Source organism: Ewingella americana ATCC 33852 (assembly GCF_000735345.1).
GTDB lineage: Bacteria > Pseudomonadota > Gammaproteobacteria > Enterobacterales > Enterobacteriaceae > Ewingella > Ewingella americana.
Genome location: NZ_JMPJ01000037.1, coordinates 1 through 57,671 on the forward strand (window position 1 = coordinate 1; position 57,671 = coordinate 57,671).

48 protein-coding genes (1 of these 48 running past the window's edge) are annotated in these 57,671 nt (G+C 53.4%); 26 read left to right on the forward strand and 22 right to left on the reverse strand.

The features are described from left to right. Window positions 1-463 precede the first annotated feature (463 nt). Window positions 464-706 (forward strand): hypothetical protein, encoded by a 243-nt coding sequence (locus GEAM_RS05665; protein ID WP_034789401.1) that lies wholly within the window; start codon window positions 464-466, stop codon window positions 704-706. A 53-nt stretch (window positions 707-759) separates the two neighbouring features. Here the strand turns inward: GEAM_RS05665 and GEAM_RS05670 are convergent, their stop codons facing one another. Then, a complete protein-coding gene (locus GEAM_RS05670; protein ID WP_034789402.1) occupies window positions 760-1,896 on the reverse strand; it encodes an ABC transporter substrate-binding protein in 1,137 nt (378 codons plus the stop codon). Between the two features lie 114 nt (window positions 1,897-2,010). Next, entirely contained in the window at window positions 2,011-2,922 is a 912-nt protein-coding gene (locus GEAM_RS05675) for a LysR substrate-binding domain-containing protein (protein WP_034789403.1), read from the reverse strand. A gap of 141 nt (window positions 2,923-3,063) precedes the next feature. Between GEAM_RS05675 and GEAM_RS05680 the strand changes: the two genes are divergently transcribed. Further along, window positions 3,064-3,846, forward strand: coding sequence for a hypothetical protein (locus GEAM_RS05680; protein WP_034789405.1), 783 nt, complete (start codon window positions 3,064-3,066; stop codon window positions 3,844-3,846). A 7-nt stretch (window positions 3,847-3,853) separates the two neighbouring features. Here GEAM_RS05680 and GEAM_RS05685 read toward each other — a convergent pair whose 3' ends face one another. The 5 genes from GEAM_RS05685 to GEAM_RS05705 form a co-directional block, all read right to left on the reverse strand. Continuing rightward, a complete protein-coding gene (locus tag GEAM_RS05685) occupies window positions 3,854-4,699 on the reverse strand; it encodes an amino acid ABC transporter ATP-binding protein (RefSeq protein WP_034789406.1) in 846 nt (281 codons plus the stop codon). 19 nt (window positions 4,700-4,718) lie between these two features. Continuing rightward, complete coding sequence (locus tag GEAM_RS05690; RefSeq protein WP_034789407.1) at window positions 4,719-5,627, reverse strand: amino acid ABC transporter permease; 909 nt, start codon at window positions 5,625-5,627, stop codon at window positions 4,719-4,721. After that, entirely contained in the window at window positions 5,620-6,147 is a 528-nt protein-coding gene (locus tag GEAM_RS05695) for a GNAT family N-acetyltransferase (RefSeq protein ID WP_034789408.1), read from the reverse strand. Before GEAM_RS05695 ends, GEAM_RS05690 begins: the two co-directional genes overlap by 8 nt. A gap of 25 nt (window positions 6,148-6,172) precedes the next feature. Then, complete coding sequence (locus tag GEAM_RS05700; protein WP_034789409.1) at window positions 6,173-7,093, reverse strand: ABC transporter substrate-binding protein; 921 nt, start codon at window positions 7,091-7,093, stop codon at window positions 6,173-6,175. Window positions 7,094-7,360: 267 nt separating this feature from the next. Continuing rightward, window positions 7,361-8,545, reverse strand: coding sequence for an amidohydrolase (locus GEAM_RS05705; RefSeq protein ID WP_034789410.1), 1,185 nt, complete (start codon window positions 8,543-8,545; stop codon window positions 7,361-7,363). 265 nt (window positions 8,546-8,810) lie between these two features. Here GEAM_RS05705 and GEAM_RS05710 point away from each other — a divergent pair, with 265 nt between their 5' ends. The 6 genes from GEAM_RS05710 to GEAM_RS05735 all read left to right on the forward strand — a co-directional run bounded on the left by GEAM_RS05710 (window position 8,811) and on the right by GEAM_RS05735 (window position 15,029). Further along, window positions 8,811-10,220, forward strand: a complete 1,410-nt coding sequence (locus tag GEAM_RS05710; RefSeq protein ID WP_051899418.1) for an LLM class flavin-dependent oxidoreductase — start codon at window positions 8,811-8,813, stop codon at window positions 10,218-10,220. Between the two features lie 9 nt (window positions 10,221-10,229). After that, entirely contained in the window at window positions 10,230-11,060 is an 831-nt protein-coding gene (locus GEAM_RS05715) for an ABC transporter substrate-binding protein (protein ID WP_034789412.1), read from the forward strand. A gap of 26 nt (window positions 11,061-11,086) precedes the next feature. Then, the gene (locus GEAM_RS05720; RefSeq protein ID WP_034789414.1) at window positions 11,087-11,950 is read left to right on the forward strand and encodes an amino acid ABC transporter ATP-binding protein; all 864 of its coding nucleotides are present in this window, start codon (window positions 11,087-11,089) and stop codon (window positions 11,948-11,950) included. Further along, complete coding sequence (locus GEAM_RS05725) at window positions 11,934-12,719, forward strand: amino acid ABC transporter permease (RefSeq protein WP_034789416.1); 786 nt, start codon at window positions 11,934-11,936, stop codon at window positions 12,717-12,719. Before GEAM_RS05720 ends, GEAM_RS05725 begins: the two co-directional genes overlap by 17 nt. Further along, a complete protein-coding gene (locus tag GEAM_RS05730; RefSeq protein WP_034789417.1) occupies window positions 12,709-13,401 on the forward strand; it encodes an amino acid ABC transporter permease in 693 nt (230 codons plus the stop codon). Before GEAM_RS05725 ends, GEAM_RS05730 begins: the two co-directional genes overlap by 11 nt. A gap of 215 nt (window positions 13,402-13,616) precedes the next feature. Beyond that, window positions 13,617-15,029: an EmmdR/YeeO family multidrug/toxin efflux MATE transporter gene (locus tag GEAM_RS05735; protein ID WP_034789418.1), complete on the forward strand. Its 1,413-nt coding sequence runs from the start codon at window positions 13,617-13,619 to the stop codon at window positions 15,027-15,029. Window positions 15,030-15,095: 66 nt separating this feature from the next. Here GEAM_RS05735 and GEAM_RS05740 read toward each other — a convergent pair whose 3' ends face one another. The 5 genes from GEAM_RS05740 to GEAM_RS05760 form a co-directional block, all read right to left on the reverse strand. Then, complete coding sequence (locus tag GEAM_RS05740) at window positions 15,096-15,866, reverse strand: anti-sigma factor family protein (protein ID WP_034789420.1); 771 nt, start codon at window positions 15,864-15,866, stop codon at window positions 15,096-15,098. Then, a complete protein-coding gene (locus tag GEAM_RS05745; protein ID WP_034789506.1) occupies window positions 15,863-16,375 on the reverse strand; it encodes an RNA polymerase sigma factor in 513 nt (170 codons plus the stop codon). The genes GEAM_RS05740 and GEAM_RS05745 overlap by 4 nt, the downstream gene beginning before the upstream one ends. Window positions 16,376-16,400: 25 nt before the next feature. Beyond that, window positions 16,401-16,958 carry a cytochrome b gene (locus GEAM_RS05750; RefSeq protein WP_034789421.1) on the reverse strand — a complete coding sequence of 186 codons (558 nt, stop codon included), beginning with the start codon at window positions 16,956-16,958 and terminating at the stop codon, window positions 16,401-16,403. Beyond that, a complete protein-coding gene (locus GEAM_RS05755) occupies window positions 16,955-18,013 on the reverse strand; it encodes a catalase family peroxidase (protein WP_034789422.1) in 1,059 nt (352 codons plus the stop codon). The genes GEAM_RS05750 and GEAM_RS05755 overlap by 4 nt, the downstream gene beginning before the upstream one ends. A 185-nt stretch (window positions 18,014-18,198) precedes the next feature. Then, on the reverse strand, window positions 18,199-19,650 hold the full coding sequence (locus tag GEAM_RS05760) for an efflux transporter outer membrane subunit (protein WP_034789423.1): 1,452 nt from the start codon (window positions 19,648-19,650) through the stop codon (window positions 18,199-18,201). An 89-nt stretch (window positions 19,651-19,739) separates the two neighbouring features. On the opposite strand from GEAM_RS05760, the gene GEAM_RS05765 reads away from it, so the two are divergent. The 3 genes from GEAM_RS05765 (at window position 19,740) to GEAM_RS05775 (ending at window position 24,596) form a co-directional block, all read left to right on the forward strand. After that, a complete protein-coding gene (locus tag GEAM_RS05765) occupies window positions 19,740-20,354 on the forward strand; it encodes a TetR/AcrR family transcriptional regulator (protein ID WP_034789424.1) in 615 nt (204 codons plus the stop codon). A 76-nt stretch (window positions 20,355-20,430) separates the two neighbouring features. Then, window positions 20,431-21,531: an efflux RND transporter periplasmic adaptor subunit gene (locus GEAM_RS05770; RefSeq protein WP_034789426.1), complete on the forward strand. Its 1,101-nt coding sequence runs from the start codon at window positions 20,431-20,433 to the stop codon at window positions 21,529-21,531. Further along, window positions 21,528-24,596 (forward strand): efflux RND transporter permease subunit, encoded by a 3,069-nt coding sequence (locus GEAM_RS05775; protein WP_034789427.1) that lies wholly within the window; start codon window positions 21,528-21,530, stop codon window positions 24,594-24,596. Before GEAM_RS05770 ends, GEAM_RS05775 begins: the two co-directional genes overlap by 4 nt. A 72-nt stretch (window positions 24,597-24,668) precedes the next feature. Here GEAM_RS05775 and GEAM_RS05780 read toward each other — a convergent pair whose 3' ends face one another. Both GEAM_RS05780 and deoD read right to left on the reverse strand, forming a co-directional pair. After that, window positions 24,669-26,201, reverse strand: coding sequence for a purine-cytosine permease family protein (locus tag GEAM_RS05780; RefSeq protein ID WP_051899419.1), 1,533 nt, complete (start codon window positions 26,199-26,201; stop codon window positions 24,669-24,671). Between the two features lie 22 nt (window positions 26,202-26,223). Beyond that, the gene (deoD, locus tag GEAM_RS05785; protein ID WP_034789428.1) at window positions 26,224-26,934 is read right to left on the reverse strand and encodes a purine-nucleoside phosphorylase; all 711 of its coding nucleotides are present in this window, start codon (window positions 26,932-26,934) and stop codon (window positions 26,224-26,226) included. Window positions 26,935-27,252: 318 nt separating this feature from the next. Between deoD and GEAM_RS05790 the strand changes: the two genes are divergently transcribed. Then, the gene (locus GEAM_RS05790; RefSeq protein WP_034789429.1) at window positions 27,253-27,921 is read left to right on the forward strand and encodes a Crp/Fnr family transcriptional regulator; all 669 of its coding nucleotides are present in this window, start codon (window positions 27,253-27,255) and stop codon (window positions 27,919-27,921) included. Window positions 27,922-28,238: 317 nt separating this feature from the next. Further along, window positions 28,239-28,844 (forward strand): helix-turn-helix domain-containing protein, encoded by a 606-nt coding sequence (locus GEAM_RS05795; RefSeq protein ID WP_034789431.1) that lies wholly within the window; start codon window positions 28,239-28,241, stop codon window positions 28,842-28,844. Between the two features lie 118 nt (window positions 28,845-28,962). Here GEAM_RS05795 and GEAM_RS05800 read toward each other — a convergent pair whose 3' ends face one another. The 8 genes from GEAM_RS05800 to tssF are packed head-to-tail and all read right to left on the reverse strand — an operon-like array spanning window position 28,963 to window position 38,260. After that, complete coding sequence (locus GEAM_RS05800) at window positions 28,963-29,451, reverse strand: DcrB-related protein (RefSeq protein ID WP_034789432.1); 489 nt, start codon at window positions 29,449-29,451, stop codon at window positions 28,963-28,965. Beyond that, the gene (locus GEAM_RS05805) at window positions 29,448-31,127 is read right to left on the reverse strand and encodes an OmpA family protein (RefSeq protein ID WP_034789433.1); all 1,680 of its coding nucleotides are present in this window, start codon (window positions 31,125-31,127) and stop codon (window positions 29,448-29,450) included. Before GEAM_RS05805 ends, GEAM_RS05800 begins: the two co-directional genes overlap by 4 nt. Beyond that, a complete protein-coding gene (locus GEAM_RS05810) occupies window positions 31,128-31,775 on the reverse strand; it encodes a hypothetical protein (protein WP_034789435.1) in 648 nt (215 codons plus the stop codon). It abuts the gene before it with no gap. Continuing rightward, the gene (locus GEAM_RS05815; RefSeq protein WP_034789437.1) at window positions 31,772-33,109 is read right to left on the reverse strand and encodes a GlcNAc-transferase family protein; all 1,338 of its coding nucleotides are present in this window, start codon (window positions 33,107-33,109) and stop codon (window positions 31,772-31,774) included. Before GEAM_RS05815 ends, GEAM_RS05810 begins: the two co-directional genes overlap by 4 nt. 49 nt (window positions 33,110-33,158) lie before the next feature. Further along, window positions 33,159-34,172, reverse strand: coding sequence for a fimbrial protein (locus GEAM_RS05820; RefSeq protein ID WP_034789438.1), 1,014 nt, complete (start codon window positions 34,170-34,172; stop codon window positions 33,159-33,161). A 6-nt stretch (window positions 34,173-34,178) separates the two neighbouring features. Beyond that, window positions 34,179-35,306, reverse strand: coding sequence for a type VI secretion system protein TssA (locus tag GEAM_RS05825; protein ID WP_034789439.1), 1,128 nt, complete (start codon window positions 35,304-35,306; stop codon window positions 34,179-34,181). Window positions 35,307-35,354: 48 nt separating this feature from the next. Continuing rightward, the gene (gene tssG / locus GEAM_RS05830) at window positions 35,355-36,380 is read right to left on the reverse strand and encodes a type VI secretion system baseplate subunit TssG (RefSeq protein WP_034789440.1); all 1,026 of its coding nucleotides are present in this window, start codon (window positions 36,378-36,380) and stop codon (window positions 35,355-35,357) included. Then, window positions 36,380-38,260, reverse strand: coding sequence for a type VI secretion system baseplate subunit TssF (gene tssF / locus GEAM_RS05835; RefSeq protein ID WP_034789441.1), 1,881 nt, complete (start codon window positions 38,258-38,260; stop codon window positions 36,380-36,382). Before tssF ends, tssG begins: the two co-directional genes overlap by 1 nt. 836 nt (window positions 38,261-39,096) lie before the next feature. Between tssF and tssH the strand changes: the two genes are divergently transcribed. The 13 genes from tssH to GEAM_RS05900 all read left to right on the forward strand — a co-directional run. Next, complete coding sequence (gene tssH / locus GEAM_RS05840) at window positions 39,097-41,754, forward strand: type VI secretion system ATPase TssH (RefSeq protein WP_034789511.1); 2,658 nt, start codon at window positions 39,097-39,099, stop codon at window positions 41,752-41,754. A 178-nt stretch (window positions 41,755-41,932) separates the two neighbouring features. Then, a complete protein-coding gene (locus GEAM_RS05845; RefSeq protein ID WP_034789442.1) occupies window positions 41,933-42,472 on the forward strand; it encodes a fimbrial protein in 540 nt (179 codons plus the stop codon). 152 nt (window positions 42,473-42,624) lie between these two features. Continuing rightward, window positions 42,625-43,380: a fimbrial biogenesis chaperone gene (locus GEAM_RS05850; RefSeq protein WP_034789444.1), complete on the forward strand. Its 756-nt coding sequence runs from the start codon at window positions 42,625-42,627 to the stop codon at window positions 43,378-43,380. A gap of 131 nt (window positions 43,381-43,511) precedes the next feature. Then, window positions 43,512-46,175: a fimbria/pilus outer membrane usher protein gene (locus GEAM_RS22975; protein WP_084674055.1), complete on the forward strand. Its 2,664-nt coding sequence runs from the start codon at window positions 43,512-43,514 to the stop codon at window positions 46,173-46,175. Next, the gene (locus GEAM_RS05860; protein ID WP_034789445.1) at window positions 46,160-46,765 is read left to right on the forward strand and encodes a fimbrial protein; all 606 of its coding nucleotides are present in this window, start codon (window positions 46,160-46,162) and stop codon (window positions 46,763-46,765) included. Before GEAM_RS22975 ends, GEAM_RS05860 begins: the two co-directional genes overlap by 16 nt. A gap of 93 nt (window positions 46,766-46,858) precedes the next feature. After that, a complete protein-coding gene (gene tssB, locus GEAM_RS05865) occupies window positions 46,859-47,383 on the forward strand; it encodes a type VI secretion system contractile sheath small subunit (RefSeq protein ID WP_034789446.1) in 525 nt (174 codons plus the stop codon). Between the two features lie 23 nt (window positions 47,384-47,406). Continuing rightward, on the forward strand, window positions 47,407-48,909 hold the full coding sequence (gene tssC / locus GEAM_RS05870; protein WP_051899420.1) for a type VI secretion system contractile sheath large subunit: 1,503 nt from the start codon (window positions 47,407-47,409) through the stop codon (window positions 48,907-48,909). Between the two features lie 269 nt (window positions 48,910-49,178). Next, window positions 49,179-49,664 carry an Hcp family type VI secretion system effector gene (locus tag GEAM_RS05875; RefSeq protein WP_034789448.1) on the forward strand — a complete coding sequence of 162 codons (486 nt, stop codon included), beginning with the start codon at window positions 49,179-49,181 and terminating at the stop codon, window positions 49,662-49,664. A gap of 233 nt (window positions 49,665-49,897) precedes the next feature. Continuing rightward, on the forward strand, window positions 49,898-50,437 hold the full coding sequence (tssJ, locus tag GEAM_RS05880; protein ID WP_034789450.1) for a type VI secretion system lipoprotein TssJ: 540 nt from the start codon (window positions 49,898-49,900) through the stop codon (window positions 50,435-50,437). Window positions 50,438-50,440: 3 nt separating this feature from the next. Beyond that, window positions 50,441-51,790, forward strand: a complete 1,350-nt coding sequence (gene tssK / locus GEAM_RS05885) for a type VI secretion system baseplate subunit TssK (RefSeq protein ID WP_034789452.1) — start codon at window positions 50,441-50,443, stop codon at window positions 51,788-51,790. Beyond that, complete coding sequence (gene tssL, locus GEAM_RS05890) at window positions 51,787-53,178, forward strand: type VI secretion system protein TssL, long form (protein WP_034789453.1); 1,392 nt, start codon at window positions 51,787-51,789, stop codon at window positions 53,176-53,178. Before tssK ends, tssL begins: the two co-directional genes overlap by 4 nt. A gap of 8 nt (window positions 53,179-53,186) precedes the next feature. Beyond that, the gene (gene tssM, locus GEAM_RS05895; protein WP_034789454.1) at window positions 53,187-57,008 is read left to right on the forward strand and encodes a type VI secretion system membrane subunit TssM; all 3,822 of its coding nucleotides are present in this window, start codon (window positions 53,187-53,189) and stop codon (window positions 57,006-57,008) included. A gap of 173 nt (window positions 57,009-57,181) precedes the next feature. Further along, window positions 57,182-57,671, forward strand: the start of a protein-coding gene (locus tag GEAM_RS05900) for a type VI secretion system Vgr family protein (RefSeq protein WP_156965798.1). It continues 2,174 nt past the right edge of the window; the window shows 490 of its 2,664 coding nt (coding positions 1-490); its start codon is at window positions 57,182-57,184; its stop codon lies beyond the right edge, outside the window.

Here is a 57,671-nt window from a genome sequence, read left to right on the forward strand (position 1 = left end):
CCCCTTGAGGCCGGTGTGGCGGCAGCACACGGTCTTTAATTTGAATTTAAAGATTCAAATCTTTAAAGATTAAAAAAGCGCGTCAGGGGCCGCCCGCCCCCCAAAACTGGAATACACCTCGTAATTAATTTTGTCACCCATGCAACTCACCAATTACCTTCCGAGACATCTCGCAGAGATGATTATTCCCTCTGATAAGCCGATAAAAAAGGAATAGGCTGCTTTTGCTGCGGTAGAAACCGTAGCCGGGTGTAGGAACCTGAGGCAGTTCCCAGTAGCAATGGTAGTGAAGTCTTCGCTGCGTATTACATTGATTTTTAAAATGTAACTATGGTAGCTCAGGCGGGGCAGCCTTAGGCTGGCCGGAAATTGGGACCGGTATTCCTACCTCCGTCTGAGCTGTCTCCCTATGCCCTGCGGGTATGGGTGACGGCCATAATTACTCTTCAGGAAGGTATATAACATGGACAATATTTCTACTTTAGTGAATTCATTTGATGGGCTTTATGACATGACCCCCCTGACTGCGGTTGAGCTGTGTGAACAATGTCGGGCGCTGGTTTTTGCGATGACCGAGTTAGCCAACCCTATTGCTAAAGAGCTGCTGAACTCGATTCTGTGGGAGCGTGTTGATCAGCTTTATCAGACGCTGACGGCGCTGTATGTCGAGAGCGATCCGCAGGCTGCATCGTCAATGATGATGTAAATGGCAAAGTGCTGAAAGAAAGCAGGGCGCGAGGCTGCGCCCTGCCAGAGGAGTTACTGCGGTGTTGCCCAGAACACGCCACTGTAATCCAGCGAGGTGAACTTCTCGTGAGCCATCTTCAAGTCGGCCAGTGGGTCGATGTCCTTGAACAAGTCCGGGTGCAGGAATTTGGCAATTTCCTCTACGGCAATCACGTTGAAAGGCAGGTCGTAGAACTGGTGGTATATGGCTAAAACCTGCTTATCTTTGATGGATTTCAGCACGCTGATCCCGTTGCGGTTCATCAAGGCGTTCAGGCTTTTCTGCACGGTGGCTTCATTGGTGCTGTAGCCGAAAGGTACTGCGCCAGAAGGTTTGTTGCCACGGCTCCAGTCAGCGCCGGTCATCAGGTAGTAATCCGGGTTGCTGCTGATCAACTGCTCGACGTTGATGTCGCCACCCATTGCCGGGAACAGCTTGCTGCCAATGTTCTGACCACCGGCTTCGTCAATAAACTGGCCAAAGCTGCCTTTACCAAAGGTGGAGCAGCACTGCTCGCTGTGCAGACCCGCGTGGCGTTCAATGAACACGCTAGGGCGCTGCTCTGGTTTCAGCGTAGCGACGCGTTGGCGAATTAAGTTCAGGCGTTGTTGGTAAAAATCGATAAAGGTCTGGGCGTTCTTCTCTTCATCGAACACCTTACCCAACATCTGCATGCTGGCGACGGTATTGGTCAGCGGCTGTTGGCGGAAGTCGATAAACAGCACCGGAATGTTGAGTTTTTGCAGCAGGGCGAGGGTGCCGCTGTCAGTCATTTTGCTCAGCAGGCCGGTGTCGAAAATCACCAAGTCAGGCTTCAGGGTTACGGCTTTTTCGACGCTAAAATCAGCCACGTAAGGGTTGTCGAAAATCGGGATATCTTTCATTTTCGGAAATTTTTTCAGGTACGCCTGATTCATATCCGCGGCTTTGGTTTGCAGCGAGTTATCCATTGAAACGATGTTTTTCAAAGGATCTTCTGGGTGCAGAATATTTAAAGCAATCAGGGCGCGAGAGTCAGCCAGCATCACGCGCTGCGGCGTATGGTCGAAGGTGACTTGACGGCCGGCGATATCAGTAACGGTAAAAGGTGCGGCCTGCGCCACAAATGAAATCAGCAGCGAGCTGGCCACCGCCAATAGGCGTGCGGGGCGAAGTAAACCAGTGAACATGACAATCCCTAGAGCGAAGATGAAAGATGATAATGATAATCATCTCTTTTCCACTTGGGAACGCCCGGCACACATTTTGACATCAATCTTCTGGCTTGCCGGGCCGCTCTGGCTTTAGTGCTCGGCTATCAGCGGCATTCTGCTTTGCAGCCAATGCTTTAATTCCACAATGTCGTCGCGTTCAGCTTTATCTGGCGAGGTAACAAAATAGTAATTTGCGCCGGGCAGGCACTGCTCGAAGGGCACGTGGAGAATGCCTTTATCGATAAAGTCTTTCGCCAACAGGCTGCTGACAATTGCCACGCCCTGTCCAGCAATGGCGGTCTGAATAGCATGAGTCTCGTCGGTAAAGCGCAGGCCAGCGTCAATATTTAGCCCTGCCGGGCCAAACTGCTGACGCCAATTCTCCCAGTCGGGCGAAGGCTGCGGGATCATGCGGTTTTCGACATGAAACAGCGTGGCGGTGAGTAAGTCCTCTAGCCGCTGTAACCCGAGTGTGGGGCTGGCAACCAGTACAAAACGGTCATGGGAGAGCAGGGTGGAAGCAAGATGATCGCTGGGGTGCTGGCTATAGCGGATAGCAACATCGACGGTGTTTTTGGTCAAATCGACCAGCTCGATACTGGTATGCAGACGCAAGTCGAGCGTCGGCGCGTGGGTTTTTAGATCCGCCAAGCGCGGAACCAGCCAGTGGGTTAAAAAGTTTGAAGTGGTGCTGAGGGTCAAGGCAGCGGGCTGGCGCGCATGGTGAATTTCATTCACCGCGTCTTGCAGGGTGGAGAATGCCTGACGCGTCGCCTGACGTAAGATTTGGCCGACGGCGGTGAGTTTCACCTCGCGGGCGCTGCGCTCAAACACCTGCGCTGACAGCGATTCTTCCAAAACGCGGATTTGGTGGCTAATGGCGGTGGCGGTGACGCCAATCTCTTCGGCCGCCCGTTTAAAGCTGCCGTGAGTCGCCACGGCGTCAAAGGCTCTGAGTGAACCCAGTGGCGGCAGACGCGGTTTTCTTAAGTTTGCACTCATGATGAGTTATTTTCATCCATGGCTGAAAATGATGACTTTGATTGACCCAAAATAAGCGGAGTAAGCTTGCTTTGCAATATCGGTATAGATGAAGTGAATTCATGCTGGTGCCGATGACCCTCAATCAAAGGAAGCACTCTCATGACGATTTGTATCGAACAACGCCAACTGCGGGTTGGCAATAGAGCTGAGTTGTTCGCTCTGCTGTTTTTGCTTCAGGCGCTGGTCTCGGGCCTGCTATTTGCTCAAGTTGGCTGGGCGGAGCTGTTTACCACCAACTTATTGCTTGGCGCGGTAGTGGTTTTCGCGACGGTTGGGCGTTCGGCGGCGGGCCATACGTTATCCACGCTGCTTGCCAGTCTGACAGCCGTTAGCCTGCTGGTGGCGCTGATTAGCTGGTCTGAACGCGGCATGGCGGATGCCAATACGCATCTGATCAATGGCATCGCTACCATTCTGCTGGGGCTATTTGTGTTGAATGAGAAGTATGGCGCGCGGCCTTGGCTGCCAAAAGCTTTGCGCCGCCAGCCCGGTTTCTCATGGGCGCTGGGGGCTGAGGTGTTATCGACGGCAGGCATCGCCACTGGGCTGTTTTTAACGGTGTTAGTCAGCCGCGCTTTCTTCAGCCAGCACGCGACGCTGGAATCAGAATTATTCCCGCTGGTGCTGACCCTGTTTATGCTGGCACAGCGGCTGTGGGTGCTGAAAAAGCGCGGTAACGCGGTGATTTCGCAGCCGGACTATGTGCCTTACGGGCTGCCTCTGCGTGCGGTGAGCGTGGCGGCAAGCATTGGACTGGCGGTATTTCTGTTGCAGGGATACCCAAACGTTGAAAGCTTTGCCGGTGCATCAGCCCTGCTATTGATGTTAGCGCTCGGGAGCACCACGGCAATGCTGGTGGCCGCTGATTCACCGGCGGAATGATGCCGGTTTAGAGCACTTTTTCAAGGAAGCTGCGGGTGCGGCCGTGGCGCGGGTTGTCTAGCACCTGCGATGCAGAGCCGCTCTCGACCACTTTGCCATCCACCATAAACACCACTTGGTCGGCCACCTGACGGGCGAAACCAATTTCATGCGTGACGACGACCAGCGTGACGCCAGATCGCGCCAGCTTCTTGATGACGTCCAACACTTCGCCGACCAGCTCCGGGTCCAGCGCCGAGGTAGGTTCATCAAACAGCATCACTTTTGGGTTTAGGGCCAGCGCGCGGGCGATAGCAATGCGTTGCTGCTGCCCGCCGGAAAGATGGCGCGGATAAGCATGAGCTTTCTCACGCAGCCCGACGGTATCCAGCAGCTCATAGGCGCGTTCAATGGCCTGTTTGCGGTTCATCAGCCGGTGAACGATAGGGGCTTCGATGATGTTATCCAGCACCGACAGATGCGGGAAGAGGTTGAAGTTCTGGAAGACATAGCCGACGTTGACCCGCTGCTTGAGGATGGCTCGCTCTTTCAACTCATACAGCTTGTCGCCTTTACGCTGATAGCCAACATAGTCACCATCAATCTGAATGGTGCCTTCGTTAACGCGCTCCAGATGATTGATGGTGCGCAGCAGGGTGGATTTACCCGAGCCGGATGGCCCGAGGATCACCGTCACCGTGCCGGGTTCAATGCTCAGGCTGACATCATCCAGCGCCTTGTGAGCGCCAAAATGTTTGCTCAGGTGGCTGATTTCAATTCTGCCCGGCGCTTGGTGCTGCGGCTGGCGCAGCAATACAGGCTCGGCGACTTTGGCCGTTGGGCGTGGAACGAATAGGTCAAAAGCTTCAGACATAGATTTACTCCTTCACGGCCTAGCCGCGCGCCCACAGGCGGAAACGTTGGATTGGCGTCGGGCGTAGCTCGCGCACGGCTCCGCGTGAGAAATAGCGTTCAACATAATATTGCAGTACCGACAGCACCGATGTGATAACCAGATACCAGACGGTCGCTACCATCAGCAGGGGAATTACCTGCTGGGTGCGGTTGTAAATCACCTGCACGGTGTAAAACAGCTCGGGCATCGACAGCACATAAACAATCGAGGTGCCCTTGGCGAGGCTTATTACCTCATTAAAACCGGTTGGGATAATCGCCCGCAGCGCCTGCGGCAATATGATGCGGAAGGTGCGGCGATAGCCCGGCAAACCCAGTGCCGCGGCTGCTTCGTGCTGACCATGCTCGACACCCAAAATGCCGCCGCGAATAATCTCAGCGGTGTAGGCCGACTGCACCAGCGAAAGCCCCAGCACGGCGACGGAGAACTGATCCAGCAGGTCTACGGTTGGGTGGCTGAAAAACTCAATCGAGGTAAAGGGAATGCCGACTGACAGGCTGTCGTACAGATAGGAAAAGTTGTAGAGAATGATCAACACCAGCAGCATCGGCAGTGAACGGAATAGCCAGATATAGCCCCACGCCAGCCCGTTCAGTAAGTAGGATTTGGACAATCTGGCCAGCGCCAGCGCGGTGCCGAAGATAATGCCAAACAGCGTGCCCAGCAGGGTGAGCAGCAGGGTTTTGGCTAAGCCTTGCAAGATGGCGGGTTCAAAGAACCACTGGCGAAATACGCCCCATTCCCAGCGCGGATTGGTGGCAATCGACTGGACGATCACCAGCAGAATAAAAACGGAAAATATTGCGCCAATCAGGCGCAGCGGGTAGCGGGCAGGGACCACTTTCAACGGCGGCTGGTCGGCCTGACGCAGCGAGGTGTCACTCATAGGCTCTCTCCGCAATAGGTGCAGCAGCCACGGCAACGGGCAATGCTTTGGTAAAAGGTAAACGGCCATCATAAGGCGGCAGGGAGTAGACCACCGGGTCAACGCGGGTATCAAACTGTGGCTGGTAGCCGTTTGCCAGATATAACCCCACGGCCTCCGGCTGGCGGAAACCAGTGGTGAGAAACAGCTTGCTGTAGCCTTGCTCCAGCGCGCGCTGTTCCAACTCAACCAGCACCTTTTTCGCCAATCCTTGGCGGCGCAAGGTTTTGTCAGTCCAGATACGTTTTAGCTCGGCGGTCTGCAGGTCGTAGCGTTTGAACGCCCCCATCGCAATGGGAGCGCCGTTACGCAGCAGTACCACAAACACCCCGTCCGGCGGGGCGTAGTAGCTCAACGGCTCTTCTTCCTGATGGCCAAAATAGTCGCCGTAACGCGCACGATATTCGCCAAATAAGCCTTCAATGACGGGCGCAATCAGCGGGTCGTCCGGCAGGGTTTGAATAAAAATGTCCTGACTCATGGTCTGCTCCTGCTGAAGAGAAAAATTAATCGCCAAGGCCCGGTGGGTTGATTTCAGAGTGGTCGATTTTCTCGACGCTCTCACCCCAGCGGTCTAACACTTTCAGGTAACTGCCACTGGCGATGGCGCTGTTAATCGAGGCTTGGACGGCATCGACCAGCCCGTTGCCTTTTTTCAGCGTCACGGCGATATTGGCGGTTTTCGGCCAGCCGCCCGGCACGGTGCCGACCAACTGAGTTTTGCCCGTTAACAGGGACTTATAGGCCCCGGTGACGTTCGGGCCAAAGGTGGCATCGGCGCGGCCTGACTGGATAGCCAGCGTAGAGGCCGCGTCATCAGTGACATAAATAGGTTGAAGCGGGGCGAGGCCCTTGGCGCGGTTTTCTTTATCCCACTCCAGCAGGACGGCTTCCTGATTGGTGCCGGAGCCGACAATGATTTTCTTGCCAGCAATATCCGGGGCTGAAGTAATGGATTTAATTTTGCTGCCGGTCTTCACGTAGAAGCCCAGCGTATCTTGGCGATAGGTGGCGAAATCGAATTTGGTTTTGCGATCTTTGGTCACCGTAATGTTGTAAATAGCAGCGTCATATTTGCCCGAGGTCACGCCCAGCGGCCAGTCTTCCCACGAGGCGGGCACGACTTTCAGCTTCAGGCCAAGACCATCGGCAACCAAGCGCGCAATATCGGCCTCGCTGCCAATCACGGTTTTATTATCGCGAGCATACAGGCCGAAAGGCGGCGCACTGCCGAGCACGGCCAGCGCGACGGTCAGGGTGCCCGGTTCGACAAACTTAAAGTTTGCCGGGATTTTGGCGATAGCTTCAGGGCTTTTCGGCGTGTTGATTGGTGTTTCATTGGCGACTAAGTCGATACCCGGCGCTGCATAAGCTACGGAGGAAAAAAGAACCAAAGCGGCCACGGCGGTTAATTTCGTGCTAATCATCTTTATTACCCTCATACCCTTCATATTTCGCGCTGTAGAGGTGTTGGCTGCCTTGCTGCAACACGAACTATCTAGGTTAATTATTTTTTATTGGCCCCTTGCAGGTGTCGAATTCACTATTCCTGAGCGGCTGAGGGATGTAAAACAACAAAATTAAATAACTAAACTGATAAAGCAGAAATAAAAACCAGAGATGAAAAGCAACACAAAAGCCCGCTATCCGACGTTCAATCGGGCGGGCTGATAATAGTGTTGGCGGTGAAAATGTTATTTTTCTGTCAGTTCGGCCAAGGCTTTTTCCGCTAATTGCTGGAAATAGACCGCCGCCGGATATATGGCTTTTTCATTCGGATTAAATTTAGGGTGATGCAAGCCAAACTCACTGGCCGAGCCAATGCTGACAAAGGCGCCGGGCACGTGATGCAGGTAGTGCGCGAAGTCTTCGCCGCCCATTTGCGCCTCGGAAAGCTCAACGTTATAGCCTGACTCACGGGCCGCCTGACTGGCAAATTCGGCCCAGCGCGGGGTATTAACCACCGCCGGTGGCCCCGGGAACCAGTGCAGTTCGGCTTTCGCGCCAAGAGCCTGCGCCACGCCTTCAATTACTTGGCGGATTTTGCCGGGGATCTGCTCGCGGATCTCGGCGTTGTGGGTGCGCACCGTGCCTTCTAGGTCAACATCCTGCGGCAGCACGTTCCAAGTATTGCCACCCTCAATGCGGGTCACGCTGACCACCACTGACTCTTTGGTGCTGAAGTGGCGGCTGACCAAGGTTTGCAGCGCGGTGACAATGTGGCTGGCGGTGACGATGCTATCAACACCCTCTTCAGGGTGCGCGGCGTGCGCGCCTTTGCCCGTCACGGTGATTTGGAATCGGTCGACGTTTGCGTAGAACGCGCCACCCTTGGTGGAGAAGGTGCCGACCGGCAGCTGCGGCGCATTGTGCAGGCCGAAAATGGCGTCGACCTTGTCTAGCGCTCCGGCTTCAATGAGCTGCAATGCGCCGTTGAAACGCTCTTCAGCAGGCTGGAAGAACAGTCGTACGCGGCCCGGCAGTTGGTCTTCCCGTGCTTTAAGCAGGTAAGCCGCGCCGAGAATCACCGAGGTGTGGAAGTCATGGCCGCAGGCGTGCATTACGCCAGCCTGCTGTGAGCTAAAAGGCACGCCGGAAATTTCGTTAATTGGCAGGGCGTCGATATCCCCGCGTAGCGCCACCAAAGGGCCGTCCTGCGGGCCAATCTCGGCCACTACGCCGGTTTTCAAACCGAGATTAAGGATGCGGATCCCGGCCGCGTTCAACCACTGGGTAATTCGCTTGGTGGTGGCATATTCATGGTTCGACAGCTCCGGGTTTTGATGCAATTCACGGCGCCAGTCGATCAACTGTTGTTCAAGCTTTAAAGGAGTGAGTGATGCTGCGTCGAGGGTGTCATCGGCAGTATGAAGACTCATATCATTTTAACCTTATGGTATTGGCCGGCGAATAATGGCGGCGGGGAAATTAATGTCCTGATTAATCCTGACTGCATATTGGCAAATTACTAAATATCGACTGGTTATCTGTTATGCCTTTCGGTTCTCTTTCTGGTTTTATTCCATTAGCTAATTATCGAAATAAGAAGGACGGTTTTTATATTTAGGCGGCGATACATTCTGTGGAATTCTTTTGCTATCGCATTTTCATATTGCATCGCAGACCGTAAAAGGGAGCCTAATTATGAGCCAATCCATTCCTTCTCAATCAGCCGCTAATGCCAAGGTGGCTAACAAGAAAAGCATTAAATTGGGCCTGATGTTGCACGGTGCGGGCGGCCATATGAATTCATGGCGACATGAAAAAGTCCCTGCCGATGCCAGCGTCAATTTTCCCTATTTCCGTGAGTTGGCGCTTAAAGCCGAAGCCGCTAATTTCGATTTCCTGTTTGTCGCCGACGGTTTGCACATCAATGAGAAATCACTGCCGCACTTCCTTAATCGCTTCGAGCCGGTGGCGCTGCTCTCTGCGCTGGCGTCGGTCACTCACAGCATCGGGCTGGCGGGCACCATTTCCACCTCTTACAGCGACCCCTTCACCGTGGCGCGCCAGTTAGCCAGCATCGATAACATCAGCAATGGCCGTGCGGGCTGGAACGTGGTGACCTCGCCACTGGCGGGTTCCGCCAAGAACTTTGGCAAAGACCACCCTGAGCACTCACTGCGTTACCAAATCGCCGAAGAGTACATCAACGTGGTGCAAGGATTGTGGGACTCATGGGATGACGATGCCTTTATCCGCGACCGCGAAAGCGGGGTGTTTTTCGACGCCGCCAAGCTGCACAAGCTCAATCACCAAGGGCAGTTCTTCTCGGTGGAAGGGCCGCTCAACATCAAGCGCTCGCCACAGGGCCAGCCGGTGATTTTCCAAGCTGGCGCCTCGGAGGCCGGTATCGCGCTGGCGGGCAAATCGGCCGATGCGGTTTTCACCAACGCTCGTACCCTGCAAGAAGCGCAGGAGTATTCTGCCAAGTTGCAGGCGCAGGTGGCGCTACACGGCCGCCATCCGGTGGGCATTTTCCCCGGCATCAGCCCGATTGTCGGCGCGACCGAAGAGGAAGCCGAGGCCAAATATCAATATCTGCTGTCCCTCATCTCAGTGGACGACGCGCTGGCCTATCTGGGGCGATTCTTCGACCACCATGACTTCTCCCAATACCCGTTGGATGAGCCTTTCCCGGACGTCGGCGACTTGGGGCAGAACACTTTCCGCTCCACCACCGACCAGATTAAACGTTCAGCGAAAGAGAAAAACCTGACTCTGCGCGACGTGGCGTTCCAGACCACGCTGCCGAAAGGCGAGTTCTTCGGCACGCCGGAGCAGGTGGCCGACACCTTTATTCGCTGGGTGGAAGAGGGCGGCGCGGACGGCTTCATCATTGGCGGGCCGGTGCTGACTGAAGCGCTGGACGACATCACCCGTCTGGTTCTGCCCGTGCTGGCCGATCGTGGCTACTGGCATCCCTCGACGGAGAGCAAAACTCTGCGCGAGCGGCTGGGTCTGCCGTTCAAGACCAGCCGCTACGCGCAAGTATCCACAAAACAGCAAAAAAATGAGCAGCCGCAGGTTGCCGCAACATTGACTCATCATTAAGGAATAACTATGGCTCGTTTGGTTTCTGGTAAGGCGTCACTCGCAGCATGGGTTTTACTTTCAATCAGCGGCGTGGCGAGTTTTGCCGCCCACGCCGATCAACTGTCGGACATTAAAAAGGCCGGGGTGATTAAGGTCGCCACCTTCGACTCCAACCCGCCGTTTGGCTCAGTGGATGCCAAAACGCATGACATTGTCGGCTATGACGTGGATTTCGCCAAAGCGCTGGCCAATTCACTGGGCGTGAAGCTGCAACTGGTGGCGACTAACCCGGCAAACCGTATTCCGCTGCTGCAATCGGGCAAGGCTGACATTATCGTGGCTGACATCACCATCACGCCGGAGCGCGCCAAGGTGGTGGACTTCTCCATCCCTTATTTCGTCACCGGCCAGCAATTCTTGGTGCCAGTTGGTTCACCGGACAAGCTGGATGAATACGCCACGGCGCGCATCGGCGCGGTAAAAGGCACCACCGGAGAGCAGGAGTTACACACTCGCTTCCCGAAATCTCGCGTGTTGTCGTATGACGATATCCCGCTGGCGCTGTCGGCTCTGCGCAATGGCAACGTGCAGGCTATTACTCAGGACAGCACCATTCTGGCTGGCCTGCTCGACGGTGCACCGGACAAGGCTAAATACAAAGTGTTGCCGGATTTACTCAGCAAAGAGGAGATTGGCGTCGGCGTGAAGAAGGGTGAAACCAACCTGCTGAAAGCAGTCAATGATGAACTGCTCAGTCTGGAGAAGTCCGGCGAAGCGACCACCATTTATAACAACTGGTTCGGGCCGCAGACCAAGTCACCTCAGCCGCGTTTATTTACGATTCAGGCCAAGAGCTAAGCAAAATAATTAGACAGGCAGGGTTTATGCAACAACCATCCTCAGCAACCGCAGACTCGTCTGCGGTTTTTTCGTCTCCGGCGGACGGCAAGAAAGCCGTCGCGGTAGAGTTCAAACAGGTGAGTAAATCCTTCGGCGTGCATCAGGTTATCCAGCAGGTGGATTTGAGCGTGGCGGTGGGGGAAGTGGTGGCGGTCTGCGGGCCGTCCGGCTCGGGCAAGTCGACGCTTATCCGCCTGATAAATCATCTGGAAACCCTCAGCAGCGGCGAGATTTTCATTCATCAGCGCCCCACGGCGGGCCTCAGTGGCAAAGCGCTGCGCCAGCTTCGCACTCACATTGGCTTTGTTTTCCAGCAATTTAACCTCTACGCCCACCTTGATGCCTTGGATAATGTCAGTCTGGCACTGACCAAGGTCCACGGCTGGAAGCAGGACGCAGCGCGGCACAAGGCACGCGAGCTGTTAGTCAGAGTTGGGCTGGCTGACCGCGCCCATCATTTCCCCTCTCAGCTGTCTGGCGGCCAACAGCAGCGAGTCGCCATCGCCCGCGCGCTGGTCACCGATCCCAATATTATTCTGTTTGATGAACCCACCTCGGCGCTGGACCCCGAGATGATTGGCGAAGTGCTGTTGGTAATGCAGGAGTTGGCCCACAGCGGCATCACCATGATTGTGGTGACCCATGAGATGAGCTTTGCCCGCGAAATCGCCGACCGCGTGGTGTTTATGGATGGCGGGCAAATTCTCGAGCAGGCCGACCCGGAGAGCTTCTTCACCCAGCCCCAGCATCCGCGCGCCCGGCGCTTCCTGCAAAAGGTGTTGTTCCCGCTGCGTTCGGCACAGGAGCAGCTAGCCAAAGAGGGGAAGGTTGATGAACTGGCACCTTGACTGGGCGGGCGTGCTGACCGGCCAGCCGCTGCAATGGATTATTTCCGGCTTTCTCACCACTTTATATGTGACGCTGGCCGCCAGCCTGTTGGCGACGCTGCTCACTCTGCTGCTTTTGGTGCTGCGCCTCGCGCCGGGCCGCGTGGGCAGGGGCGTGGCGGCGGTGTATGTGTCGATTTTCCGCAATACGCCATTGTTAGTACAACTGCTGTTTTGGTATTTCGCCGCCTATGGTGCGCTGCCGCAGGCGTGGCGATTCTACATTGGCGACGAGCATCCGTGGGCCACCTTGCCGGTCAATATCGCGTGGCTGACGCCGGAGTTTCTCTGCGCCACTTGGGGGCTGGCGCTGTTTAGCGCGGCATTTATCGTCGAAGAGGTGCAGGCTGGGCTGAACTCGGTGTCCGCCGGGCAGCAAGAAGCGGCGGTGTCTCAAGGTTTTAGCCGCTGGGCGCTGCTGCGTTACGTGCTGTTGCCGCAAGGGCTGACCAACGCGTGGCAACCGATCACCGGCCAATATCTTAACCTGATGAAGCTGTCGTCGCTGGCCACCGGGATTGGCTTCTCGGAGCTGACTTACCAGATAAGCCGCATCGAAAGTTACAACGCCCACGCGCTGGAAGGCTTCGCCATCGGCACCGCGCTCTATTTACTGCTCGGCTTAGTGATGGGCTGGTTATTTGTCATCTTAGGGCCAAAACGACCGGGGCATCGCCAGCCGCACTCAGCCAACGTTGCCAATGCTGAAGGAGCGTCGCGTGGAGTTTGATTATTCAGTTCTGCATGACAATTTCACCTATCTGCTGTGGGGGCGGGTGGCGGACGGTGAGCCGGGCGGCGTGCTGCTGACCTTAATTATGGCTATTTCGGCTGGCGCTATCGCGCTGGCGCTGGGCGTCGGCATGGCGGCGCTGGCATGGCGTTTTGGCGGCTGGACGCGGCGCGTGCTATTCGTCTGGGCCGAGTTTATTCGCGGCATTCCGCTGATTTTCGTGATTTTCTGGCTCTACTTTCTGCTGCCGGTGGTGTTTGGCAGCTCAATGCCGGGCGCGCTGACCGTGATACTGGCGCTGGCGTGGTTCACTTCGGCGGCGGTAATGCACTCGACGCTGGCCGGAATTGAGTCACTGCCCACAGGGCAGAGCGAGGCGGGGACAGCCTCGGGTTTCAGCCAGTGGCAGATTTTGCGTATTTTGCTGCTGCCGCAGGCATGGCCTAACCTGCTGCCGTCTTACCTCGGCTTGCTTATCGCGCTATTAAAAGACACTTCGCTGGCGTTTATCGTCAACGTGCCCGAACTCACCACCGTCGCCGGGCAGGTGAATAATCGCGTGCAGATCTACCCGGCAGAAATCTTCCTGTTTATCGGCCTGATTTACTACCTGTTGTGCGCCACGCTGGCGGCCGTGGCTGGGAGATGGGTAGGGCGGCGGAGGGCCGTGAGCAGCTAGGCGAGGGGCGGCTTTCCTTACCAGCTATTTGGATTTGTATCAGAATGTTCATCACGCCGGAGAGTGATGTCAGTGCCGATGTGGCCTTGCTGCGAGGCGGGTTTTTTATTGCGCATTAAATGTCCAAATATCAATGATAAAAGCCTTTGCAAAACGCAGGGGCTTTTACCATTCTTAAAGGAGGCATCTGACCTCACCTCATAGCTGGAACTATCTTGCAAAACATCAGAGTTACCGTGCAGCACGCGCTGGAGCGCACCAAGTGGTATCACAAACGGCGTTCCTATCGTGTGTTGTTCTGGCGTGAAATTACTCCTCTGGCAGTACCGATATTTTTTGAAAATATGTGCGTGCTGCTTATGGGGGTGCTCAGCACCTTTCTGGTCAGTTGGTTGGGCAAGGAAGCGATGGCCGGGGTGGGGTTGGCGGACAGTTTCAATCTGGTAGTGATCGCCTTCTTTGCTGCAATAGACCTCGGTACCACAGTGGTGGTGGCCTTTAGCCTCGGCAAGTTGGATCGCAAACGCGCGCGCAACGCGGCGCGGCAATCCTTGGTGCTGATGACCCTGTTTGCTTTGCTGTTAGCCATCGGTATTGAGTTCGCCGGTGAGCACATCATCGACTGGATAGCCGGCAGTGCCGAGCCACAGGTCAAAGCCCTCGCCCTGAATTATCTCACTATTACTGCGTGGAGTTACCCGGCGGCGGCTATTGCGCTGATTGGCTGCGGGGCGTTGCGCGGTGCCGGTAACACCAAGATCCCGATGCTTATCAACGGCGGGATGAACATTCTCAATATTATTATTAGTAGCGTGCTGATCTACGGCTGCTTCGGTTGGGGCGGTCTTGGCTTTTCCGGCGCGGGGCTGGGCCTGACCATTGCCCGCTACATTGGCGCGGCGGTGGTGATTTATGTGCTGATGATCGGCTTCAACCCGGCGCTACGCATTCCGCTGAAGAGCTATTTCAAACGCCTGAATACCGGCATTTTGATGGAAGTGCTGAGTATCGGCGTGCCCGCCAGTATTGAATCCGTGCTGTTTAACGGCGGTAAATTGCTGACGCAGGTGTTTGTCGCCGGGATGGGCACCGACGTGATTGCCGGTAACTTCATCGCCGCCTCTATTGCCTCGCTGATTAACCTGCCGGGCAACGCCTTGGGCTCGACTTCCACCATTGTGGTCGGCACCCGTCTGGGGCGCGGGCAGATGGGGCAGGCCGAGCATCAGCTGAAACATATTTTCTGGCTCTCAACCATTGGCCTCTGTGCGCTTTCGCTACTGTCGATGCCGCTGGCGGGCGTGCTGGCGTCTTTCTATACCAGGGAAGATGACGTTATCCACGTGGTGAAAATGCTGGTGTGGCTGAACGCCGCCTTTATGCCATTCTGGGCCGCCTCGTGGGTATTACCCGCCGGGCTGAAAGGGGCTCGCGACGCGCGTTTCACCATGTGGGTATCGCTGCTGAGTATGTGGGGTGGGCGCATCGTCGCCGGTTACACCCTCGGCGTGGTGCTCGGCTTCGGCGTCATCGGCATCTGGCTCGGCATGTGCCTCGACTGGATCATTCGCGGCAGCTTCTTCTACTGGAGATTGGCGAGCGGCAAGTGGCTGTGGAAGTATCGCTGAACCGCCGACAGACAAAAGGCCGCTTCCCAGCGGCCTTTTGCTATCTACAGATCAATTCAACTCAACCTAAATCGACTGCACATCTCCGGTGAAATGGGCGATGGCCTTCTGTAAGGGGGCGGTTTGTTGGTCGTTGGCCGGACTGATGACCGCGTAGTTATAGCGCTGGTCGCTCCAGTATTGTGCCATCAGGTTGTCGGTTTTACGCTCGCCTTTGCCAATCACGAACCGGCCGGTGGGGCGGATGTAGTAAGTCACGCGCGTCCCTTTGGCATCCTGATAAACCACCAGTGCCGCCGGGCCTTGCTCGGTGACCATCAAACGCCCGCCGACCAGATTGAAACCGTAATTCTCCAGATTCGGCGGCAGGGCGCCGTTGATGAAGTTGCGGCCCATCCAGCTGTCCATCTGCCCCTGATTGCTGGCGACCACGTCCAGCGCTTTGACATTGCCGTCGTTGATTAAACGATAAGCCTGCACCGCGTCTTCCATCGGCAAGATTTGGCTCTGCACTTCACGGGCATGCAGCTGCCAGCCCGCGATGCCGCCGATGCCCACCGAGAACAGCAGGCTGAAGGCCATGGACAAGCGCCATTGGCGGGTTTTGCGCATTCGCTGGCGCACCTGCTGTAAATCGCTCGTTCGCGGTGCGGTATGGGGCACAAATTCATCGAGTGAAACCCGCAACCTTTGGGCGTCTGCCTGCCATTTTGCCACCTGCGCTGCGGCTTCGGGATGTTTTTGCAGGTAGCGCTCAACTCCTCTTTTTTGCTCCTCGTCGAGCTGGCCGTCGACATAAGCGTGCAGATCCTGTTCTTCAGGAGGAAGCCTACTCATTTCAATCTCCTCAACGCATTTGGCGAAGGCGCGCCCTCGTCCCATTGCTGCAACTGTTTTCGCGCCCGTGACAAGCGTGACATCACGGTGCCTAAAGGAATATCCAGCGCCTGCGCGGCCTCTTTGTAGCTCAGGCCCTCTACGCTAATCAGCATCAGCAGGGCACGCTGTTCAACGGGTAACTGGCTGAAGATTAACAGCATATCGTCGTTGATCAGTAACTCTTCGGCGGACGCCGCGACGTTGTTTTCTTCGCCGGTAAACAGCGACAGAATGCGTTGAAAACGCCTTTTGCGCCGCTCGCCGTCGATAAACTGCCGGTAAAGAATCGAGAACAGCCAAGGGCGCAGGCTTTGCTGATTATCCAGCGTTTTCTTGCCGGTCAGCGCCTTCTCCAGACAAGACTGCACCAGATCTTCCGCCGAGTGTGGATTGCGGGTCAGCCACAGCGAGAAGCGCTGGAGGTGCGGCAGCATCTCTCTGATTTCATCTTCGGTTAGGGAGTTCACGGGCAGCCCCTCGCTCGGTTGATGTTTAGCCTTCATCTTTCAGCCGCGGGCTTTTATACCCCGTCATGCTGGCAAACACGCCATCGCGTAAAATCAGCGCGTGGAACAGCGCGGCGGCCAGATGCAGCATCACGGTGACGAACAGCAGCAAGGCCAACGCCGTGTGCAGCGGGCGCAGCACGGCATAAAGGTCAATGTTTTTAGCCAGCAGCGGCGGCAACTGAATGCCCGCCCCGAGGGTTATCGGATAACCCGCGGCGGAAAGCATCGCCCACCCAACCAGCGGCTGGGCCAGCATCAAACCATATAACAGCCAGTGAGAGAGATGCGCCATCAGTTTTTGCAGCGAAGGCAAAGATTCCGGCAGGGCGGGCTTTTTATAGCGAAAACGCAAATAGAGCCGCAGCAGCACCAGAACCAGTAGCGCTACCCCCAGAGGTTTATGCAGCGAGTATAAAAAGGCGTGCAGGCTGGAAACGGTGGAGACCATGCCGACGCCGATAAACAGCATGGCAACGATCATTAGCGCCATGAGCCAGTGGACCAGACGCAGCAACGGGTGGAAATGGCTGACGTTTTTCATAATGCGGCTCCGCGTTTTGCCTGCGCTTCTTCATGCGTGCGGCGGTTGAAGGAGGAGGAGTAGGCCGCCGAACGGGCGCTGAGCAGCGGGTCGTCCGAGCCAGAGATGCCATCCGGCAAAATCAGCGGGTCATAGTTGATGTCGCGGCAGTTGCCGTCGGCCTGATCCTGCGACGAGGTCAACACCAGCGTTCCCGCCGTGACTTTTTGCCGGTCGTCCGGCCATGCCTTACTGGCGTCATTGGTCGGGTCATCTTTGCCCGCCAGCGTAAGCACTAAATCCCACTTCAGCGGCCCCTGCGCCAGTCGCTGTTTTAAGTCTTTCTGCAGGAATAATGGGTCAGCTTTCTCTTCTGCCGTGATAGGAGTAGAAGCCGTCTGCGCCTGCATGCTCCAGCGCACGGTGCGAGTTTCACCCTGCGCGTTGGTGACGCGGAAGGCGTTCAAGCTGTTGTAGTTGTCGCTGGCCCAGCTTGAGGTGGGAACGGCGCTTTTAACCCATGCGAAGAATGGCTTAGATTCAGGATGTTGAGTCATAAAGGCTTGGATTTTGGCCGGATCGGGTTTGCCGGTCGCCGGGTCTGGGATGGAAGCAGTTTGCTGATCCAAGAAGCCCTGCGGCGTAGCGACGGTGAAGAACGGCAGGGCGTTCATGCCGGTTCGCCACTCTTGGCCGCTGGCGGATTTAAATTGTAGCGCCATGCTGCGCACCGGGACCGCGCCGTCGGGGGCGTTCGGGTTGCCGCCAGCAATTGCCAAACGGCCAATCACCGGGGTGCGTTCGACGCGGAAAACGTCGGCTTTCGACAGCGTGCTGGCGCGGCCATTACCCTCGAAATAACCGGCAACGCACAGGCCCTTGGCGTGGTTGCGGCGATAGCCCGGATGCACGCCGCCGGTTTTTTCCAGCACGTTAACCAGTTTATCTGGCGACAGGCGGTCAGGCGTCAACGCGCCCCATGCCCAGCCAAACAGCACACAAATCAGTAAAGGAATGGCGACGATGATCGCCACGCGCAGCCCAAAGCCGCGAGATTGCCGCGCGTTTTTAAGCATTTGGCAGAAAGATAAACGGGGTGAAGTCATAAATTCAGCTCACAAAAAAGACCGCAAAGGGGCAATGAGCGGATAAGACGAACCAGAAGGGGATTTATTCCCAAAGAAATAAAAAAATTTTCGACGAGGTGAAAAAGGGCAGGTTTTACAGCACAGGGGCGCGGCGGCCCCGGTGCTGAGATAGATTATTGTGTTTTTGCCATGGCCTGAGGAGGCTGCCAGCCGCCGCCGAGAGCGTTAAAGGCCGCTACCGCCGCACGCGCCGAGGCGGTTTGCGCCTGCGCCCGGGTGTCTGAGGCTTGCAGCAGGGTTTCGTCGGCATGCAGCACGTCTATCAGGCTGGCGGTGCCTTGCTGGAAGGCGGCGAAGGTTGATTTTCTGGCGCTGCCGAGGGCGTTCTCACCAACGGTTAAGGTAGAAGTCTGTGTCTCGCTGTTGACCAGCGCGGAGAAGGCATTTTCCACATCTTCGGTGGCGTGCAGCACCGTCTGGCGGTAGGCGGCGAGAGATTCGGCTTCTTGACCTTTGGCTTGGTTAATTTGGGCATTAATGCGGCCAAAGTCGAACAGTCTCCAGCGCAGCCCAAGGATAGCCGCTGACTGGGTTGCGCCGCCGGAGAGCAGATTGCCGCCGGAAGAGACCGTGGCGCTGCCCAGTAGCGCGCCCAGTGAAAACTTCGGATAATATTCGCTGACCGCGACGCCGATCCTTGCGCTGGAAGCCGCGAGGTGGCGTTCGGCGACGATGATATCCGGCCTGCGGCGCAGCAGGTCAGCCGGAGTGCCGGTGTCGGTCAATTTCGGCGCCTGTGGGATAGCTCCCGGCACGGAAAGCTCGGCGCGATGGGTGCCCGCCGGGGTGCCGAGCATCACGTCCAGTGCGTTCATCGCCGCATCAACCTGCGTCTGCAGGGCGGGCACCGTGGCTTGCACCTGCGCCAGCTCGCCTGCGGTCTGCTGCACCTGATACTCTGCCGCCAGCCCTTTGCTGTTCAACAGCTGGATTTTTTGCAGCAGCGCTTGCTGAGTGTTGGCCTGCTGTTGGGCGATGGCAAGCCGGGCCTGCAAACCGCGCAAGCTGATATAAAGATCGGCTGTTTGCGCGGCCACCGCGAGGCGGGTGGCGACCACGTCGGCCTGCGCGGCCTGATAGTCGGCGACGGCGGCCTGACGGCTGCGGCGCAGACCGCCAAAAATATCGATTTCCCAACTGGCATTGAGATCGCTCTCATAGGAATTGCCATAACGGTTATAATCAGGCGTTGAATTAAGCACTTGCCCGAGCGGCGTGTCGATGGACTGGTAGCCCCGCGCCGCCTGACCGCTGATATTCCCCGATGGCAACAGCTCCGCCGTGGCGGCACTCACTCTGGCACCGGCCTGCGCCATGCGCGCCGAGGCTTGGGCCAGACTGAGGTTTTGCGCCAGCGCCTCGCTAACCAAACGGCTTAGCAGGGGATCGTCAAATCCTTGCCACCACAGGGCAAAGTTGGCGGGCCGCGTGGCCTGCTGTGAGCCAATTGAGGTCTGATATTGCTGCGGCAGCGGGCTGTCCGGGCGATGATAATCCGGCCCTACCGTGCAACCGGCTAATACGCCAGCGCTGACCAACAGGGCAAGTGTGCGGAGGGGAAACATGGGAATTCCTTGGGTGGAATACAGTAAGTGACCATATTACAATTCGGTCACTAGTTGTCAATTATGGATCGCCAAGCTAAACTGGATAAATGAGTAAACAAATGCAAACAAACCTTACCCGTGGTCCGGTCGATCACAGCGTCCGCGATCAGATTGTCGAGGCCGCGACCCAGCACTTCGCCCACTATGGTTATGAGAAAACCACGGTGTTGGACTTGGCGAAAGCGATTGGTTTTTCCAAAGCCTACATCTACAAGTTTTTCGACTCCAAACAGGCGATTGGGGAGATCATCTGCGCCAACCGGCTGACGGAGTTTATGGATATCGTCAATGCCGCGATTGTGGATGCGCCGACGGCTTCTGAGAAATTACGTCGGTTATTCAAGGCAATAACCGAGGCTGGCGGTGACCTTTTTTTCCACGATCGCAAGCTGTTCGACATTGCGGCCGTCTCGTCGCGAGATAAATGGCCGTCGGCGGCGGCGCACCACCAGCGCCTGCTCGACCTGATCCGTGAGGTGCTGGTTGAAGGTCGTCAGTCCGGCGAGTTTGAGCGTAAGACGCCACTCGATGAAGCGGGTGAAGCCGTTTTTCTGGTGATGTGCCCTTATATTGACCCTATCCAGCTGCAATACAATCTTGATAAGGCGCCGACGGCATCCGTTCTGCTGCCCGCACTGATCCTGCGCAGCCTATCACCATAAATGCTGTGACCATTGACAATATTGGTCACTAATCACAGAATGTGGTTCCTATCCTTTTTGATCAGTAAGGGAACCCATGCTTCGGCTAAAAACTGCCACTATTGCCATTTGTCTGCTGCCTCTTGCCTTAGTGGCGTGTGGCGATGCATCCGGCGTCAAAGACCCCCGTACCCAGCCTCCGTTAGTCAGAGTGGCCGCGGTGACCAGCGGGACGGACTCCGCGCGGGCGTTTACCGGCGTCGTGATTGCTCGGGTACAGAGTGACCTCGGCTTTCGCGTTTCCGGCAAAATTCTCGAGCGACTGGTCGATACCGGCCAAACCGTTAAGCGCGGCCAGCCCTTGATGCGCCTCGATTCTGTTGATTTGGGTCTGCAAGCTCAGGCGCAACAGCAGGCGGTTGCCGCCGCGCGGGCGCGTGCCAAACAGACTGCCGATGACGAAGCGCGTTATCGCGGACTCGTGTCCAGCGGCGCGGTTTCTGCTTCCACCTATGACCAGATAAAAGCCGCCGCCGACACCGCCAAGGCTGACCTCAGCGCGGCGCAGGCGCAGGCCAATGTCACCCAGAACGCCATGAGCTACGCGGTGCTGCTGGCCGACGCCGACGGCGTGGTGGTCAACACGCTGGCCGAGCCGGGGCAGGTGGTGAGTGCCGGGCAAGTGGTGGTTCAACTGGCAAGGGCCGGTCAGCGCGAGGCCATTGTGCATCTGCCTGAGACATTGCGCCCGGCGGTGGGCAGCAGCGCCATTGCCACGCTTTATGGTTCAGGCCAGCAGCCTTCTACCGCCAAGCTGCGCCTGCTTTCCGATGCCGCTGACCCACAAACTCGCACCTTCGAAGCGCGCTACGTGCTGCAAGGTGAGTCGGCCAATGCGCCGCTCGGTTCCACCGTGACGTTAAATATTGGCGACGGAAACGCCACGGATCCGCAGCTGCAGGTGCCTATTGCCGCGATTTACGACGCGGGCAAAGGGCCGGGCGTGTGGGCGATTTCCGGCAAACCAGAGAAAGTGTCGTGGCAGCCGGTTCAGGTGCTGGGACTGACAGACGAGGTAGCAAAGGTGGCTGGGCCATTGCAGGCGGGCGAGCGCATTGTCGCGCTGGGCGCGCATTTGCTGCATGAAGGCGAGGCGGTGCGCACCGACTTACCTACTGCCGCCGGGAGCCAGCCATGAGTGGCGGGCGGTTTAACCTCTCCGCGCTCGCCGTTCGCGAGCGTTCGATCACCCTTTTTCTGATCATTTTGATCACTCTTGCCGGGGTGGTCTCTTTCCTCCAGCTCGGGCGTGCGGAAGACCCGCCGTTCACCGTCAAACAGATGACAATTATTACCGCATGGCCGGGCGCGACGGCGCAGGAGATGCAGGATCAGGTCGCCGAGCCGCTGGAAAAGCGGATGCAGGAGCTGAAATGGTATGACCGCACTGAGACTTATACGCGTGCCGGTCTGGCTTACACCACCTTGTCACTGCTGGACAGCACGCCGCCCGACCAAGTGCCGGAGGAGTTCTATCAGGCGCGCAAAAAAATCGGCGATGAGGCGCAGAATCTGCCCTCTGGCGTGATTGGGCCGGTGATCAACGACGAGTTTTCGGATGTGACTTTTGCGCTGTTCGCGCTAAAAGCCCAAGGTGAGCCGCAGCGCCTGCTGGTGCGTGACGCGGAATCTCTCCGCCAGCGCCTGTTGCACGTGCCGGGGGTGAAAAAGGTCAACATTATTGGCGAGCGGCCGGAGCGCATTTTCGTGTCGTTTTCCCACGACCGGCTGGCGACGCTGGGCATTTCGCCGCAGGACATTTTCTCCGCGCTGAATAGCCAGAACGTGCTGACACCGGCGGGTTCGATTGATACTAGCGGGCCGCAGGTCTTCCTGCGCCTTGACGGGGCTTTCGACAAGCTGGAGAAGATCCGCAATACGCCGATTATCACTCAGGGCAGAACCCTCAAGCTGTCCGACGTGGCGACGGTTGAGCGCGGCTATGAAGACCCGGCGACCTTCAAGGTGCGCAATCAGGGAGAGCCAGCGCTGCTGCTGGGCGTGGTGATGCGCGACGGCTGGAACGGCCTTGATCTGGGGAAATCCCTCGACGCCGAGACGGCAAAAATCAATCAGGATATGCCACTCGGCATGACGTTCAGCAAAGTCAGCGACCAGTCGGTCAACATTAGCGGCGCGGTTAATGAGTTCATGGTGAAGTTCTTCGTCGCGCTGCTGGTGGTGATGGTGGTGTGCTTTGTCAGCATGGGCTGGCGCGTCGGCATCGTGGTGGCCGCGGCGGTGCCGCTGACGCTGGCGGTAGTGTTTGTGGTGATGGCCGCCACCGACAAGAACTTCGACCGAATTACCCTTGGGTCGCTGATTTTAGCCCTCGGGTTGCTGGTAGATGACGCCATTATTGCCATCGAAATGATGGTGGTAAAAATGGAGGAGGGCTACGACCGAATCAAAGCCTCGGCCTATGCCTGGAGCCACACCGCGGCGCCCATGCTCGCCGGTACGCTGGTGACTACCATCGGCTTTATGCCTAATGGATTCGCCCACTCCACCGCCGGTGAGTACACCAGCAATATGTTCTGGATTGTGGGCATCGCGCTGATTTCGTCATGGGTGGTGGCGGTGGTGTTTACGCCTTACCTCGGCGTGAAAATGCTGCCGGACGCCAAACCGCACGCTGGTGGGCACGCGGCCATGTATAACACCAAGCATTATCAGCGTTTCCGCCGCCTGTTGATGAGCGTGGTGGCGCGTAAATGGCTGGTGGCTGCGACGGTGATTGGCCTGTTTGTGGTGGCTATTCTCGGCATGGGCGTGGTGAAAAAGCAGTTCTTCCCAACCTCTGACCGCCCGGAAGTGCTGCTGGAAGTGCAACTGCCTTACGGCACCTCCATTGAGCAGACGGACAAAACCACGACGAAGATTGAGGCTTGGCTGAGAAAGCAGGATGAGGCGAAAATCGTCACGGCTTACATCGGGCAGGGGCCGCCGCGCTTCTATCTGGCGATGGCACCTGAGTTGCCCGATCCCTCTTTTGCCAAAATCGTGGTTTATACCGACAACGAAGAGACGCGCGAAGCCTTGAAAAACAAGATTCGTCAGGCGGTGAGCGACGGCCTTGCGCCAGAAGCTCAGGTTCGCGTCACCCAGTTGGTGTTCGGTCCGTATTCCCCTTATCCGGTGGCTTACCGCGTGATGGGGCCGGACCCTGCTACGCTGCGCGACATTGCCAGCAAGGTGGAGTCGGTAATGCAGGCCAGCCCGCTGATGCGCACGGTGAACACTGACTGGGGAACCCGCGTGCCAACGCTGCATTTCGCGCTGGATCAGGATCGCCTTCAGGCCGTGGGCCTTAGCAGCAGCGCGGCCGCTCAGCAGTTGCAGTTCCTGCTGTCGGGTACGCCAATTACCTCGGTGCGTGAGGATATTCGTTCCGTGCAGGTGGTCGGGCGAGCGGCGGGGGATATTCGTCTCGACCCGAACAAGATTGCTGGCTTTACGCTGGTGGGGGCCAATGGTCAGCGCATCCCGCTGTCGCAGATTGGCCATGTGCAAGTGCAGATGGAAGACCCAATCCTGCGCCGTCGTGATCGCACGCCGACCATTACCGTGCGCGGGGATATCGACGAAAGCCTCCAGCCGCCGGACGTCTCAGCGGCGATCAGCAAACAGCTGCAACCTATTGTGGCGTCGCTGCCTGCCGGGTATCGCATTGAGCAGGCCGGTTCGATTGAGGAGTCGGGCAAAGCCTCTAAAGCTATGGCGCCGCTGTTCCCCATCATGATTGCTCTGACGCTGCTGATCATTATCTTCCAAGTGCGTTCGATGTCGGCGATGGTGATGGTCTTTATGACCGCGCCGCTGGGGCTGATTGGCGTGGTGCCGACGCTGCTGCTGTTCAACCAGCCGTTTGGTATCAATGCTTTAGTGGGGCTGATTGCGCTGTCGGGGATTTTAATGCGTAACACCTTAATCCTGATTGGGCAGATTAAGCATAATGAGCAGGAGGGGCTGAGTCCGTTCCACGCCATTATTGAAGCCACGGTGCAGCGCGCCAGACCGGTGCTGCTCACCGCGATGGCGGCGATTTTGGCCTTTATTCCGCTGACCCATTCGGTGTTCTGGGGCACGCTGGCTTACACGCTGATTGGCGGAACCTTCGGCGGTACCATCATGACGCTGGTGTTCCTGCCTGCGATGTACGCCATCTGGTTTAAGGTTCGCCCCGAGAAGCAGCCCGCTTAATTCACCCGGCCTGCTGTAATAAAAAAGCCCGCCTAGGTCAACTTAGGCGGGCTTTGTGTTATCTGCGAGCCGTTACAAGGTTCTTTGCGGCTTCAGCGGTTGGGCTTTGGCCGTAGACGTCGGCTGAGAAGTGATACCCGGCAGGGCAATGTTCAGGCCGAAGGTCAGCAGGGCGTAGATCCCGCCGCCAACCAGCATCGAGACAATGACGCCGATATTCGCGGTGGCAAACACGCTGTGGCGCGTTTCGTCAGTCAGCAGGAAGCCGACGATGTGCGCGATGTACGGGTCGCCCGACGTGATGGTGCCAAGGCCAACAAGGGTGGCGGTAAACAGCGCAACCAGCGCGGTCCAGCGACCATTTCTGCCACCGAAACCGGCTTTGTTGGCCATCGTAATATCCCAACCCAAACGTTTCTGGCGCAGGAAGTCGATCAGTTCAATCGCCCCCGCCGAGCCCATCACCACCGAGATTGACGCCAAGAATGATTGGAAGGTGGAGAGGAAAGAGTCGGAGATAAACATCAGATAGAACGCGCCGAAGCCGATGATAACCGCGTTCAGCATGGTGGTGGTGGCACGGCTGGCAGGAATGCCCAGCGCCAACAGCGCCAGCCCTGAGCTGTAAACGCCGGTGATCGCCGCCGCCAGCAGGGAGATGATGATAACGATGGAGAATGGCACGTAGAACCAGAACGGCAGCAGGTTAGTCAGCGAAGCAATCGGCGCTTGCGCGGCGGCGGCGCTGAGGTCCGGGTTGCTGTCGGCCAAGAACGCGCCGAGGATCAACAAAATGCTCACTGGCAGCGAGATGCCCGCGGTGGTCCAGAAAATCACTTTGGAGGCCGGGGTTTTCTTCGGCAGATAGCGCGCAAAGTCGCCGCCGTAGTTAAGGAATCCCAGCCCGACCATGGTCATCGCCATCACCACGCCGCCGATGTAAGTCAGCAGGTCGCCGTGTGCCGCGCCGTGGCCCAGCTTGTCCCAGTGAATGTGTGGCAGCATCAGGAAGATAAAGATGATGCTCATAAAGCCGGTCAGCCAAGCGATATATTTTTCGACTTTCATGATCAACTGGTGGCCATAAACCGCAATCGACATGGTTAATGCCAGACTGAGGATAAACCAGCCGAGGATGCACATCAGCGTCGGTTTGCCGTCTGCCAGCGCAAAGGCGCTCGGCCAGAGCTTGGCAAACAGCGCCGCGCCGGTGGAAGAGGCGAGAGTGATCAGGGTGATTTTCCAACCCATATTGGAGATGTAGGCGAACAGGGTTGGGAATTTATTGCCGTGATAGCCAAAGCAGAAACGGGTTTGGGTCAGAGTCGGTAAGCCGGTTCTTGGGCCGCCGACCGCCAAAATGCCCACCAGAATGCAGGAGAGCAAGTAACCAATAATCCCGGCGGAGATCGCCTGCCACAGGCTTAGGCCGAGTGAATAGACATACACCCCGTAGGCGATGCCGAGGATGGAGACGTTCCACGAAAACCAAATCGGGAACAGCCCGGAAGGGTTGCCGTACCTTTCGGATTCAGGCACGGCGTTAACCCCGTTGGATTCGACTTTTAAGCCGCTTGGTGCAGGTGAGTGTGTAGAGTTCGTCATCGGATAAGCCTTATAAATAAGATCAATCGCTGAATATTGCTGTCTCTAAAGCCAGCTCAAACATGTTGTCTAAGGTTTTTTGTAATTGTTCTGCGCTTGGCTCTTCACCGGTGATGCTATTGACGCAGGCGGTCAACAGGCTTAGGGCTTTGGCGCGGTACTGCGCGGCGATGGTATAAAGCGCCGAGGTTTCCATTTCTACTGCCAAAATATTCATTTTTTTGAGGGCAGGGAGCATGCCTTCGGGTTTGTCATACAGCAGGTCGTTGGTAAAAGTGTTGCCGAACTGCGCGGGCAGTTGGCGATGCTGCGACACCGTCCAGCAGCGGCGCAGCAGGTCAAAATCGGGCACGGCGGCGAAGTCATAACCGCCAAAACGGTCGCGGTTGGCGGAAGAAGATGTACCCGCGCCGGTGGCGACAATCACGTTGCTCATGTCCACCGTGCTATCGACCGCGCCGCAGGTGCCGATGCGAATCAGCTTCTTCACGCCAAATTCGTTAATTAGTTCATGGGCATAGATAGAGACTGACGGAATTCCCATGCCGTGGGCCATCAGGGAAAGCGGTTTGCCGCGATAGTAGCCGGTGAAACCGAACATATTGCGGGTATCACATACGCGTTTGGCGTCAGTCAAATAGGTCTCGGCGATGTACTGCGCGCGCAGCGGGTCTCCCGGCATGATCACGGTTTCGGCAAAATCGCCTGGATTAGCATTAATATGTGGCGTCATCTGATGACCTCCTGACTGGATTTAGGTCATCATGGTAGAAAGCCCTTCGCGCGCAGAAAAAGGCAAATGTCCGACCCTAGCCGACGGCGATCACAAAATTGATTTTTCCTTGCCTGCGCGGCTATGGCGGCGGGGCAAACTGGTGTAGGAGAAAGGGCAGATAGGGCGAGGATTGTGCAAGGGCGTTGTTGACAAGGATGATGGGCGATCGTTAGTCTCAGCAGCCCCTCGACAGGTGCGCGGCGTGCTGGGCAATCATCAGGATTTTGGGTTTCTACTTTATCTCTTATTTCGGGCCAGTCCGAGAGCGACGACATCATGACAATCATTCAGCAATACGCTCAGCGCGGGTACAAAATCCTGCGCGACGCGGTCCACGCCGCGCCGTTAAAAGACAAAGTGATAGGTCCCGATGAGTTCATTTTGCGCCAAGGGGAAGAGATTCAGGCGCTTTACTGGATAACCCTCGGCGAATACACCATGCATTACAATGCCGAGAACGGTAAGACCTTCAGCCTCGGCCAGCGCTTTGTTAGCGACACTATTATTGGTGAAATCGAATACCTGACCCAAACTCCCAGCCAGTTTTCAGTGGTGGCCCACGAGTCGATGACGGTCAAAGTGATCCCGTTGGCGATGATGGACAACATTCTCACCAGCCATGTGGAAGTCGGCGTTTGGCTCAGTCAGTTGCTCTCAACCAGCTACCAGCGCGGCATGGCAAAAACCATGGAACGCTTCTTACAGCCACTGGTGTTTAACATTGTCGCCGACCTGTATGAGCGCTACCGCCAGCAGAAGCCGCTGGTGGATTTCTCTCAGGTTTACCGCGAAGCCGAGCGCTTTGGCTGCTCGGAGCGTACTTACCGCCGGGTGATTAATCAGCTGATTGAAGAGCAGTACATCCAGAAAGTCGCTAACGAATATGTTATCTGCGACATTGACAAGTTCCGCCAGATATTGACCCATTCGGTTAGGGTGGGGTAATGGGCGCTATTTGCTCGCCAAAAATAATATTATGAATTTATTTTTATAGATGTTATGGCTAAAAAATAATTCAGACAATACATGGGAATTTTCGTAGGCAATGGATTACACGGCCTGTTGTAATGTCCTAAAGTGCCGCACTTCAATGGATTCGCGTTGCTTTCCAACCTCATCTTAGTATCCTTTCCTGCGTAAATATCCAATGTCATCTTATGTGTGTTCTTTTGAGTCACTGTATGGAACAACTTTAATGATTATCTTTTACTGTTCTCAGAACCAAGTAATGGAGAAGAGTAGATAAAATAAGGAGTATAAGCATGTTCACCGTGGCGATTAATACCAAGAATTTTTTCTATGAACAGGGATTGCTGGCTTTACTTAATGTGGTGTTTAAGGAAGAGGGTGGCGGAAATCTTCCCGCAGTCTCATTTTGCGAACATCGCAGTGGTGGTAAAGAAAATATTCTGTTTAAAGACAGTATGGCGATTGTGAATATCTTCATGGAGAGCAGTGAGTCTATCAGTGATCCCTCGGGTAGCAATAACCCCATGATGACCATAAATATCCCCTTCAATAGTTCACGTTTAGATATCTATGACGTTATGTCAAAAATAAAGAAAGTGCTGACCATTTCACGGTTAAGTTGTAAAAGCGCATTTAATAAAGAGTTGTTCCGCCGCCTGCGTTTAAGTGATTACATTCAGCTTTCTTCGATTGAGAGTGAAATTGTTTCATTGACCGGCAAAGGGCACGACATCGGCCATATCTCTAAGGTGCTCGGGCGTTCGGAGAAGACCATTCTGACTCATCGGCGCAATGCGATCAGGAAGTTAGGCGTGCTGAATCGTCTTGAGTTTTATAACTATGCCTCAGATATGCAAAACAATAATAGTAGCAAAGAGGCTATTTTTATTTGTGTTTAATGCTATTCCAGCGCCCGTAACCTCTTCTCAATTCTGCTTATTACCTCTCAAGTAAATATCCTTTTCTCGCAGCACGCTAAATTATCTTAGTTAGCGTGCTGTGAGTATTATCGTGGCATCAATCTTGATGAAACCCCGTCTTCGGATTAAAGCTATTGATGATTTTTACATAGTGCTTGCGCTGGTATTCGGTAAATTCCTCGCCCGTGGCAGTCAAAGTGAAAATAAGAATCGCACGGTTGTCCGGGTTGTAATCACTGTGACGCGGTAAAAGCATAATAGATTGTACCTGACGGGTTCTTTCTCCATCCTGCAAGAAGTTATTCGCTACCTGTACCACCGGCAGTTTAGCCGGGCCAATGGCATGGGTGAGCATTTTCCCTTCGACCTGAAACCCTGGAAGTTTATTGCGTAAGGCTTCAATCTCTTTTTCGCAGAAAGCCTCGGGCGTTTCGTCTTCTACCAGCATGGCGCGGTTGATAATAATATTATATTCATTATCTTCCGGGTCCCGGTATCTTAATATGTTGACCGTCTGCTCCATCACCGGCGCGTTGGTCAGGAAGCTCCCTTCATACATGGTATAATTGGCTATTTGGTCTTTCATTTAATGTCAGTCTCCATCTCTGGTTCATTGCTAGGTATTAACAGAACGTCAACGCGTCTGTTTTGGGTTTGTCCTTCCTTGGTGGCATTAGAAGCGATAGGTTCTAAGGCTCCTTTTCCCCGAATGATGAAATCATTAAAAGTATGGGGAGTGTATTTGAGTAACCAGTTACGCACGTTGATTGCACGCTGTTCGGAGAGCGCCAGATTGAAGGCATCTGAGCCGGTATTGTCCGAGTGGCCGACAATCAAAATCTTCCGATCTGGATAGCTTTTCAGCAGCACTAACAGCGGCGCCAGCGTCGGGTTGTTTGGCGATTTGTCTTTTAATTCCGCACTGTTGGAGTCAAACATCGGCGCGACAAATGAAGAGCTATAGGCGCGGATGTTTTCATATTGATCAATGCGACTTTCGACCTTTTTCAGCATTGGCCGACACTGTGACAAGCCCCAGTGGGTGATATCGGCAGCTTTAACGCAGCTTGATAATGCCTCGCCTTTAGCGGCCAATTCTTTCAGGCTGCTGCCAATGCCTTTAACCGACAGCTCATCAATCTTGCCCAGCGCCACCATCTCTTGGGCAAATGCCTGTTGGCGGCGCTGTTCCTCAAATCCGGTATGCAGGATATGCACAGCCAAAAGCAGAGCGGCAAGGCTGAGGCTCCATAACCATTTTGGGCGCGGAGCAGGCAAAGGCGCGCGCGGTTTTATCACGTGGATCACCCGTGATTTTTGGGTATTGATCACCTCGGGTAAGGGCGGAAGAGATAATGACGCCCCCAGACCGGGCAGCACGCCAAAGGTGCTCTCCAGCCAAGCGGCCCATGCTCCATGGCGGATAAAGCCTTTGCCGTTGTCGGTCAAGATGACGTCGGTGAGCCGCAACGAGGTCGCTTGAAACAGCGTTTGTAAGGTCTGAGCAATGCCCGACTCGTTAAGCCAATCAAACAAGCTTTGCCCCAAGGCGTGGCGCTGGGGGGAGAATTTCTTGCCGAGAAAACCCTGCAACTCCAGCTGCTGGTTGAGCTGTGGAAAGGCCTGCGCCAGACTGATCTCGGTATCCCGCGCGAAGTTAATGTTGCCGGTCCAGTAGGCATTATTGGAATCATGGCTGAGGCGCTGATTGCTGAGTTGCGCATAGATAGCGAACACGCAGGAAAGCGGTGCGCGCAGCGATAATCCGCTGAAGGTGTTCTGCCACTTATTCAGCTGGGAAATAAGCACTGCGTCAGTTTCATAGACATCAGGTAAGAAGGGGAAGAAACCCACAATCTGCGCTGATGGATGAAACTCGGCAATATAGTCAAGGCGGCGTTTCAATGCCTCGGGGCTAGGGATGAAAATCCACACCGCGTTGCTGGAAAAGCGCGTGCTGTCCTTGGCCTCGGGGTCGTTAAACCATTTGGCGGCGTAAGGCCCGAGCAGCAAAATAACGCTATTTTCCACCTTTTCTACTTCATCGACGTGGGTGGCGATCGGCTCAGAGGGCTGCTGTTCTGGTTGTGGCATTTTCAGCCGGTAGTGCCAGCCAACGGTGACAGTCAGCAGCAGCAGAAAGAGGGTGAAAGTCGCGTTATTGGCCGTGGTATTCTCTGAGTAATAGAAATTGGCTATTAACATGCCGCAGGATGCCAGCCACAATAGCGGCAGCACTGTATTGGATTTAATCGTCGTCATTTAAGATGGGTTACCTAAATAATGCGAACACAAATACCAGAGTGACAGTATCAATAACAACGTGGTCATGATGGGCAGCGCAGGCGTGTGCCAGAGTTGGCGTTTGTTAGTAGATATTTCCACCTCGTCTGTTTCTTCTATAATAAACCTTTCCTCAACCTGCGATCTGCCCGTTATATCATCGTCCTGCTTTATAGGTTCTGGCTTCACTAATTTGTGCTGATATAGCGCCAAGAGTTGCAAGCTATGCTCATCGTTTTTATGCAAATTGCAGGAGAGGGCCAACAGCTTGATGGCATATTGGCTGATGGTTTCATCATGACTGTTTAATAATGCTTCGAGGCTAATGTTGTCAGTTAATGCTGGCGTAGGGTAACCATAGAAATGGTGCAACAATAAATAGTCATCCCATTTTAAATCTTTACTTTGCAGGCTGTGACTCACTCGTATATCGAGATAGTGACATACTTGATGACATAAGCGCTCTACTTCAATAACCAGATGTTTTTCCGCTTTAAGGGAAAAACTAAACTGTTCAATCAGTGTAATAAGCTTTTCCTGAAAATCAGACAGGGAAGGAATAATCCCATCGAAGGATAACAGGGTATCTGCACAGGTTATTTTATTAAAAATATCGTGGCTTCTCACCAGTTTTTCTCCAAGGTATCACCCCAGCCGTGCGCCCGAATATAAGGACAAATTCTAATCATGCGCGAGGAGGGGGAAGTTTCCGTATTAAAGGTCAGTTTCACTTCAAAACTTGAATCATCAACAGGGGTGATCACGCCCTTCATATTGTTAATATCGACCTGTTTGGTCATCAGTTCGACATTGTCCGGGGTATAAACGCCGATGTGCCAAAAGTCGACATCCTCGCGCAGGAAATCAGCCTCGCTTTTATCAATTTTCAGCGTTTTTAAATTGACGAAAATTAAGGCTTTCAACCACTGTTCATGGGACTGCGGAAGCTCAGCGAAGTAGCTGATTCTATCCTTGCCAATGACCTCGGGATGCAGAGTGCGCTGCTGGAAATTCGCCCCAATGCGATACTCAAACTCCTGCAATATCCGCTGGTTACCGAGCGAATAGCGGCCAAGGTCGCAGATTTCATCGGTGGCACCCAGCAGCTTTCTGACGCGGCTTTTCGCGACTTTATCGCGCTCCCACCACGCCATTTCTACCGCGCCATTTTTTTTGGCTTCGTTACTATGGTCACCCCAGACTTTGCTGTGCTCTTTTCGGGTGTAGAAATGCCACAGCAGGATGCGATGAGGCGCATAAATATCGTAGCCATGGGTAAAGGCGCGAGCAGCCATGGCAATCTCTTCACCCATAAAGAAAATCTCAGGGTCATTGGGCACGTCGCGGGCAAAAGTGCCATCGGCAAAGATAAATCCACCGGCTAAATATCCGCAGCGAAGTGGTGTGTTATGATTGAAAGGCACCGAGCCCATCTGCACCATGCCATCGGTCGTGAAGGATTTAGCAATCAGGCGGCTGACATAAGTGGTTCTATTATCATCTTCTCCTGGAATATAGCCGGGCGGATAACTTGATAATACCGGCCGGGCGCTTTTTTCCCGTAGGCTATTCAACATGGCGACCATTTCGCGATCCCAATGGGGAATAAACCGGCAGTGAGAATCTATTTGCAGGAAATAGTCCTGATCCGCAAAAAGCCCTTCGGCCATATATCTCGCCCAGCAGGCACCTTGGCTCTGATAATAATGCACGCTAATCACCGAAATACGTGCGCGATTAAACGCCAGTTCGTGCAGGGGATAACCCCGGTAAGTCGTGGTTTCTACCTTGACCATTCCCTGATTGATGAAAGCCGTAATGTCATTATCATCCTGCCAGAATATGGCAATATTCAAGTTTTCAGGTTTTTCTGCGTTATTGATCATGTCATGCAGCGTCGGGATCAATTCAGGGTCCCGATAGCTGGCTATGCTGACAAAAATAGTCGATCCCGGCTGCATAGTTAATCCGTATAAAATTAAACGTGATAATTGCTTAATCAATCAGTGATTAATTCACTTGCAGAACAATTTCTGCGGCCGCGCTAAAGTTGCCATTTGACGGCGATACCGTAGGTGACACAGGTTCCAAACGCGCGGTCCATTTAAATTCGGCTGGCGCATTGCTGGCGATATTCACTTTCTGTTCGCTTCGGCTGCCATTCAGTGGCAACTGTGCGCCGGTGCTGTCACTGATCTTGATTTGCATCTTGTCGTCGTTGCCGCTGCTGTCGCGAACTTTGATGTAATTCCCATCGGCACTCGGCGTTGAGGTGGTAATGGCGGCGGTGGCGGAATAATGGCCGTAATCTGTGATGCAGGTGATATCGAAATCAAGCGGGCGGTCTACCCCAGCTTTGAGTTTAGCGCCGGTCACCAGTTGGAAATCGACCTGCTTGTTGCTGTCAAAGGTGCAGGAGGGGGTGCTGGTAATGTTGATCGCGCCAATCTGTAGCTGCTGGCCAAAGTTTGCGATACCGGTAGTACTCACCCAGTTATAGGCGATGATCCCGCCGGGCAGAACTTGGTTTGGACCTGGGTTTAACGTTAAGGTCGGTTTGGTTTTATATAACTCGATTCTGAAATAAGAGTTGGGACCATAACTGAAACGGCCAGTCGGGGTGCTAAAACTCATTGGTGCCTGCGAGGGGAATTTACCGAATGCTGGGTTTCCACCGTTGTTCCATAAAGGTTTGATAGCAATACCATCGACATTGGTCGCGAAAAGGCCGCCTCCAAGGTTTGCGCCGAGCATCGCGGTGGTTTCTTTGCCATATAGCTCACCCGTCACACAGTTTATATAGGTAACCGGCGTACCCTGTGCTGAAGTATTGGCTTCTGCACCCGGAATAAATAATGTGGTATCTGCGGGAGCGCCAGCATCAATAGTAATGTTGAGTGGCGCAGTGGTTAACGTAGTCGGCGTGGTCCCTCCATCCGGAGTGGAGAGGTCAATCACGCAGGCCGCATTGGCCTGAGATGCGAGGCCTACACCGGCTAAAATTATAAAAAGTTTCTTAATCATCACCTGTTACTCCTGTCCATCGTTCAATTTAGCAATCAGCTCTTGGGGCATAATTTGCTGTAATTCGACGTAACTTCTGCCGACCGTTTTTTCTGATAAATTCAATAAAGCGCCCACCGGACTGCTAGGCTCCATGGCTTCAAACCACTGGCGTATCTCCTTGATCCGCAATAAAGCCTCTGCGCGGTTTTGAATCCCTTTTGCGGGCTGTGCCGCAGGCAGAGGGGGCGGAGAAGGCGGGGTAAAGGGAAGGTGAATCGGCGCCGTGATGTCGCCCGGCACAGACACCATGACGTTGTTTAGTGGTTCAGCCGGAGGAACATGGCTCGCCTCCAAAGTAGGCTCTGGCGATGTCAGCTCATCGATGCTGTGCGGCACCTCGAACAGGGCGGTAGGAGCAGCAGTGTCGGCGGTGCCAAAATGGCATAACAGCGAGGTTAAGCGGGCAAAGTCCGGGGCAATGTCCGCACCGAGCGTGTTGCTGAGACTGGCCTTTATCGTGAGAAGTAGGGCGTAGGCTTTTTGTAGCGACAGGATGGCGCTCTCTGCACGGGCCTGCCAATCATGCTTGATGGCGTCGAGCGTGCTGGTTTCTAGCGCCCCCTCTTCGCGCGGGAACGAGTGGGCCTTCTCAAACTCTTTGACCGTGATGTGTTGCCCGGCGGCTTTGGGTAAGGATTGGTGGCGCAAGTCAGCAATAAAGCCATCAATGTCTTCCAGCTCGGCAAAGGCGTTAGCGCGCATAAAGGGCTCAAACTCCCCTTCGTCGAACAGCTGAGGTTGTAGCTCATTGGGCCAGGTTGTGAGACACCACGTCAGGGCTTCCAGCCCCTCTTCTACGGCGCGAACGCCAATCTGGCGCAGGCGGCAGCGCATCAGAATGATAATCAGCCGGATATCGCGGCTTTTAGCCAGCAGTTCGCTGCACTTGCGCTCGCAATCGGTCCAGTTGATGGATTCCGCCGCTTCGACAAAATTGCCATATTCCGCCGTCAGCTTGGGTTGCAAGCTGGCTAACAGCATCAGAAATGACGGGTCATACTCCAGACTTTGGCCACAAGGGTGCTCGCCCGCAAGAGGTTGCAGCAAGCTGTGGAAGTACCCGGTGCTTTCAGCAATATTTTGTACATTCATGGTTGTTCCTTTCAACGCCACTGGCAGAGTCGGTGGTGATAATCAGGGTTAATAGCAGTGCATTTCGGGTTCAAAACTCATCCCTCGGACATCCGCCGTGACGTCATCTCTGGCTAACCAACTGGTGTATCCCAACTGGCTGTCGCCCATCAGGGTGGCGGTTGGCACTTCGTCGGCGCTCAACAGCAGCTGCACTTCCCAGGCATATTCGAACCCGATGAAGTTGCGAACCCATTCGCGCAGCACCGGCAAATCCTGACCGGACGGGCTGAATCTCAAATACTGTTGCAAGGTGAGCGGGCCGAGGATCAGCTCGAATTTATGCTGGCGGTCTAACACCGTATCGCCGAGGATCGCGCCGTCTCCGAGCATCATTGCCGAGGCGCCGTCGCCCAGCTGCGTCTGGTCGTTTTTATCCAGAAAGATCCACTGCGGCGCGTATTCCACCATGCGCACCGGCACTTCAAAGTAGTAGTGCAGGGCGCCGACCACCCCTTCAGGGTTGCGCGCTTCGCGGATCAAATGCGCGGAAGAAGCCAGTCGGGCGTGGACGGGTAACTCACTGTTGGTCAGCTCCTGCGGGTCAAGCCCGGCCAGACTGCCGACATAGAAAGAGAATTTTTCGTCATTTTTCCGGTCCAGCGAGGCGGTATCCTGCGAGACAAACCATGCGCGGTAGAGCTGCGAAATCGCCCGATGGTGAAAAATGTCGACGAAATCCGTCATCGTATGGTCATGCAGCTCAGCTCGGGTATAGACCAGCTCGGTCATCTGCAAAGGCATCGCACCGTGCGGCCCCCAAATGCCCAGACCAAAAAGCTGCAAGTCCAACTTGCCCTGTTTCATCTCTACATGAGCAATTTCGCGCGGAGCGAAGGCCATGTTGGCGGTCTGGCCGATACGGAAAGTTTCCTGCGCGGGAAGAAGCGCTTTGCCGGGCGCGGGCATGTCGGGGGTGCGAGCCGCATTGGCGCGCATGATGCTGATGAAGCCCGCATTCCAAGGTTCGGCCTGCTGATACCACGCCTCCAAATTGAAGTTGTCGTCATGCATGACGTTTTCACCCGATGGCATCACAACACTCCTCGGCGGCCCGGGCGCGCCTTCCATTGGCCGACGCGGCCGCGCTGCATGGAGTTCAGTTCGGTTTCGGTGAACACATTAATGGCGGCGTGGCGCGCCAGATAATTTTCCATAATCAGGCCGAACAGATAGGGGCTGATGCCGGAGAATCCTTCTTCATCCACCGTCAGGGTGCAGCGAATGCCGCGGCCATACACCAGCAGGCCGTTGCCCGGCAAACGGCGGATCACCGGTTCGCTCTGGCAGCCCACCAGTGCGTCAATTTGGGTATTGGATTCATGGTCCGAGGTGGTGACAAACAGGCGCAGCATGCTGCGCAGCGACTCGCCGCCGTCGGAGTGAGACATATCGGACAGCGGCAAATAGTTGAAACTGAGCTGACGAATCAACCTCCATGCCGACTCACCGATAGCAAAGGGCGCGCGCGGGGCGCTGGGTTGGAAGACAAAGTGTGCGCCATGTACTGGCGCAGAATCGGACATGGTGAGTTCAAAATTGCCCGTGCTGGAGATAAGCCTTGGCAAGTCACGGTTGGTCACCTGCGCCTCAATCGACAAATAGCGCACATTGTCGCTATAGGGCGCTTCTTGCTGATCGACCAGTGAAACAAACACCTCGGTGCTGGCATAGGGTGTTCGGGTATCATATTTACGTTTGTTGTTTTGGTTGGTTCTCGGCTTACGGGTAATCGAGAAGTAGCGACCAAAGTTGCCATTATCACAGTGCCGCGTTTGATAGAGCGGGTTAAACACCACCTCTTTACTGGTTTCAGCCTGCTGGCCGAACACCTTGGAGATGGAGAAGACCTCATAGTCCAACGGGCGGCTGCGGTCGGGAACAACGTGGAAATCATTCAGTGAGCGATTTAGCTCAATCTTATCCATGCGTTTCTGGAATAGATTTATCACCGGCGTGCAGCTTAAAAGAAAGCGCGAAGGCGCGACGTGGCTCACCAGCTCTTGCGGCAGGCGGTCGAGCAGAATGATGATTTCAGCTTCATTGGTGTGATTGTTGCGCAGGCTTTTCGACAGCTGCGTCAGGGTAAAAAAGTAGAAGCGCTGGCGGCAGGTAAAGTACTCCTGCAACAGATTATGGCCGTGGAAAATGTTCCATGACACCGGCAGCAGGCTTTGGTCCGGGCTGAGCCCTTCAAAGGCGAGCGGGCTGTTGCTGACAACCGTGTCTTCTGCTGTTTCGCCGTGGCCCGCGCGAATAATGGTCGCGACGTGGCTGGCGTGCAGCAGCTCAAAGATATGGGAAACAATCCTTTCATCGCCATCGATATAAATAGGGAGCCGGTCCAACCCTTCAAGCTGGGAGAACTTCAGGTCGCCCACCAGTTTCAACTTAATGCGCAGCGCACCTTTCAGCCGATGATAGGAGATGCGGTGCTTCTCCAGATTCGGCATGTCCGGTGGCACAGAGCTGAGGCGCGCCTCGGTGATTTCCAGTGGCCAGAGCTCGACATCTTGCCCACTGCGGAACTCGCAGCGCGTGGTTTCACCGGGGGCGATATGGGAATAAAACGAGCTGCCGCGAGGGACGTTGTAACCCTGAGTCAGGTCACCTTCTTTCAGATTGGGCTTGAGCTGAATAACCCCCATCGACGGGGTCGGGGAGTTGTAGTTTGGATAGACAATATCAAGCAGGCGTTGGGTCAGTTTAGGAAACTCAGCATCCAGTTTTATCTGCGTTCTGGCAGACAAAAAGCAGAATGACTCAATCAGCCGTTCGACATAGGGATCGGCGACCTCTATGCCATGCATACCCAGACGACCAGCAATTTTCGGATGCTTGTCAGCGAACCCCTGCGCCATTTCGCGCATGAATGTCAGTTCTTTATTATAGTAATCGAGAAATTTGTGATCCACTTACCGCCCCGGTTGTTATGTCAGCTACATTTCGCTCAATACGTCGAAATCTTTTCAATTCATGCTGGGTTATTCCCGGCCTATTGCCATAGATAAAGGATCTGTTTTTCCGCTTTATACTATCGGTATCATCAGCCCGAATTGGCGCCGTGTTGAATTGAGATATTGTGTTTGCTTTATTTAATGTGTCGCTTGGAGAAACCATTTTAAGCACTCACTGATGATGAGCTTTAGCGTTGAAATAGAAGGGTTGAATTGCCTTTATTCATTGCGCTATTAATTGGGGATGAAGTTGTTAGTTGTGGTTTCTACAAGCGTCTTTAATAAGTCAGACTATTGCATGCAAGCGGGAATGGCTCAACTATTTTTGGGTTTTGTATTTGCCTTATAAAGAGGTTTTATGCATAAATCTATAACAAACAATAAGTTGGCGTGTTGTCTTGACTGGGTTTTGAGAATTTAATGCGAGCATAATTCCTAATGGCGACTGGCTGGAATATATATCCTGCGACCATTCAATTTTTGTAGGTCATTTCATTATATTTGTAGGAATTGGACTTCAAATTAATTGGTGGCCTACAAGGGGATGACATTATTACCATGGCTTTCCTACGTTAATGCTAATAGCTTCGAGCGAAATTCCTAAAAAGCGTGATTATTTACTAAACCTGCTTTTGTTTTTAATTTTCCATCCTAACCTGAGTGCATTGATATCTGGCGGCGCATTATCAGGTGGGTTACTTCAATAACCTTTTAATGTACGCAAGCCTGTAAACGAATTACATGTGTAGAAGCACGGTAATGTGAATTTAATTATTGATACCAGGGCAGACAACGTGGCAATTACAAGAAAAAAACTCTTCGGTAAGCTCGATTCAACGCTCTTTAAGGGAATTGAAAGTGCTACCACGATTTGTAAACTGCGCGGCAACCCGTATGTGGAGTTAGTCCACTGGGTGAATCAGCTCTGGCATCAAGAAGATAACGACTTCAAACACATTTTCCGTTATTTCGCGGTCGACGTTGAGATGTTCGAACGTGGTTTAGCTCAGGCGTTGGCTCGCTTGCCGGTGGGCGCGACCAGTATCTCTGATTTTTCGTATCACATTGAATTAGGCATTGAACGCGCTTGGGTCTACGCCAGTTTGGAGTGTCAGGATACCCGTATTCGCAGCGGCCATTTACTGCTGGCGATGCTAACCAATATGGAACTGCGCCGTGCGCTGCTGGCTATTGCCCCTGAATTGGAAAAAATCCCGCTCGAGCAACTGAGCAGCGACCTTAACTTTATTACCCAGGAGTCGCCTGAAGCCAACGAGGCCGCGACCGACGGCAGCTCAATGTACGACGGCGCACTGCCGGGCGAAGCCAGTAACGCTTTGGGCAGCAAAAGCACCGCGACCTTAGCGCAATACACCACCAACCTGACGGCGCTGGCCCGTGAAGGCAAGATTGACCCGGTGCTGGGCCGAAATCACGAAATCAGCACCATGATTGATATCTTGCTGCGCCGCAGGCAAAACAACCCGCTGCTGACCGGTGAGGCGGGTGTCGGTAAGACTGCCGTGGTGGAAGGATTAGCACTGGCCATCGTGGCCGGGGATATGCCGCCCGCGCTGAGCGACGTCAGCCTGCTGACGCTGGATATCGTGGCGCTTTCCGCCGGGGCCAGCATGAAAGGTGAGTTTGAAGCACGTCTGAAGAATGTGCTGGATGAGGCCATCGCCTCGCCAACGCCGGTCATCTTATTTATTGATGAAGTACATACGCTGGTGGGAGCCGGGGGAAGTGCCGGGACCGGCGACGCCGCCAACTTGTTAAAACCGGCTTTGGCGCGCGGCCAGTTGCGCACCATCGGCGCCACCACGTGGAGCGAGTTTAAGCGACATATTGAAAAAGACCCGGCCCTGACCCGTCGTTTTCAGGTGCTTCAGGTCGATGAGCCTGATGAAAATACGGCAATTTGTATGCTGCGCGGCCTGACGCCGGCCTTAGAGAAGCATCATGGCGTGTGGATCATGGATGAAGCTTTGCAAGCCGCGGTTCGCTTGTCGCATCGCTATATCCCGGCGCGCCAGTTGCCCGACAAAGCCATTAGTTTGCTTGATACTGCCTGTGCTCGCGTTGCCGTCCAGCAGTTCTCGCCGCCGTCAGAATTGCAGGCGTTGACCTTCCAGACTGAAACGGCGCAAACCGAGCTGTTATCCCTTGAGAAAGCGCAACAGTTTGGTAAAGGGCAGAGTGAACGCGTCGAAGCCTTGCAAGCGACACTGGCCCAGCATGCTGAAGCGGCACGTCTGCTTGACCAGCGCTGGCAAGCCGAGCGCGAACTGGTGGCGGCGATCAACGCAACCCGCGCGGCGCTGAATGCGTTGTTCACTCAGGAGTCTCCAGAGCAGCAGGCGTGTCAGACGTTACAGCAGCAGTTGGCTCAGCAGGAAGAGCAGCTGGCACAAGTTCGCAGCGTGTTGCCGCTGGTGCAGACCGAAGTCAACGCGACGGTGATTGCCGACATTGTTGCCCACTGGACGGGCATCCCGGTTGGGCAGATGTTGAAAGATGACATCCGCGCCGTGATGGAACTGCCGAAACGCCTAAATGAGCGAGTGATTGGTCAGTCTCATGCGCTCGAGCAGCTGAGCGAAAGTATTATGACCGCCCGCGCCGGTCTAGCTGACCCGCGCAAACCGCTGGGCGTGTTTATGCTGGTCGGGCCGTCGGGCGTCGGTAAAACCGAAACCGCGCTGGCCATTGCTGAAAGTATGTATGGTGGTGAGCAGAATATGATCACCATTAATATGAGTGAATATCAGGAATCGCACACGGTTTCGTCATTAAAAGGTTCTCCTCCGGGTTATGTCGGTTATGGCGAAGGGGGAGTATTAACCGAAGCCGTTCGCCGTAAACCTTATAGCGTCGTGCTATTAGATGAAATTGAGAAAGCCCATGCCGACGTGCATGAACTCTTCTTCCAGGTATTTGATAAAGGCCAAATGGAAGATGGCGAAGGGCGCTTTATTAATTTCAAGAACACGATTTTATTGTTGACCAGTAATGTCGGCAGCGACTTATTAAGTAACTTACTGGCGGACCCGGATACCGCGCCCGACCAAGAAGGAATATTAAGTGCTCTACAACCCGAACTGCTGAAAGTATTTCCCGCAGCATTTCTGGGCCGTGTGACGGTAATACCTTATTTGCCATTACAGTCCAGCGCATTGCAGAAAATTGTTCGTTTGCACCTTGATTGTATTGGCACACGCTTGCAGTCGCAGCATCAATTAACGCTGCAATACGGTGATGAAGTAGTTGAGGATATTGTTAGCCGCTGTTCGGTTGCAGAAACCGGCGCGCGTATGCTCATCAGTTATATTGAGAAGAATATTACCCCAGTGATTGTTAGGTATGTTTTAAGTGAGCAGGAACTTTCACCGGGGCAATGTGTGGTAGTGAATAAAAACGAGAAAGGCTTTGTGATTTCCAGTCATCAGTAACCGTGACTGTATTTGAATAATAAATCTATTATTTGTCTGGTGTTAACAGAGAAGTGTTTTTACTTTCCTCTTTAGAGTGGAAGGCAAAAAAGAATAGGGTGTATTTGGCGAACAGATACTCACTATGGTTATGTAGTTTAATTAATATTTTTATTATCTTAATAAAAGGGTGAAAATTATGCGTAAAGTAAACTTAGCATTATGTGTACTGGGTCTTTCTATTGCTTCTGTTGGCGCTCAGGCAGCAACCAGCGGGACTATTACGTTTAACGGTAAATTAATTTCTGAAACCTGTGCGGTAAAACCGGGCACAGAGGACCAAACGGTTACTCTGCCAACGCTCTCTGCTTTGGATTTCCCTGCTGCTGGTGCCGAGCACGGAAGTAAGGATTTTACAATTCAGGTAGAAAGTTGCGGGCCTTCTATTACTAAGGTTGCTGCTCACTTTGAAGCCATCAATAGCAGTGGTGCTAACGCAGTAACAGGTAACCTGGTCAACACTGCACCTGTCGCTGATGCCGCGGACAACACAGAAATTCGTCTTTACAATATGTCTGATAGCTCACAGGTCCGTGTTGGTAGCACTGGTGAATCCTTTAATGTAGATGCAACAACTCACGCTGTGAACATCGGCTATGCGGGTGGTTACTATTCAACAGGTGCAGCGAGTGACGGTCTGGTGACAGCTCAGGTGCAATACGTACTGGCTTATCCTTAATTGCTATTAGGGTAACTGCTGGCGACTTGTTATCGGATAGATAGCCAGCCATAAAAAGATAACGACTTACTGCGAAGTTTGAAAATAGCGTGGGCAGTAAGTCGTTATAAAGCTCAACTTGCTGATGTCTAGCATGATTATTTGGTAGCGCAATGTCATATAAAAAAATTATCTTAGTATTATCGTTGATCACCAGCAGCATCTCGGTACATGCGGCGATGACCATAAGCGGTACGCGGATAATATTTCCAGCGGACCAGAAAGAAGTCAGTGTACGCACCAATAATAAAGGAACTGATCCAGCCTTGGTACAAGTCTGGGCCGATGACGGCAAAACTAATGCCAACATTAATAATGTCAAAATCCCCTTTATTGTGACACCGCCGGTATATCGCGTTGAGCCCGGTAAAGGGCAAAGTGTTCGTGTGATTTATAACGGCATGGCCTTACCGCAGGATAGAGAATCAGTATTCTGGTTTAATATGTTGGAGATCCCGCCAGTCCAAAAAGACAACGTGGATAAAAGCAAGCTTGAATTGGCTTTCCGCACTCGAATTAAGATCTTCTATCGGCCAGTGGCTTTACAGAGTAGCAGCGTTCAACAAAACGATAAACTGCAGTTCGCTCTGGTTAGCGACGCGCAAAAGGGGCAGGGCATTAAAATTACTAATCCGACGCCTTACTATTTTTCTTTTGAAAGCGGCGAAGTGACGGCCAACGGGATTAAAGTCCCTCTGCAAACAGAGATGCTGGCACCGAATTCCACCTTGGTTTTATATGGGGAAAAGAAAACGTCAGGCATTACGGCAATGAAATATAAAGTATTAAATGATTACGGCGGTCCGGTTGAAGAAAACGTTACCTTTAATCAGGGCACAGGCACGCTGGTCAAAAAAACGACTCGATAATTAATTTTGCAATGAAGTTTCGTCTTAAACAGCAATCCCATCGCGGTATATAAAAATAATGGGATGCTGCCGGGGATTTAAGAAAATTTAAGGACTTTTAAGGGTTATTTACGTTTTCGGGGAATTCATGTATGGCATGCTATATAAAAAATAAAGCCTATAGATTAGTGAATTTGCCCAATAAGGCTTCACTGGGATTCACGATCACAGTTATTAGCACCGCGTTATTAATGAGTAAAAGTATGGCTGCGACAGTACCCGCAACGCCTAATGATAACGCAAGCATTTCAGCCGTAGAGTTCAACCCCGCTTTTGTCCACGGCGCGGGGATTGATGTTGCACGCTATAGCCAGGATAACCCTGTCTCTCCGGGTGAGTATGACGTGATGGTTATCGTGAATAATCAGCGAATTGGCAGAAAAAATATTCGCTTTAAAGTGGTTGATGGGCAATCAAGCGCCGAGCCTTGCTTCAGTCTGGAGCAGTTCGATGAGCTGGGGCTGAGATTCGAAATGAATGGCTCGACGGAGATCTCAGATAAGGCTATCAAGGCTGCCAAAGGCAAGTGCTACTTTATCCGAGATGTTATTAAAGACGGCAGCACGCGCTACAACTCTGGGGACCTTGAGCTTTCAGTCAATGTTCCGCAGATTAACTTAGTCCATCACCCGCGTGGCTATATCAGCCCAAGCCTGTGGGATGCCGGTGGCCCAGCGGGGTTCCTGGATTATAACGGTAATATTTACAGCACGTTTAATGGCCAAAGGGGGAGCGACGGCTTTTCAGCCGATGATTCGTATAACGGCAACCTTGGCTTAATTAGCGGACTGAACGTAGGCGAATGGCGGTTCAGAAAACGTTTTAACACCAACTGGAGCAACACAACGGGCAGAAGCACGCAGAATCTCTATGGCTACGCCGCGACGGACATTACTTCACTGAAGAGTCAATTAACGCTGGGTGATAGTGATACCAACGGCAATTTGTTCGACAGCTACGGATTACGCGGCGCGCAGCTGGCATCGGACAACCGCATGTTAGCCGAGGGGATACGCAATTATTCTCCACAGGTGCAGGGTGTCGCAGAAACCAACGCCAGAGTCACGGTGACCCAGCGCGGCAACATCGTTTACGAGACAGTGGTACCGCCGGGAGCCTTCGAGCTTACCGATATCGGCACCATGGCATACGGCGGTGATTTAGAGATGACCATCACCGAAGCCGATGGCCGGACCCGCACGCAAAGGATCCCGTTCTCCGCGCCGCCGCTGCTGCTTTATAAAGGCGTTTCGCAGTTCGACTTTGCCGTGGGCCAGCTTAATGACAATACGGTCAGGGCAAACCCGGCAGTTGTGCAGGGTTCGTACCACTACGGGTTAGGCAATACCTACACCTTATATGGCGGTACGCAGCTGGCGGAGAAGTACAGCTCGGTCGGCATCGGCAATGCGTTTAACACCCCGATTGGCGGGATTTCGATGGATATCACGCATGCCAGAAGCGTGCTGGCAGACGACGTTCGCTCTGCGGGCAACAGCTTCAAAGTGAACTACACCAAATATGTGGGGGAGACGGACACTAACCTGACACTGGCGGCGTATCGCTACTCTTCCAGCGGCTTTTACAGCTTTAGGGAAGCCAGTCTGGAGCGCTACGGCACTAACAATGGCCTGGATAATTATGATTATCGTACCCGTAATCGCCTGTCGGTCAGCGTGTCCCAGCGCGTTGCCAGCAATATGTCGGTTAACCTCAATACCAGTTTGTATACCTACTGGGGGGATCAGGATACGTCGAAGCAGTACGCGCTGTCGTTTAACCATACGCTGAGATATTTCTCTTATGCCCTGACCGCGCAGCGCACCATGAGAAGCAGCAGTGATAATGATAATCACCAAAGACAGAACGAAAACAGCTATTTACTGGCCGTCAGCGTCCCTCTGGGTGGCACGATCACTAAGCCTCCGGTGTTCAGCTCAATCTATTCGATGGTGAGCCACGACGATAGTGGCAATACCTCACTCCAGACCAGCGCCAATGGCAGTCGTGGGGAGCAGGGTGAAGTCAATTACGGCGTGGGGGCAGCTTATAACAGTAACCGTAACGACGTTGCCTCAGCGCTGAAGTCGGTATCGGGCAATGTGAGTTATCGAACTCAGGTAGGCCAATTTGGCGCCACCGCCTCGGCTAATAACACGGCATCGAAGCAGCTCTCCCTGTCGGCCAACGGCAGCGTGGTTGGGCATGCCAATGGCTTAACTCTGGGGCCAAGACTGGGTGACGCACCGTTCGCGGTTATTCATGCAGAGGGTGCGAAAGGCGCGAAAATATTTAATGGCAATGGCGCCACCATTGATGGCTACGGAAACGCCATCATGCCATCAATGACGCCGTACCGTGAGAACAGCGTAGCCATTGATTACAAGGACTTACCGTCAAGCGTTGACGTACTGGAGAACCAAAAAACCGTGGTGCCGAGAGCGGGCGCGATGATCCCGGTAAATATGAAAACGGTTGTTGGCGCACCACTGATACTGATTGTCAGGGATGCAACTGGAGAGTTCTTGCCAATAGGTACCGATTTACTGGATGAAAAGGGGGCAAGTCAGGCGATTGTTGGTCAGGGCGGCATGGCATTTATCCGTGGCTGGGACCCATTAACCCAAGCGTTATATGCCAACATCGGCGGCGCGAAAGGAAAATGCCGCATTCAGGCCAAGGGTAAAAAGCTAGATAAGCCGAATTCTGACAGCACACAAATACAGCAGTTGGAGGTGATATGTCTACCTGGCTGAAAAATAACGTTCTATTAATAACGGCGTCGTACGCAATATTGTTGCTGGCTTTCACGGTAATTTCCGAGAGGAGCGTAGAAGCCGCCAATGACTGTACGAATACGTCAAATTGTAAAGTACAGGTCTCTTTTATCGGCGAGTATTTAGAGGATACCTGTGAAATAAGTATTAATGATGGTTCATCTTCCGAATCTATTGGATTGCCCACACTGTCGACCAGTGAATTAAAAAATGATGCGGCGGAAAAAGGAAGCCAAGATTTTAAAATTGCATTAAGGCTCTGCCCTGTAAATCGAACCGTGCTTTTAAAGTTTGTTAGCGCCGGGTCTACGACACCGGATCCCGCAACCGGGAATTTACAAAATGAGGTGGCGGTAGATTATAGCCAAAATGTTCAGGTCAGATTACGCAAAGCCGCCGGTCCACAAATGGTGGTTGGCGATGCCACTAGCAGTCAGGAATATGTTATTCCGAGTACGGGTGCAGACGTTACCCACTATTATTCCGCTGGCTACTATGCCAAAGGGGCTAATGCGGTAACGCAAGGATTAGTAAGAACAACTGCTGGCATTGAGTTGGTATACCAATAAGGAGAGCGTTTAATAATCGGCTCTCAACATCAAAAGTTAGGGAATGACATTTCCTGCTTACAGTTAAAGCACATTGATAAATAAAGGTGAGATATGGTTAGCCGAAGTAATTCACAAAAGTTCATTGCCAGAAATAGGGCACCACGCGTTCAGATTGAATATGATGTGGAAATATACGGTAGCGAGAAGAAGGTTGAATTACCTTTCGTGATGGGCGTGCTGGCAGATTTATCAGGAAAACCTCTTGAACCTCTGCCGTCGGTTGCCGATCGCAAGCTGCTGGATATCGATATTGATAATTTCGACGAGCGCATGAAAGCAATGAAACCTCGCGTAGCGTTTGCGGTTAAAAATACGCTTACCGGCGAAGGTCAGCTGATGGTTGATATTACTTTCGAGAGCCTGAACGATTTCTCCCCGGACGAAATTGCCAAAAAGGTCGATTCTTTATCCAAATTATTGGACGCCCGTACTCAATTAGCCAATTTGCAAACCTATATGGATGGCAAAGCCGGTGCAGAAGAGCTGGTAATGAAACTTCTGAAAGATAAAGCGTTATTGAACACGCTCGCATCGGCGCCGAAAGCCAAGCCAGCCGCTGTTGATAGCCCACAGTAAGATGGAATAAGAAGGGAATAATCATGTCCAATTTTGATAAAGAAATCACGGCCGACGCGGCGGTTGGCACCACTGAATTCAGTGACTTTAACTCGTTATTGACCAAAGAGTTCAAGGCCAAGTCCGAGCAAACCAAAGCCGCAGTAGAAGGCGCGGTTAAAACCCTCGCGGAGCAGGCGCTGGCCAACACCGTGACGGTTTCCGACGATGCCTATAAAAGCATTGCCTCGATCATCGCAGAAATTGACAGCAAGCTGTCCGAGCAGATCAACCTGATCCTGCACCATCAGGAGTTTCAGTCGCTGGAAAGTGCTTGGCGTGGCCTGCACTACTTGGTGAATAACACTGAGACTGACGAGAAGCTGCGTCTGCGTTTCCTCGACATCTCTAAAGATGAATTGCGCCGTAACATGAAGCGCTATAAAGGCGTGGCATGGGACCAAAGCCCGCTATTCAAGAAAGTCTATGAAGAAGAGTATGGCCAGCTGGGCGGCGAACCTTACGGCTGTCTGGTGGCTGACTACTACTTTGACCACACGGCACCTGATGTGGACCTGCTGGCATCAATTGGTAAGGTCGCGGCTTCTGCACACGTGCCTTTCATTACTGGCGCTGCGCCGTCCGTGCTGCAAATGGATTCTTGGCAAGAGCTGTCAAACCCACGCGATTTGACCAAAATCTTCACCCAGAATCTTGAGTATGCCGCATGGAATTCACTGCGTCAGTCTGAAGACTCTCGTTATATCGGTCTGGCGATGCCACGCTTCTTGGCGCGTCTTCCTTACGGTATCAGCACTAACCCGGTCGATGCTTTCCACTTTGAAGAGCAGACTGACGGCGCGGATCACAGCAAATATGTCTGGTCCAATGCAGCTTACGCTATGGCGGTAAACATCAACCGTTCATTCAAAGAATATGGCTGGTGCACCCTGATCCGTGGCGTGGAAAGCGGCGGCGTGGTGGAAGGGCTACCTTGCCACACCTTCCCAACGGACGACGGCGGCATTGATATGAAATGCCCGACGGAAATTGCGATTTCTGACCGTCGCGAAGCTGAACTGGCGAAAAATGGCTTTATTCCGTTAGTTCACAGAAAGAACACCGACTATGCGGCATTCATCGGCGCGCAGTCTCTGCAAAAACCGGCGGAATATTACGACGCTGACGCCACGGCTAACGCCAATCTTTCCGCGCGTCTGCCTTACCTGTTCGCCTGTTCACGCTTTGCGCATTACCTGAAATGTATCGTGCGTGACAAAATCGGTTCCTTCAAAGAGCGTGACGAAATGCAGCGCTGGTTGAATGACTGGGTGATGAACTATGTGGATGGTGACCCGGCGAACTCGTCAATCGAAACCAAAGCCCGCCGCCCATTGGCTGCCGCTGAAGTTATCGTCGAAGAGATTGAAGATAACCCAGGCTACTATCAGGCGAAATTCTTCCTGCGTCCGCACTTCCAATTGGAAGGTCTGACCGTATCGCTGCGCATGGTCGCTAAATTACCTTCGCTGAAAGACGTCGCGTAATTAAATAAATTATATTCCTGCTCTTATTACAAGGAATAGTCTGTTTTCGCGCAATTTATCGCGTGGAGCCTTTTATCATTTAATAAGTGGTTTTTATTAAATGATGGAAGTAGGTCGTTTGATGTAAAAGTATTTTTGGTTTTTAAAGCCAGGTGAAATGCTTATCTCATGAAGATGGAATAGTCATCGTAATTTATTTTACGAAGGTCTTCCTGTGCTCAATACACAGTATTGAGTGAATTTTAAAATAAAGTGCTAAAGAGGATATTATGGCGCAAGATATGTTTATTAAAATTGATGGCATCGAAGGCGAGTCTTTGGATGCGAGTCATAAAAATGAAATCCAAGTGTTGGCATGGAACTGGGAAGTATCTCAACACTCAAATATGCACAGCGGTTCAGGCGGTGGTTCAGGTAAAGCATCGGTAGCAGATTTCTGCTTCTCGCATTACATGGATAAAGCCAGCCCGAACTTACTGAGCTATTGCTTACTGGGCAAACACATTAAAAATATTCGCTTCGTGCTGCGTAAAGCCGGTGGCGATCCGCTGGAATACCTGACCATCAACTTCACCGACGTCATTATTACGCGTGTAGATATGGCGGGTTCTCTGGAAGATGAAACGCGTCCACGTGAAATCGTGCGTTTCTCCTTCACCAAAATGACTCAAGACTACGTGATGCAAAACGCAGAAGGCCATAAATCTGGCGTTGTTTCTGCAAACTACGACGTTAAAGCTAACCATCAGAGCTAAGCAATCCTGTTTAGGTTTGAGTTTAAACTTGCCACTTTCGAGTGGCAGGTTTTCTCAAAATAAGAATTTCTCTGTGAGCGGAAATAGTCTTTTGTCCGTGGTGTATGTAACAGGCTATATCCACAATAGTTGTAAATAGCTGCTGTTTTTACCGGAGTTGAGAACAGGGGTTACTCTGATGGTCACTCTATTATTGTGGATAAAGCTTAATTATTTATTTGATTAGGTTGAGTATGAAAATAAGTCACCGCTGGCTAAGACGAATCATAAGATATTTTATTGCAGCAATTGCGTCTTTATCGCTGGTTGCTTGTAGCTCGACGCCGCAAACCGAAACGGAAAATAAGATTTCAGTCGAAATGAGTACGGCAAGAGATATTAACCCTAATGATCAAGGTGTGGGGAATCCGCTGCGCATCATGATTTACACGCTGAAAAGTCCGGATGAATTCATGAGCAGTGATTTCTTCACTATTACCGAAGAGAACACGCCGTCGCTCCAGCAACAGATGGAAAAAGTCTATGACGGCATCGTGTTGCCTAATAAGAAAAAGAAAATAGAGCTGGCACCTAACAATGACATCACTGCAATCGGTGTTATCGCTGCTTACCGTGACATTGAAAAGGCGGAGTGGAAAGCGGTTATTCACCCGCTGCCTGAGAAGCGCGTTCAGCCTTGGTACAAAAGAATCGTGTCATGGAAACAGCCACCGGCCCCTGTCGTCAAGGTGAGCGTAGAACGTCTGTCAATATCAATCAAAGAAATGGATTAAGCCGTGAGAACTAATAAAGTCGTTTGGAGTGAAGGTCTGTTTCTGCGGCCTCAGCTATTTCAACAACAAGAGCGCTATCTCGAGTATTACGCGCATAAGCGGGCCGCCACCATCACGCCATTCTTCTGGGGTTTTGCCCAGTACGAAATTGATCGTGAAGCGCTCTCTTACGGGAAATTGGTGCTGCGTTCTGGCAAAGGTGTTCTGCCGGATGGCACGCCTTTTGATATTCCCGGCCACGCCGAGCTGCCAGAACCTCTGACCATCACCCCGGACCATCTGGGCAAGCTTATCTATCTGGCGGTGCCATTGCGTCTGGATAACAGTGATGAAACCATTTTCGACGAATTCGATATGAGTTCGCTGGCGCGCTTTTACGCCTTCGAGACCGAACTTAGCGACACCAACGCCATTCGTCAGGGACCAAAACCGGTGCAGCTATCCAGACTGCGCCTCAAATTGGTGTCTGAAAGCGAAATGACGGAATCCTGGATTGGTCTGCCTTTAGCCAAGGTTCGCGCGATCCAGCCAGACGGCAGCGTGCTGCTGCATATGGAGGATTACATTCCTCCGGTCACCAGCTACGCCGCGAGTTCATTGCTGTCAGAGTGGCTGACCCACCTCAATGGCTTGGTGAAAATGCGCGCGGACATGCTGGCAAAACGCTTGTCCAACAGCGATGGCAAAGCCAGCGCCAGTGCCGAGATCGTGGATTATCTGCTGCTGCAAATCTTCAACAAATATGAGCCGATCCTCGACCACCTGCGCAATATCCCGGAGTTGCCGCCAATCATGCTCTATCAGGAGCTGGCAAAGTTCGCCGGGGAATTATCGACTTTCATTCGCACCAAGACGCGCCGTCCGCGTCCTGCGCCGGGCTATGACCACAGTAAATTGTACCCGTCGATTCGCCCGCTGGTGGACGACGTGCATGAGCTGCTCAATCAGATTCTGGTGCGGGCAGGGCAGATGATCCCACTGGTACCGAAGGGCAGCGGCGTATGGTCAGCCTCCGTGCTGCCCAATGAACTGCGCTCCTTCTCCAATCTGGTGCTGGCGGTTCACGCCCAGTTACCTATGGACGTGTTACAGCATCAATTCTCCTTGCAGACCAAAATCAGTGCGCCACAGCAGCTGCACGAGCTGGTGCGTTCACACCTGCCGGGTCTTGAGTTACAGCGCCTGCCGGTGCCACCGCGCCAAATCCCTTACAGCGCCGGATATGTTTACTTCGAGTTGATGAAAAGTGGGCCTTTCTGGGAGAAGGTTTCCAATGCCGGAGCCATTGCTATGCACGTGGCAGGCGACTTCCCAGCATTGAAAATGGAGCTTTGGGGGATTAGAGACTCATGAGTGATAAAGAGCCACTGAATGGGCAGATGCCTATCCCACCCTTTGACGACAGCGCCGAAATGGACGCCAATCCGCAGGCGCTCGGCCACTTCCTGCTGGATGAGCAAAGCAGTTACACCGCAGAAGAAGAGGCGGCATTAGGTCATACGGCTTATGACGATCAACCTGCGTCATCGTCGATTTTCCAGCCCTATGACACCGCCCTGCTGCGTGGCGAAAGCGTGCAACAGCGCGTCGCCAAGGCACTGGCATCGCCGATCCCCTTGCTGGAGGCGGCGCAGCCGCTGTTGCGCGCACTCAGCGAGATGCCTGAAAAGGTTACTGATGCCTCTCAGGTGCAGATCCTCAAGGACTGCCTGAAAAATGAGATAACCCTGTTTAACGTGGTGTGCGACGAGGCGGATATCTCATGGAAGAAAATGGCTATCGTCCGCTACTGCCTGTGTACCGCGCTAGATGAAGCCGCGCACTCTATGGCGTGGGGCGTGAAGTCGGGCTGGTCGCAAAGCAACTTGCTCAACCACTTCGAAGGCGATAACGACGGCGGGAACAAGTTCTTCCTGCTGGTTGGGCGTCTGTCGATGAGCGCGCACGAATACGCCGATTGCTTAGAGGTGCTGCTGCGCATTCTGGGGCTGGGCTTTGAAGGCCGCTACAGCATTATCGAAGATGGCGATCGGCAGCTCACCAAGATCCGTCAGGGGCTGCTCACCCTGCTGCAAAGCACCAAAGACCAAGTTCCGGCGGCCCTCTCTCCTAACGGTTTAGTTACCCGTGAAGTGCGCAAGCGCCGGGGGATTTTCGTGCCGGTTCGCGTTTCGATGCTGGTGTGCGGGGTGCTTATCGCGTCGACCTTTATCGGCAGCAAATATTTCCTGTCCGTCCCCGAGAGCGACCTGCTGAAGAGGCTGGGAGCCTTGCAACGCATGGTTGTCGTTACGCCAGCGCCGGTGGCCGCACCTAAATTGCGACTGGCCGTTTTGTTGAAAAACGAAATCGCCCAACAGCTGGTGAGTGTCGATGAAACCAGTAGCAGCAGTCAGGTTATTTTCAAAGGCGACGCCATGTTCATGGTGGGTTCAGATCAGGTTAGGCCAGAGATGTTCAACATTATCGACCGCGTTGCGCAGGAAATTCGCCGCGTAAACGGCTCGGTGGTGGTGGTTGGACATACCGACGCCACGCCAATCCATAAGCCTGAATTCCCCAATAATCAGGTGCTCTCTGAGAAACGCGCCGCCACCGTGGCGAGCTTCATGACTAAAGCCGGTATCCCGCAAGACAAGATCCGTTTTGAAGGGAAAGGGGACACTCAGCCGGTGAGTAACAACGCTGATGCCGCGGGACGTTCACAGAACCGTCGCGTAGAAATGTTTGTAACATATTGAGATATATTATGTTTTTATTAAACCGATTGTTCTCTGGTTGGGCAATGAAGCGGATGTGGCTGATCTGCAGCTTCCTGCTGTTGGGTGCTGCTATCTGGTACTTGGGACCCTTCTTCGGATTTGGCGAGGTGCGCCCGCTGGAAGGCTTCGAGCCGAGAATTGTTTTCTTATTTCTGACGCTGATTATTTTCTTAGCGATTTGGTTTGGCGTGCCGGGCTTTATTATTCTGGCCATGATTGCCTGCGCCAGCGTGTGGGTGTTCACTCCTTTCATCTTAATTGGAGAAAAATACCCGCTGGCCTCGGCACAGCATCGGCTGATTGCCATCGCTATCATCGCCTTTATCACCTTGCTGTACGGGGTGGTGTATCTGGTGCGCGCGTTAGCCATCAATCCTGCGCTGCTGGATAACTTTCTCTTCACCCGCAAAGCCAAGCCGGTAGAGGATGTCGACCTGTCGGAAATTAATGCCACCATTCGCGATGGCATGAAGTACGTGCGCCGTATCTACAGCGGCCTGCCGGTCTGGAAACGCTTCTTTATCTCCAGCCGGTGGCGCAGCGAACTGCCGTGGTTCATGGTGTTGGGCACCCGGCATTCAGGCAAAACCTCGCTGCTCCTCTCGTCGGGCCAGGATTTCCCTCTTCCCGAGCAGCTAAATCGCGTGGGCAAAGACAACTCGCCTACCCAACATTGTGAATGCTTGTTCTCCAATGACGCGCTGTTTTTGGACACCGCGGGCAAATACCTTGATAAGCCGAAAGAGAGCCAGCTTGAGTGGAATGGCATCTTAAAGGCTTTGAAAAAATATCGCCCGGTCAACGCGGTGAACGGCGTGATTGTCGCGATTTCGGTTACCGAGCTGCTGGGCAAAAGTCAGGCTGAATTACTCAATCTGGCCGCCACGCTGCGCAGCCGTCTGGATGATGTACGCAGCACGCTGGGCGTGAGATTCCCGGTTTATGTGATGATCAACAAATTGGACCAACTGTCCGGTTTCGATGAGTATTTCCGCAACCTGACTGCGGAAGACCGCGAGCAGGTGTGGGGCGTGACTTTCCCTTATAGCGAGGAAAAAGTCAGCGTGGATATGGCGCTTGAGCAGCGCATTCGCCATGAGTTAGGGCTGCTCGAAAACCGCATCAGAAATAACATCCCGGTGCGCATGCAGGAGGAGTATTCCGCGGCCGATCGCAAAGGCATGTATGCGCTGCCGCAGGATTTCAGAATGCTCTCTCAGCGGGTGACGGAAGTCTTACAGAACATCTTCTTCGCCTCGCGTTTTGATGAAACCAAGTTTCATACCACGCTGCGCGGCATCTATTTCGTCAGTAGCTGCCAGCCTGCAAACATTGAGCTGCTCAATAACAACACGCTTATCCAGAAATGGCGCAATGTGACCAGCTATAAGAACCCGACTTCGCCGGCTTCCGTGACCAAAAGAAGCAGCAAAGAGGGGCCGCTGGTGGGCGCGATGGCCTATGGCAAGCAGTTTTTCCTCAAGCAGCTGTTCCGCGATGTGATCACTAAAGATGGCGACTTGGTCAGCTACAACCTCAAGGTGCAATCGAAATATCGCTTCCAGAATCTGCTGGGCCACGCGGCCTGCATCGGCGCGGCGGTATGGCTGGTATGGGCGTTCTTGGTCAGCTTCCAGAATAACGACGGCTATTTGCAGGTGATCAAAACCAAGCTGGGCACGCTGGAAAACACCGCCAGCAGCTATGCAAAAACGGCTGACGAGAACGTCTTACCGACGCTTCTCAGCGCCACGCAGCTGCTGCCTGAATATGGCCCGCTGGATGTTAATAGCCCGGATCTCGAGTGGCGTTATGGCTTGTACACCGGTAGCGCCGTCGCCCACGGCGCGGGCAACTTATATGACTTCTTCCTGCAACGTTATCTGTTCCCGATAATCGAGCGTGAAGCCAAAACTTCCTTAAGCAATGCTGTTTATGCCGCTGATTCAAAGGCCATTTATGAGAGCCTAAAACTCTACTTAATGCTCACTGGCGAGGGTAAATTCGACCAGCATTATGTGGTGGAAGAAGTGACTAAAAATTGGCAGGAAAGCGGGAAAATCGATCCTTATGAAGAGAAAGGTATCTTCATTAAGCATCTGAATATGCTGTTCACCGAGGAGAAGTGGCAAGAATATGGCCATGCGCCCGACGCGGCGCTGATCAAGCAGGCTCGAGGCATTCTGGCGGAGAAAACCACCACCGCCAGACTGTGGGAACGTGTTCAAGCCGATTTGCAGGATCAAGCGCCCGCCAACATTACGCTGCGCAAAATCGTCGGCGAGAACGCGACGCAGATTTTCACGCTGTCGGACAATGAATTGCTGCTCAAGGGGATACCGGGGTTGTACACCTACGCCGGTTATCATCAGGTGATTAAAAAAAAGCTGACACCTCTGCTGTTTGAACTGCAATTGGAGGATCGCTGGGTGATGGGGCGTTCATCGACCCCGGCCGCTGATCCTTTAACGCTACAACTTGATGTGCTGTCGGTATATTTGAACGAATACACCCTTTACTGGAAGCGCGTTCTCTCCAGTGTGCGCCTGATTCCTGTTGATGCTAACAGTGGAGAGAATTCGCAAGGATTGTCTGTCGATATCATTTTACTGAGAACGCTGGTGTCAGAGAGCTCGCCTTTGCTCAATCTGGCGAGATACGCGGTAAAACAGACCACGCTGGTGGATAAGCAAAAAGAGAAGCCGCTGCTGGATGATCTTAATCTCCGCAGTAACACCTATTTAATCAATCAGGCGCAGAAAGTGCAGGAGAGATATGCCTTTCGCGAGAACCGCCGGATCCAGGAGCTGGTAGACAACCGCTTTGACGGCCTGCGTAATTTTGTCAACGGCGATTCACGAGACAGCGGTAGCGGCAACAATATATCGATGCTTCAGGGCTCGCCCATGACTCAGATGATGGGGGCTTTGAATGACCAATATACGCGTTTAGTGGTATTAAACAGCGCCTTTGACAATGGTGATATTCCACCGGTGTCCAATGACGGCATGCGTATTTTGGCTGCTTCACAAACTTGGCCAGATCCTTTTAAGAATATTATTGCGCCTTTATTAAAGGGTTCCTCGTCTAAGTTAGAAAATAAGGTTATTGCCCAGACCTCTAAAGCTATAGAAATGAGCGTGGGGGATGTATGCCGTAATAACTTTCAGGGGCGCTACCCTTTTGCGGACAGCGACCGCATGGCTAGCCTGAGTGATGTGGAACGTTTCTTTGGCACCGGGGGAACCGTGGATAATTACTTCAAAAAGAACCTTGAAAGCAAAGTGAATACGGAATCCTCACCATGGCGCTATAAAGGCAGTGAAAGTGGTGAAGGCTTAAGATTTTTCGAAAAAGTCGCGGCGATCAGAGAAGCCTTATTTGACAGCAATGACGGCAGAAAGGTGGCATTAGAATTTTCTGCCTCCGTGCGCTATTTACCGCCGTCGATTACCCAGCTGATTATGAATTTTGATGGTGACGCGATGCGTTATTCCCATGGGCCGGTGACGCCATCCTTCTTTAAGTGGCCGGGCACGCGGCAGGGAACGCTGGTCAGCCTGACCGCCCAGCGCCAGCAGGCCTCAGCGCTGCCGAACATTATTTTGCGCGGCCCGTGGGCGCTGCTCAAATGGGCGGAAAGCGCCGACAATGTCAAGCAAGAGAACAATGGAAAACAGATCCTGACCTATTACATGGGAAATGACCGGGTAGAAATTGAAGTCTCAGGGTTGATGCACGGCAATAAAAATATCAGTGACCTCTTGCGTGATTTTCAATGCCCAAGCGCGGGCAGCATGAGGATCTAATAGGGCGAACGCCAAAGAGGTATATCAAGGATAGACGCGTTTGTAGCAATAAATTTATCGCGCCTGAGGGAAAGTGGCACGGAAATAATGGGCATTATCCAGTTGTGATAATCAACATCAAATTAAAAGTGTAGTTAGCACTTTTCTATTTTAACCAAACATTAGGGAGTACTATGTCAAGGACAATAAAATTGAGCAGCCCGGCTATGCCCTATTTATTGGGTGAGCCGGCGCTAGTACTTTCGAGGTTGGAGGGCGAAGAAGCCTTCTCGACACTATATTCCTATACCATCACGGCCAAAACGCCGGCGAATCCTGCTATTCCATGGCAAGCTGCTTCTAATGTCGATCTCAAAGCCTTAATCGGTAAAGAGATGACCATTGAAATGGAATTAGACGGCAATGGCCTGAGCGACATTATTGGTGTCGGTAAGGGAACGCGCGAGATTTCCGGTCTGGTCGAAAAAGCCAGATATATCGGCCGCGATGCTAATCAGGCGATGTTTGAGATTGTGCTCAGACCTTGGTTCTATCTGACTAATTTAACCTCTGACTTCAAGATATTTCAGAACAAAAATGTGGTCGATATTATCGATGAAGTGCTGGCCGACTATAACTTCCCGTTCGAAAAACGGCTGGCAAGCTCCTATCCCTCGCTCGAGT

Excerpts from the sequence above, each read along its gene's own strand:
- GEAM_RS05845 (WP_034789442.1), top strand. The coding sequence starts at position 41,933 with ATGCGTAAAGTAAACTTAGCATTATGTGTACTGGGTCTTTCTATTGCT.
- GEAM_RS05760 (WP_034789423.1), bottom strand. The coding sequence starts at position 19,650 with ATGTTTCCCCTCCGCACACTTGCCCTGTTGGTCAGCGCTGGCGTATTA.
- GEAM_RS05875 (WP_034789448.1), top strand. The coding sequence starts at position 49,179 with ATGGCGCAAGATATGTTTATTAAAATTGATGGCATCGAAGGCGAGTCT.
- GEAM_RS05790 (WP_034789429.1), top strand. The coding sequence starts at position 27,253 with ATGACAATCATTCAGCAATACGCTCAGCGCGGGTACAAAATCCTGCGC.
- GEAM_RS05850 (WP_034789444.1), top strand. The coding sequence starts at position 42,625 with ATGTCATATAAAAAAATTATCTTAGTATTATCGTTGATCACCAGCAGC.
- tssC (WP_051899420.1), top strand. The coding sequence starts at position 47,407 with ATGTCCAATTTTGATAAAGAAATCACGGCCGACGCGGCGGTTGGCACC.
- GEAM_RS05770 (WP_034789426.1), top strand. The coding sequence starts at position 20,431 with ATGCTTCGGCTAAAAACTGCCACTATTGCCATTTGTCTGCTGCCTCTT.
- GEAM_RS05800 (WP_034789432.1), bottom strand. The coding sequence starts at position 29,451 with ATGAAAGACCAAATAGCCAATTATACCATGTATGAAGGGAGCTTCCTG.
- GEAM_RS05725 (WP_034789416.1), top strand. The coding sequence starts at position 11,934 with ATGAACTGGCACCTTGACTGGGCGGGCGTGCTGACCGGCCAGCCGCTG.
- deoD (WP_034789428.1), bottom strand. The coding sequence starts at position 26,934 with ATGACGCCACATATTAATGCTAATCCAGGCGATTTTGCCGAAACCGTG.
- GEAM_RS05680 (WP_034789405.1), top strand. The coding sequence starts at position 3,064 with ATGACGATTTGTATCGAACAACGCCAACTGCGGGTTGGCAATAGAGCT.
- tssM (WP_034789454.1), top strand. The coding sequence starts at position 53,187 with ATGTTTTTATTAAACCGATTGTTCTCTGGTTGGGCAATGAAGCGGATG.
- GEAM_RS05795 (WP_034789431.1), top strand. The coding sequence starts at position 28,239 with ATGTTCACCGTGGCGATTAATACCAAGAATTTTTTCTATGAACAGGGA.
- tssG (WP_034789440.1), bottom strand. The coding sequence starts at position 36,380 with ATGCCATCGGGTGAAAACGTCATGCATGACGACAACTTCAATTTGGAG.
- GEAM_RS05675 (WP_034789403.1), bottom strand. The coding sequence starts at position 2,922 with ATGAGTGCAAACTTAAGAAAACCGCGTCTGCCGCCACTGGGTTCACTC.
- GEAM_RS05740 (WP_034789420.1), bottom strand. The coding sequence starts at position 15,866 with ATGAGTAGGCTTCCTCCTGAAGAACAGGATCTGCACGCTTATGTCGAC.
- GEAM_RS05765 (WP_034789424.1), top strand. The coding sequence starts at position 19,740 with ATGAGTAAACAAATGCAAACAAACCTTACCCGTGGTCCGGTCGATCAC.
- GEAM_RS05670 (WP_034789402.1), bottom strand. The coding sequence starts at position 1,896 with ATGTTCACTGGTTTACTTCGCCCCGCACGCCTATTGGCGGTGGCCAGC.
- GEAM_RS05720 (WP_034789414.1), top strand. The coding sequence starts at position 11,087 with ATGCAACAACCATCCTCAGCAACCGCAGACTCGTCTGCGGTTTTTTCG.
- GEAM_RS05715 (WP_034789412.1), top strand. The coding sequence starts at position 10,230 with ATGGCTCGTTTGGTTTCTGGTAAGGCGTCACTCGCAGCATGGGTTTTA.
- GEAM_RS05705 (WP_034789410.1), bottom strand. The coding sequence starts at position 8,545 with ATGAGTCTTCATACTGCCGATGACACCCTCGACGCAGCATCACTCACT.
- GEAM_RS05710 (WP_051899418.1), top strand. The coding sequence starts at position 8,811 with ATGAGCCAATCCATTCCTTCTCAATCAGCCGCTAATGCCAAGGTGGCT.
- GEAM_RS05665 (WP_034789401.1), top strand. The coding sequence starts at position 464 with ATGGACAATATTTCTACTTTAGTGAATTCATTTGATGGGCTTTATGAC.
- GEAM_RS05700 (WP_034789409.1), bottom strand. The coding sequence starts at position 7,093 with ATGATTAGCACGAAATTAACCGCCGTGGCCGCTTTGGTTCTTTTTTCC.
- GEAM_RS05755 (WP_034789422.1), bottom strand. The coding sequence starts at position 18,013 with ATGCTTAAAAACGCGCGGCAATCTCGCGGCTTTGGGCTGCGCGTGGCG.
- GEAM_RS05695 (WP_034789408.1), bottom strand. The coding sequence starts at position 6,147 with ATGAGTCAGGACATTTTTATTCAAACCCTGCCGGACGACCCGCTGATT.
- GEAM_RS05750 (WP_034789421.1), bottom strand. The coding sequence starts at position 16,958 with ATGAAAAACGTCAGCCATTTCCACCCGTTGCTGCGTCTGGTCCACTGG.
- GEAM_RS05825 (WP_034789439.1), bottom strand. The coding sequence starts at position 35,306 with ATGAATGTACAAAATATTGCTGAAAGCACCGGGTACTTCCACAGCTTG.
- GEAM_RS05775 (WP_034789427.1), top strand. The coding sequence starts at position 21,528 with ATGAGTGGCGGGCGGTTTAACCTCTCCGCGCTCGCCGTTCGCGAGCGT.
- GEAM_RS05860 (WP_034789445.1), top strand. The coding sequence starts at position 46,160 with ATGTCTACCTGGCTGAAAAATAACGTTCTATTAATAACGGCGTCGTAC.
- tssJ (WP_034789450.1), top strand. The coding sequence starts at position 49,898 with ATGAAAATAAGTCACCGCTGGCTAAGACGAATCATAAGATATTTTATT.
- tssB (WP_034789446.1), top strand. The coding sequence starts at position 46,859 with ATGGTTAGCCGAAGTAATTCACAAAAGTTCATTGCCAGAAATAGGGCA.
- GEAM_RS05780 (WP_051899419.1), bottom strand. The coding sequence starts at position 26,201 with ATGACGAACTCTACACACTCACCTGCACCAAGCGGCTTAAAAGTCGAA.
- GEAM_RS05690 (WP_034789407.1), bottom strand. The coding sequence starts at position 5,627 with ATGAGTGACACCTCGCTGCGTCAGGCCGACCAGCCGCCGTTGAAAGTG.
- GEAM_RS05815 (WP_034789437.1), bottom strand. The coding sequence starts at position 33,109 with ATGCAGCCGGGATCGACTATTTTTGTCAGCATAGCCAGCTATCGGGAC.
- tssL (WP_034789453.1), top strand. The coding sequence starts at position 51,787 with ATGAGTGATAAAGAGCCACTGAATGGGCAGATGCCTATCCCACCCTTT.
- GEAM_RS05820 (WP_034789438.1), bottom strand. The coding sequence starts at position 34,172 with ATGATTAAGAAACTTTTTATAATTTTAGCCGGTGTAGGCCTCGCATCT.
- GEAM_RS05685 (WP_034789406.1), bottom strand. The coding sequence starts at position 4,699 with ATGTCTGAAGCTTTTGACCTATTCGTTCCACGCCCAACGGCCAAAGTC.
- GEAM_RS05805 (WP_034789433.1), bottom strand. The coding sequence starts at position 31,127 with ATGACGACGATTAAATCCAATACAGTGCTGCCGCTATTGTGGCTGGCA.
- GEAM_RS22975 (WP_084674055.1), top strand. The coding sequence starts at position 43,512 with ATGGCATGCTATATAAAAAATAAAGCCTATAGATTAGTGAATTTGCCC.